A 56,394-nucleotide genomic window follows, 5' to 3' on the forward strand; every position below is an offset into this window, starting at 1 on the left:
AGCAACCAGACGTATCTGGTCAATCAATCTACTCAAAGGAACCCACAAAAGGGGTTCACTTCATAAAAGCTCTACTGGCTTTCATCGGCACACTGTTGAGTTCTCAAACAACACACGCACATCCAATCAGAGCCGCACCAAGCGACACCTCGTGGAGGCTGGTTACTTCAGGCTTTGTGTGTCGCACTCCGTTCCGGCTTTCCCGGCCCGTTCCGCGCTGACAGGAAGAAAGTTACACGGCCGCCAACGGGAGGTCAAATCGCACCCCCAGGCGCCCGAACCAGGGTGAAACCGCAGGTCATCAGCCCTGTTCAAGGTCTGAAACCACGGTAACCCAGGCCTAGCGCGGTGTGAATGTGACGGCCGTCACACGCAACTTTCTGCCGAACGGGTCTACAGCTGGACGTCGACGCCCGCCGTGTTCCGCTTCCCACGCCGGATGACCAGCCATTTCCCGTGCAGGAGGTCGGTCTCGGCCGGTACCCACGCCTCGTCGGCCACCTTCGCGTTGTTCACGTAGGCACCGCCCTCGTTGACCGTGCGGCGCGCGGCTCCCCTGCTCTCGGACAGGCCGGAGGCGATGAGGAGGTCCACGATGGTCGGCCCGTCCGCGAGCTTCGCGCTGCCGGTGGGGACCTCCGCCATGGCGGCGTCGAGCGTGGCCGCGTCCAGCGAGGCCAGGTCCCCGCGCCCGAACAGTGCCTGGCTGGCGGCGATGACCTGGGTGGTCTCGTGCTCGCCGTGCACGAGCTTGGTGAACTCCTCGGCCAGGCGCTTCTGGGCGGCGCGCAGGTGCGGGCGCTCGGCGGTGTCGGCGGCCAGGGCGTCGATCTCGGCCTGGTCCAGGAAGGTGAACAGCCGCAGGTAGCGGATGACGTCGGCGTCCCCGACGTTCACGAAGTACTGGTACCAGGCGTACGGCGAGGTCATCGCCGGGTCGAGCCACACGTTGCCGCCGCCGGTGGACTTGCCGAACTTGCGGCCCTCGGCGTCGGTGACCAGCGGTGCGGTGAGGGCGTGCGCGGACTTGCCGGTGGCCCGGCGGATCAGCTCGACGCCGCCGATGATGTTGCCCCACTGGTCGGACCCGCCGAGCTGCAGCGTGCAGCCGTGCTCGCGGAACAGGTGCAGGTAGTCGTTGGACTGCAGCAGCAGGTAGCTGAACTCCGTGTACGACATCCCGTCGCTGTCCAGGCGACGCTTCACCGTCTCGCGGGCGAGCATGACGTTGACGGAGAAGTGCTTGCCGACGTCGCGCAGGAACTCCAGCACCGTCACCGGGCCGGTCCAGTCCAGGTTGTTGACGATGACGGCGGCCGTGCCCGGCCCGTTGCGGTCGTCGAAGGCGACGAAACGCTCCAGCTGCCCCCGGATGCGCCCGGCCCACTCGGCGACGGTGTCCAGGGTGTTGAGGGTGCGCTCGCCGGTGTCGCGCGGGTCGCCGATCATGCCGGTGGCGCCGCCCGCGAGGACGATGGGCTTGTGCCCGGCCTGCTGGAAGCGGCGCAGCATCAGCAGTGGGACGAGGTTGCCCGCGTGCAGGCTCGGGGCGGTCGGGTCGAAGCCGCAGTAGAGGGTGAGCGGGCCGCCGCTGAGGTCGTGGCGCAGGGTGTCGAGGTCGGTGGACTGCGCGATCAGACCGCGCCAGGACAGCTCATCGAGGATGTGTTCGCTCACGTCCACATCTTCGCCCACACCCCGTGCCACCTGCGACCGGGTTAGCCGGGGCGGACCCGTCCCCCGCGCCGGTAGGTGCTCACCGACGGCGAGCCGGTCACCCAGAACCGCCAGGGGACGTCCACGGCGACGGCGACCCCGACGCGCGGGCCCACCGACACCCCGGTGACCGGGTCGCCGCGCAGCAGCCGCACCGGGGAGGCCGGGTCCGTCAGGTCGATGCCGTTGTGCGTGCGGTCGATGCCCAGCACGCCGCACAGCTTGGCGGGGCCGCGCGCGAGGTCGGCCGTCGAGCGCGCGGCCGGCCTGCGCAGCCGCGCTTGGTCCACTCCGGACACGACTTCCCCGGCGCGGAGCAGGACCGCGCCGGGGACGCCGTCGGTGAGGGAGACGACGTTCGCGCAGAAGTGCATGCCGTAGACGAAGTACACGTACAGGTGGCCCGCGGGCCCGAACATGGCGTCGTTGCGGGGGGTGCGGCCGCGGTAGCAGTGGGACGCGGGGTCGTCGCCGCCCCGGTAGGCCTCCACCTCCACGATCCGCACGGTGACCTCGCCGGCCACCAGGAAGGAGCCCAGCAGCACCCGGGCGGCGTCGACGGGATCGATCGCCAGGTCCGCCCGGGTGAACTGCTCCCCCGGGACCGCTACTTGCGCACGATCTCCTCGGCCCACGCCCGGTGCTCCTCGATCCGCCGCTCCACGCGCGACCGCTGCTCGGCGACCCGAGGCGGCGCGGTGCCACCGTAGCCGTCCCGGGAGGCGATCGACCCCTCGACCGTCAGCACCTCGCGGACCGCCGGGATCAGCGCGGGGTCGACGGCGGCGAACTCCTCGTCGGTCAGGTCCTCCAGGCCCACCCCGCGCGCCTCGGCGGCCCGCACGCAGCCGCCCGCGGCCTCGTGCGCGACGCGGAAGGGCACGCCCTGGCGGACGAGCCACTCGGCGATGTCGGTGGCCAGGGTGAAGCCCGCCGGGGCGAGCGCGGCCAGCCGGTCGGTGTGGAAGGTCAGCGTGCCCACCATGCCCGCGATGGCAGGCAGCAGCAGGCTCAGCTGCTCGACGGAGTCGAACAGCGGCTCCTTGTCCTCCTGCAGGTCGCGGTTGTAGGCCAGCGGCTGGGCCTTGAGCGTGGCGAGCAGGCCGGTGAGGTTGCCGATCAGCCTGCCGGACTTGCCCCTGGTCAGCTCGGCGACGTCGGGGTTCTTCTTCTGCGGCATGATCGAGCTGCCGGTGGCCCAGGCGTCGTCGAGGGTGGCGTAGCCGAACTCCGCGGTCGTCCAGATGATCACTTCCTCGGCGACCCTGGACAGGTTGACCGAGAGCATCGCCAGCGCGAAGGCGATCTCGGCGGCGAAGTCGCGCGAGGCGGTGCCGTCGATGGAGTTCTCCACCGGGCCGTCGAAGCCCAGCTCCTCGGCGACGGCGGCCGGGTCAAGGCCCAGCGACGAGCCCGCGAGCGCGCCGGAGCCGTACGGGGAGACCGCGGCGCGCTTGTCCCAGTCGCGCAGGCGCTCGACGTCGCGCAGCAGGGACTGGGTGTGGGCGAGCAGGTGGTGGGCGAGCAGCACGGGCTGGGCGTGCTGCAGGTGCGTGCGGCCGGGCATGACCGCGTCGGCGTGCCTGCGCGCCTGGTCGGTGAGCGCGGCGGCGACGTCGAGGACGCCACCGGCGACCTGGCGGGCGGCGTCGCGCAGCCACATGCGGAAGAGGGTGGCGACCTGGTCGTTGCGGGAGCGGCCCGCGCGCAGCTTGCCGCCCAGCTCGGTCCCGGCACGCTCGATGAGCCCGCGCTCCAGGGCGGTGTGCACGTCCTCGTCGGCCACGACCGGGGTGAACGCCCCGGAGACCACGTCGGCCTCCAGGACGTCCAGCGCGGCGAGCATGCCGGACAGCTCGGCGTCGGTCAGCAGGTCGGCGCGGTGCAGGACGCGGGCGTGCGCCCGCGACCCGGCGATGTCGTAGCGGGCCAGTCGCCAGTCGAAGTGCGTCGACAGGCTCAGCGCCGCCATCGCCTCGGCGGGTCCGCTCTGGAACCGCCCGCCCCAAAGGCCGTGCTCAGTCACAACTCTCCTAGATCAGATTCTCAGTGGTGGAACGCCTGGTCGCGCTTCGCGGCGATCTTGCTGGGCAGGCCCCAGAGCTGCACGAAGCCCTTGGCCAGGGACTGGTCGAAGGTGTCACCCTCGTCGTAGGTGGCCAGGTTGAAGTCATACAGGCTCTGCTCGGAGCGGCGCCCGGTGACCACGGCGCGGCCCGCGTGCAGGGTCAGCCGGACGTCGCCGGAGACGTGCTGCTGGGTGGAGGCGATGAAGGCGTCCAGGGAGTCCTTCAGCGGGGAGAACCACAGGCCGTCGTAGACCAGCTCGCCCCAGCGCTGCTCGACGGTGCGCTTGAAGCGGGCCAGGTCGCGTTCGACGGTGACGTTCTCCAGCTCCTGGTGCGCGGTGATCAGCGCGATCGCGCCGGGAGCCTCGTACACCTCGCGGCTCTTGATGCCGACCAGGCGGTCCTCGACGATGTCGAGCCGTCCGACACCCTGGGCGCCGGCGCGCCGGTTCAGCTCCTGGATGGCCTGGAGCACGGTCACGGTCTCGCCGTCGATGGCGACCGGGACGCCCCGGTCGAAGGTGATGACCAGCTCGTCGGGGTCGCGCGGCTCGGCCGGGTTCGCGGTGTAGGAGTAGACGTCCTCGATGGGCGCGTTCCAGATGTCCTCCAAGAACCCGGTCTCGACGGCGCGGCCCCAGACGTTCTGGTCGATGGAGTACGGCGACTTCTTCGACACGTCGATGGGCAGGTCGCGCTCCTCGGCCCAGGCGATGGCCTTCTCCCGGGTCCAGGCGAAGTCGCGGACCGGGGCGACGACCTTGAGGTCGGGGGCGAGCGCGCCGATGCCGACCTCGAAGCGGACCTGGTCGTTGCCCTTGCCGGTGCAGCCGTGCGAGACCGTGGTCGCGCCGTGGTACTTGGCGGCCTCGACCAGGTGCTTGACGATCACCGGGCGGGAGAGCGCCGAGACCAGCGGGTAGCGGTCCATGTAGAGGGCATTGGCCTGCAGCGCGGGCAGGCAGTACTGCTCGGCGAACTCGTCGCGGGCGTCGGCGACGACGGCCTCCACCGCGCCGCACTCCAGGGCTCGCTTGCGGATGACGTCCATGTCCTCGCCGCCCTGGCCGACGTCGACGGCCACCGCCACGACCTCGGCGCCGGTCTCCTCGGCGATCCAGCCGATGCCGACGGAGGTGTCCAGTCCGCCGGAGTAGGCGAGCACCACCCGCTCACTCATTGCTCTCTCCTTGATCTGTTCCGTTGGTCCGTGCGGCCAGGGCGGTGAAGCGGTCGGCGAGGTCACGACCGGTGACCGGTTCCCTGGCGATGACCGCGAGGGTGTCGTCACCGGCGATGGTGCCGACGACGTCGTCCAGCGCGGCGCGGTCGATCGCGCTGGCGAGGAACTGCGCGGCGCCGGGGGGCGTGCGCAGGACGGCGAGGTTGCCCGAGGCGTCGGCGGAGACGAGCAGCTCGCCGAGCAGCCGGGTGAGGCGGGACGTGCCGCCCTGCACCCCGCGCACGGGGCTGCCGTCCTCGGGGATGACGTAGACGGGCGCGCCGCCGTCGACGCCGCGCAGCTTGACCGCGCCGAGTTCGTCGAGGTCGCGCGACAGCGTCGCCTGGGTGACGTCGACGCCTTCGGCGGCCAGCAGCTTGGCCAGCTCGCTCTGGCTGCGGATCGCCTGGTTGCTGACGATGGCGGTGATGCGGGCCTGGCGCGCGGTCCTGGTGGGGGTCATGAGCGCTCGACCAGCCACGTGAGCAGGGCCTTCTGCGCGTGCAGGCGGTTCTCGGCCTCGTCCCACACGGCGCTGGACGGGCCGTCGAGCACCTCGTCGGTGATCTCCCAGCCGCGGTGGGCGGGCAGGCAGTGCAGCACGATCGCGGTGTCGGCGGCGCGGGCCATCAGCTCGGCGTTGACCTGGAGGCCGCGGAACGGGCTGACCCGGTCGCGGCCGTCGTTCTCCTGGCCCATCGACGTCCAGGTGTCGGTGACGACGACCTCGGTGCCGTCGACGGCGGCGTGCGGGTCGGCGTGCAGGGCGACGCTGCCGCCGGTCGCGGCGGCGCGCTTCTCGGCCGCGGCGACCACGTCGGGGTGCGGCTGGAAGCCCTCGGGGGCGACGACGCGCACGTGCATGCCCGCGGTGGTGCCGCCGAGCAGCAGCGAGTGGGCCATGTTGTTGGCGCCGTCGCCGAGGTAGGTGGCGGTGACGCCGCCGAGCCTGCCGTGGCGCTCCTCGACGGTCTGCAGGTCGGCGAGGACCTGGCAGGGGTGGAACTCGTCGGTGAGCGCGTTGACCACCGGGACCGAGGACGCCGACGCCATGGCCTCGATCCGCTTCTGCGCGAAGGTGCGCCAGACGACGGCGTCGACGTAGCGCGAGAGCACGCGGGAGGTGTCCTCGATGGTCTCCTCGCGGCCCAGCTGCATGGTGCGGCCGTCGACCACGATCGGCTGGCCGCCGAGCTGGGCGATGCCGACCTCGAAGGACAGCCGGGTGCGGGTGGAGTTCTTCTCGAAGATCGTCGCGACCGACTTGCCGTCGAGGGGCTTGCGGCCCAGCGGGTCGGCCTTGAGGGCCTTGGCGAGGTCGAGGACCTCGCGCTGCTCGGCGGGATCGAGGTCGTCGTCGCGCAGGAAGTGCCGGGGCATCACGCCTCCTCCAGGATCGACGGGAGCGCGGCGACCAGGTCGGCGGCCTGCTCGGCGGTGATGACCAGCGGCGGGGCGAGCCGGACGGTGTCGGGCTGGACGCCGTTGACCAGGAAGCCGCGGTCCTGGGCGGCCTTGGCGACGGCGGCCGAGACCGGGGCGGTCAGGGCGACGCCGAGCAGCAGGCCGGTGCCGCGGACCCCGGCGATGAGCGGGTGGCCGATGGCCTCGATGCCCGCGGCGAGGTCCTTGCCGACGGAGGCGGTGTGGTCGAGCAGTCCGTCGGCGGCGATGGTGCGCAGCACGGCGAGCCCGGCGGCGCAGGCGACCGGGTTGCCGCCGAAGGTGGTGCCGTGGTGGCCGGGGCCGAAAAGCCCGGCGGCCTCGCCGACGGCCACGCACGCGCCCAGCGGCAGGCCGCCACCGAGGCCCTTGGCCAGGGTGAACACGTCGGGGACGATGCCCGCCTGCAGGAAGGCGAACCAGGAGCCGAGCCTGCCGACGCCGGTCTGCACCTCGTCGAGCACGAGCAGCGCGCCCGCTTCCGCGGTGATCTCGCGGGCGGCGTGCAGGTAGCCGTCCGGTGCCGGGACGACGCCGCCCTCGCCGAGGACGGGCTCCAGGAACACCGCGGCGGTGTCGGCGTCCACGGCGGCGCGCAGGGCGTCCACGTCGCCGAAGGGGATGTGCTCGACGCCGGGCAGCAGCGGGGCGAACGGGTCGCGCTTGGGCGGCTGGCCGGTGAGGGTGAGCGCGCCCATGGTGCGGCCGTGGAAGGCGCCGGTGCAGGCGATGACCTTGCCGCGGCCGGTGAGGCGGGCAAGCTTGAGCGCGGTCTCGTTGGCCTCGGCGCCGGAGTTGCAGAAGGCCACCTTGGCCTGGCCGGTCAGGCCCGCGACGTCGAGCAGGGCGTCGGCGAGGTCGACGGTGACCGGGTTGACGTAGAGGTTGGAGGTGTGGCCGAGCCGGGCGACCTGCGCGGACACGGCCTCGACCACGGCGGGGTGGGCGTGGCCGAGGGCGTTGGTGGCGATGCCGGCGAGGAAGTCGGTGTAGCGGGTGCCGTCGGCGTCCCAGACGTGGGCGCCCTCGCCGCGGACCAGGGTGAGCGCCGGGGTGCCGTAGTTGTCCATGAGCGCGCCTTCCCAGCGCGCCCGGCCTTCGGCGTTGGAGCCGATCATGCTTCCCCCTCGTTCGGCAGGACCATGGTTCCGACGCCGGAACCGGTGAAGACCTCCAGCAGCACCGAGTGCGCCAGTCGGCCGTCGATGACGTGGGCGCGCGGGACGCCGCCCTGGACGGCGCGCAGGCACGCCTCCATCTTCGGGACCATGCCGCTCTCCAGGCCGGGCATGAGCTTCTCCAGCTCGGCGGCGCGGATCTCGTGCAGCAGCGAGGAGCGGTCGGGCCAGTCGGCGTAGAGGCCTTCGACGTCGGTCAGCACGACCAGCTTCTCGGCCTTGAGCGCGACGGCCAGCGCGGCGGCGGCGGTGTCGGCGTTGACGTTGTGCGGGACGCCGTTGGCGTCCGGGGCGACGGTGGAGACCACCGGGATGCGCCCGGCGCTGACGATGTCGAGCACCGCGGCCGGGCTGACCGCCACGACGTCGCCGACCTGGCCGAGGTCGACCTCGACGCCGTCGACCAGCGCGGTGCGCTTCTCGGCGGTGAACAGGTGCGCGTCCTCGCCGGAGATGCCGACGGCGTGCGGCCCGTGCTGGTTGATCAGACCGACGATCTCGCGCCCGACCTGCCCGGTGAGCACCATGCGGACGACGTCCATCGCCTCGGGCGTGGTGATGCGCAGCCCGGCGGCGCGCTCGGTCGGGATGCCCAGGCGTTCCAGCATGGCCGAGATCTGCGGGCCGCCGCCGTGCACGACGACCGGGCGCAGGCCCGCCAGGCGCAGGAACACCATGTCTTCGGCGAAGGCGCGCTTGAGGGTGTCGTCGACCATGGCGTTGCCGCCGTACTTGACCACGACGAGCGCCCCGTGGAAGCGCCGCAGCCAGGGCAGCGCCTCGATCAGGATTCCGGCTTTGTCGGCGGGGGTGGTCATGAGCTGTAGGCGCTGTTCTCTTCGACGTAGGCGTGGGAGAGGTCCGTGGTGAGGACGGTGCCCGTGCCGGTGCCCGCGTGCAGGTCGATCTCGACGGTGATGTCCGTGCCGGTCAGGTCGGCCAGGGAGCGGTCGTCGCCGCGACCACCCGCACGGCAGACGGTGACGCCGTTGATGGTGATGTCGAGGGACTGCGGGTCGAAGTCGGTGGGGGCGTTGCCGACGGCCATGGCGATGCGGCCCCAGTTGGGGTCGCTGCCGAAGAAGGCGGTCTTGCACAGCGGGTCGCGGGCGACCGCGCGGGCGGCGGCGACGGCCTCGGCGTCGGTGGCGGCCCCGGCGACGGTGATGGACACGTGCTTGGTGACGCCCTCGGCGTCGGCCTGGAGCTGGGCGACGAGGTCGGCGCAGACGGCCTGGAGGGCCTCGGCGAAGGCGGCCGGGTCGGGGGTGACGCCGGAGGCGCCGGAGGCCATGGCGATGACGGTGTCGTTGGTGGAGGTGCCGCCGTCGACGTCGAGGCGGTTGAAGGTGACGGCGACGGCGGCCTTGAGCGCGGCGTCGAGGGCGGGCGCGTCAACGGCGGCGTCGGTGGTGACGACCGACAGCATCGTGGCCATGTTGGGCGCGCACATGCCCGCGCCCTTGGCGAAGCCGCCGATCGTCCAGCCGTCGCGGGAGAGCGCGGTCTGCTTGGGGTGCGAGTCGGTGGTCATGACGGCGGTGGCGGCGGCCAGGCTCGCCTCGGCGCCGGGGGCCAGGCCCTTCGCGGCGATGTCCACACCGGACTTGACGGCGTCCATCGGCAGGCGCTCGCCGATGAGTCCGGTGGAGCAGACCGCCACATCGATCGCGCCGGCGCCGAGCACGTCGGCGACCTTCTCGGCGGTCGCGTGGGTGTCCTGGAAGCCCTCGGGCCCGGTGCAGGCGTTGGCCCCGCCGGAGTTGAGGACGACGGCGCGCAGGCTCGCGGTCGTCAGAACCTGCTGCGACCACAGGACGGGCGCGGCTTTGACCTTGTTGGTGGTGAACACGCCCGCGGCCGCCGTGCCCGGCCCGTCGTTGACGATCAGCGCGAGGTCGAGGTTGCCGGACGCCTTGATGCCCGCGGCCACCCCCGCGGCGCGGAAGCCCTGCGCTGCGGCGACACCGGTCGAGCGGTCGAGTGCGGTCACGGGGCGACTCCCACGGAGGAAAGGCCGGTGGTCTCCGGCAGGCCGAGTGCGATGTTCATGGACTGCACGGCGGCGCCCGCCGTGCCCTTGGTCAGGTTGTCGACCGCGCCGACGGCGACCAGGCGGCCCTGGTCGGCGTCGACGGTGACCTGAAGGTGCACGGCGTTGGAGCCGAGCACCGCGGACGTGGTCGGCCACTGGCCTTCGGGCAGCAGGTGCACGAACGGCTCGTGGTCGTAGGCCTTGGCGTAGGCGGCGCGGACGTCGTGGTCGCCGGTGAGCTTGGCGGTGCAGGTGGCGAGAATGCCGCGCGGCAGCGGGGCCAGCACCGGGGTGAAGGCCACACCGACGTCGCGACCAGCGGCTTTCCGCAGGTTCTGGGCGATCTCGGGGGTGTGCCGGTGCACGCCGCCGACACCGTAGACCGACAGCGAGCCCATGACCTCGGAGCCGAGCAGGTGCGGCTTGAGCGCCTTGCCCGCCCCGGAGGTCCCGGAGACGGCGACGATGACGACCTCGGGCTCGATCAGGCCCGCGGCCAGCGCGGGGGCGAGGGCGAGGGAGCTGACCGTCGGGTAGCAGCCGGGGACGGCGATGCGGCGGGCGTGGACCAGGTCGTCGCGTCCGTTGGGCAGCTCGGGGAGACCGTAGGGCCAGGTCCCGGCGTGGTCGCCGCCGTACCAGCGGGTCCAGTCGGCGGGGTCGTCCAGGCGGTGGTCGGCGCCGCAGTCGATGACCAGGGTGTCGGCCAGCTCGGCGGCGATGGCCGCGGAGTGGCCGTGCGGGAGCGCGAGGAAGACGACGTCGTGGCCGTGGAGGGTGTCGGGGGTGGTCTCTTCGAGGAGCCGGTCGGCCAGGGGGATGAGGTGGGGCTGGTGCTCGCCCAGCCTGCTGCCCGCGTTCCCCCCTGCCGTCAGCGCGCCGATGTCGACGTCGGGGTGACTGAGGAGGAGCCGCAGCACCTCACCCCCGGCATACCCACTGGCCCCTGCGACCGCTACTCGCACCATGCGAATGATTATGCAGGGTCATGCAAGGTCAATCAATCCGAGGGTTGTCGTCCGATGGTGGTGTTCACCACCGAGTCACGGACAGGCTCGGCGCCCCCGAGCGAGTACAGCGCCAGATCAATGTCGCGCGCCATCCAGCGATGCCCTTGTTCGAGTCCTCTCGCCCGCAGGTCCTCGACACAGGCCATGTAGCGGGCGTACATGCCATTGCCAGGCACGAAGTCGACGCCTGGCAGCGCCAGCAGGGCACGGTGCGCTCGACGGTCGTAGACAGCCATGCGATGAGGAGCACCCGCGACCAACAGGACAGAGGTCAAGGCGTTGCCGTTCCTGCAAGCGGGAAGCTCTCGGAGGTGCTCACGCCCACGACGCGCGGCGTCCACGACCGCCAGGCTCTCGTCGCGAACCTCGGCTACCGCTTTGGCGGTGATGGTTCGGACTTGCTGGTCGGGCATCGAACACAGCGCCGTCGCCCATTTCGTGTCGGCCCGCATGCGCTTCCACAGCACCAAAGCGCCGATGTCCGCTTTCCCCAGGGATCGGGACTGCTCCACCCTGGCCGCGACCTCGTGAAGCGCCTCGTCGTAAGGCTGCGACACGGATTGTCGGTACTGGACGAGCGCGGCCGCCACCCGCACTACTGCGTCGTCGTTCATGGCAGGTGCATCATGCCTGCGCCGCGGTGCGTTACCGCTTCCTGGCGATGGTGACGCCGTCGCGCAGCGGCAGCATCACCACGTCGACGCGGGAGTCGGCCACCACGAGGTCGTTGGTGTGCATGATCGCGGTGGTGGCCTCGTCGGACGGGTCCGGGTTCAGGACTCGGCCGCCGCGCAGGACGTTGTCCAGCAGGACCAGGCCGCCGGGGCGCAGGCGGGTGATGATCTCCTCGTAGTACGCCGGGTAGGACACCTTGTCGGCGTCGATGAAGGCGATGTCGATGGACTCCTCGGCCGGGAGGGCGCGCAGGGTGTCCAGAGCGGGGGCGATGCGGAGGTCGATCTTGTCCGCGACGCCCGCACGGGTCCAGTACCGCTGGGCGACCGAGGTCCACTCCTCGCTGACGTCGCAGGCCAGGAGGGTGCCGTCGGCGGGGAGGCCGCGGGCGATGCACAGCGACGAGTAGCCGGTGAAGACGCCGACCTCGACCGCGCGGCGAGCCCCGGTGATGCGGACGAGCATCGTCAGGAACTCGCCCTCGTCGTGGGAGATCTGCATGCCGCTGGCGTCGGGGAAGGTGCGGTGGGTCTCCTCGGCGAGTTCGCGCAGGAGCGCGTCCGGCTGGGTGGAGTGGGCCAGCAGGTAGTCCGACAGCGGCGGGCTCAGGATGTCCACGGAGATCCCCCTAGCGGTAGTGGTCGAAGGCGGCGGTGACGCGGTCGCGGTCGGCGGAGTCGGCGAGCAGGAGGTGCAGCAGCACCCTGGCCTTGGCGGGGTCGAGGAAGCCCGCGTCGACCAGGCCACGGTCGAGGAGGTCGCGTTCGGAGCCCGGGTAGCCGTAGGTCTGGCGCAGGACCGAGCCCGAGCCGGTGCGCGAGGCCAGGACCACCGGCATCCGGGCGGCGACCTCGGCGACCAGGGGCACCATCGCGGCAGGGACGTGGCCCGCGCCCAGGCCCGCCAGCACGACGCCGTCGAAGGCCGGGGCCGCGCAGCGCAGCAGCGAGCCGTCGTCGCCCAGGGCCACCGTGACCAGGCCGACGCGGATGCTCTCGACCTTCGGGCCCGCGGGCAGGGTCAGGGCGGTCCTCGGGGTCCCGCGCAGCCGCGGCTGCCCCTCCACCACCAGGCCCAGCGGCCCGAAGCCGGGCGAGGCGAACGCGCCCGTGCTGCTCGTGTGGCCCTTCCTGACGAACCGCGCCCCGTGCACCTCATCCGACATCACCACCAGCGCGCCCAGGCCGCGGGCGTCGGCCGACAGCGCGACCTTGACCGCGGCGAACAGGTTCGCCGGGCCGTCCGCGCCCGGGGACGCCGGGGGACGCATCGCGCCGGTGACGACCACCGGGGTGTCGCCGGGGACGGTCAGGTCGAGGAAGAGCGCCGTCTCCTCGATGGTGTCGGTGCCGTGGGTGACCACGACGCCGTCGGCGCCCGCGGCGATCTCGGCGTGCACCGCCTCGGTCAGCGCCACCAGGTCGGCGAAGCCGACCGACGGGGACGGCAGGGTGCGGACCGTGCGCGTCGTCACGGCGATGTCCAGCTCGGTCAGCGCCGGGATGGCCTTCACCAGGTCGTCGGCGCCGAGCGCGGGGACCACTCCCCCGCCCGGCGCGGGGACCATGGCGATGGTGCCGCCCATGGCCAGGATCGATACCCGCTTCATGCCGCGGCGTCCACGAGGTCCAGCAGGGGCTCCCACGGGTCGGAGATGTCGCCGTCGGCGATGGTCGCGCCGCAGTCGGCCAGGGTCCTCAGGTGCTCGGCCCAGCGCGGGTGCGCGCGCTGGGCGGGGTCGGCCTGCGGGCGGACGACGACCGGGACGCCGGGGGTTCCCAGCGCTTCCGCCAGGGCGGTGAGCGCCTGGTTGTCCGCGATGCCCAGCGCCAGCTTGGCCAGCGAGTTCGCCGTCGCCGGGACGAAGACGAACGCGTCGGGGAGCGGGTACGGCTTGGGCTCCGACGGGAGCCTGCCCTCCCAGCGCAGCGGCAGGTCGCTCAGCTCCGCGAGCCGCTCGACCTCCCCCGCCGAGGCCAGCCAGCGCGCCGCGCTCGGGGTGAGCGTGACCGCCAGCCGCCAGCCGCGCCCGGCGGCGGGCACGGCGACCTCGGGCCGGAGCCTGCGGTCGACGCCGAAGCCCGCCGCCGCGACCAGCCCGAGGACCCGCCTCACCTGCGCACCAGGGCGCAGAACATCGCGTCGGTGCCGTGCCGGTGCGGCCACAGCTGCACGCCGGGACCCGTGCCGAGGTCGGGCACGCCGGGGAAGAACTCGCGCGCGTCGATCTGGGTCGCCCCGGTCTTGCGGACGACATCGCCCACCACGCCCTCGGTCTCGGCCAGGTGCGGCGAGCACACGACGTAGGCCACCACGCCGCCCGGCCGGACCAGTTCCAGCGCCGAGGTCAGCAGCTCGCGCTGGAGCTTGGTCAGGTCGCCGACGTCGCTGGGCAGCCGCCGCCAGCGCGCCTCCGGCCGCCTGCGCAGCGCGCCGAGGCCGGTGCAGGGGGCGTCGACCAGCACGCGGTCGAACCCCGGTTCGAGGCCGGGGTCGCGGCCGTCGGCGACGTGCACGGTCACCGGCATGCCCGCGGTGACGCGCTCGATGAGCCGCGCCCGGTGCGGGGCCTGCTCGACGGCGTCGAGGGTGCCGCCGCTGATGCCGATCAGCGCGCCGAGCATCGCGGCCTTGCCGCCGGGGCCCGCGCACAGGTCCAGCCAGCGCGCGTCGGGGCCCTCCAGGGGGACGCGGGTCAGGGCCAGGGCGCACAGCTGGCTGCCCTCGTCCTGCACGCCCGCCAGGTTCTCCTTGATCGGCGGCAGGTCGCCGGGGTCGCCGGAGCCCGCCTCCATCCGCACGCCGTACGGGGAATAGGGGGCGGGATCGCCGCCGGTGAGGGCGGCCAGCTCCTCGGCGGTCAGCTCGCCGGGGCGGGCGACCAGGTGCACGGCGGGGCGCTCGTCGTCGGCGCGCAGGGCGGCGGTCAGCTCGTCGCCGGTGGTGCCGAGCGCGTCGGCGAAGGCGCGGGCGATCCAGCGCGGGTGCGCGGTGCGGGCGGCGATGCCGCCGACCGGGTCTTGCGGGGCGAGCTTGTCCAGCCAGGTCTTCTCGTCGTGCTCGGCGACCCGGCGCAGCACGGCGTTGACGAAGCCGGTCGCGCGCGAGCCGGAGTCGGCGCGCACCAGGTCGACGGTGGCGGCGACGGCGGCGTGCGCGGGGATGCGGGTGCGCAGCAGCTGGTAGGCGCCGAGCAGGAGCGCGTCGAGCACCGCCGGTTCCACTTTGGACAGCGGGCGGTCGGAGCAGGCCTCCAGCACCTCTTCGAGCATTCCCCACGCCCGGCAGGTGCCGTAGGCCAGCTCGGTGGCCAGCGCGGCGTCGCGGCCGGAAAGCCTGCGCTCGCGCAGCAGCTTGGGCAGCACGAGGTTGGCGTAGGCGTCGTCGGCGCGCACGGCGCGCACGACGTCGAGCGCGGCGCGGCGAGCCGGGTCCTCGACCGGCGGGCGGCCGGGGCCGTCGACGCGGCGCGGCGGGCGCGAGCCGGGAGGGCGGGACGGTCGTCGGTTCACGCGAGCACTTCTCCGTCTTCTGGCCGGACGCCGCGCGCCCAGTCCGTGGCGGTCATCCGCTTCTTCCCCTGCGCCTGCACCTCGCCGAGCGCGACGGCGTGCGTCGCCGTGCCGACGAGCAAACGCTTGCGCTCCACCGTGATCGCGCCGGGGGCCAAGACGACCTCGCGCACCTGGGTCACCGGGCCGAGCTTGAGCCGCTCGCCGCGGAAGACCGCCCACGCCCCCGGGTCCGGGGTGACCGAGCGGACGAGCCGGTCGACGGCGAGCGCGGGCAGCGCGAAGTCCACTTTGGCGTCGTCCACGAGCACCTTCGGCGCGTGGCTGACACCGTCGGCGGGCTGCTCGACGGCGACCAGCGTGTCGTGCTCAACGCCATCCAGAGTGGACAGCAGCAGACCGGCGCCGGCGTCGGAGAGGCGCCGCAGCAGCCCGCCCGCGGTGTCGTCGGGACGGATCGGCTCGGTCAGCACGCCGAACACCGGGCCCGCGTCGAGTTCCCTGACGATGCGGAAGGTCGCCGCGCCGGTGATGTCGTCGCCGTGGCGGATGGCGGCCTGCACCGGGGCCGCGCCGCGCCAGGCGGGCAGCAGGGAGAAGTGCAGGTTGATCCAGCCGTGCTGGGGGATGTCGAGCGCCGACTGGGGAAGCAGGTTGCCGTAGGCCACGACCGGGCAGCAGTCCGGCGCCAGCTCGGCCAGCCGGGCCTGGAAGGCCGGGTCGGAGGCCTTGGCCGGGGTCAGCACCTCGATGCCGTGCTCGTCGGCCAGCGCGCCGACCGGCGAGCGGACCAGGCCGCGGCCCCGGCCGGCGGGCGCGTCCGGCCGGGTGATGACGCCGACGACCTCGTGGCGGTCGGTCTCGATCAGCGCGCGCAGCGCGGGCAGGGCGGCCTCGGGGGTCCCCGCGAACACCAGCCGCATCAGGGCGCCCCGAAGAGGGGGTGCGGGCTCTGCTTGATCGTCGGCATGGCCCCGGTGAACCAGTCGGCCGTGCGGATCTCGGCCATCGCGCGCTTGCGGGTGGCCTCGTCGAGCCGGTCGAGGAAGAGCACGCCGTCGAGGTGGTCGGTCTCGTGCTGGATGGCCCTGGCCAGCAGGTCGCTGCCCTGGATCTCCACGGGCTCGCCGTGCATGTTCCAGCCGCGCGCGACCACGTCCTTGGCGCGCACGCAGTCCCAGTGCAGGCCCGGGATCGACAGGCAGCCCTCGGGGCCTTCCTGCTGGTCGTCGCCGACCGCCGTCCACACGGGGTTCACCAGGTGCCCCTCGACCCCGTCGCAGTTGTAGGTGAACACCCGCATGCCGACGCCGATCTGCGGGGCGGCGAGTCCGGCCCCTCCTTGGGCGTGCATGGTGTCCATCAGATCGCTGACCAGAGTGCGCAGTTCCTTGTCGAAGTTCACCACTTCGAGGGCTGGTGTGCGCAGCACGGGGTCACCGAAAAGCCTCACGGGCTGGACGGTCACTCGTTCTCCTACTCGCTCGGTTCGGCCGCCAGTCTAGGCCGGTGCGCGCCGGGGTTCAGAGCCGCGTCAGATGAGGTCGAGCGGGTCGACGCGGACCTTGATGGGGTCCTGCTCCTTGCGCATCGTGCGGCCGCGCTGGGCCTGGTTGAGGGCCTCGGCCAGGGTGCGGCCGCTGGACCTCGGGACCCGGATCAGGACGCGCTCGCGGGTCTCGGTGACCGGGACCGGGCCGAGCACCTCGCCGTCGGCGGGCATGGCCAGCTCCGCCAGCAGGGCGGCGACGGCGTCCGCGCCGCCCTCCACCGACGCCATGCGCACCGCGGGCGGGAAACCCAGCTCCAGGCGGCCCGACAGCTCCAGGTCGGCGTGCCAGACCGGGTCCCAGCGCACGAGCGCCTGCACCGACGGCAGCGCCGAGTCGGCCATCACGACCACGCGTCCGCCCGCGCCCGCGGGCACGACCAGCGCGGCGGCCGTCATCCACCGGCGCAGCGCCTCCTCGGTGGCCCGCAGGTCGGCCCTGGCCAGCAGCGACCAGCCGTCGAGCAGCAGCGCAGCCCCGTAGCCGTCCTCGGCGACCGGCTCGGCCCCCGGCGTGCACACGACCAGCGCGGGCCCGGCGGGCACGGTCGCCAGCACCTCACTGGCCCCCGACGTGCGCACCGGCACGTCGGCGAAGGCCCGGCCCAGCTCCTCCGCGGTCCGCTTCGCCCCGACGACCACCGCGCGCAGCCGCCGCGACCCGCAGGTCCCGCACCGGAAGTCCGCCGCCGCGCTCGCGCACCAGCGGCAGGCGGGCGGGCGGTCGCTGCCGCCGACGAGCCCCAGCGGACCGGCGCACTTGCGGCAGCGCGCGGGCGTGCGGCAGTCCTGGCAGGTCAGCGCCGGGACATAGCCGCGGCGCGGCACCTGCACCAGCACCGGGCGGCCCGCCTTGATCGCCGCCCTGGCCGCGTCGAAGGCGACTGACGGGATGCGCGCGGTGCGCGCCGCCGGGTCGCGGGCCAGCTGCGAGTCGTGCTCGCCGACCGCGACGACCCTCGGCGCGGCGACGCGCACCCGGTCGCGGGCGGCGACGATCGGCGGGGCCCAGCCGGACTCGGCGAGCAGGTGCGCCTCGGCGGTCCTGGCGAACCCGGCGACCAGCACCCCGGCCCCGCCGAGCCGAGCCCGCTCGATGAGGACCTCCCGCACGTGCGGGTAGGGCGAGCGCTGGTCGGCGTGCTGGTCGTCGCCGTCGTCCCACACCACCAGCACGCCCGGGTCGGCGACCGGGGCGTAGGCCGCCGCCCGGGTGCCGATGACGACGCGCACCCCACCCCGCCGCACGCGCAGCCACGCCCGGTACCGCTTGGCGGGGCCCAGATCGGCCGACAGCGCGACAACCGCGTCCTCTCCCGCCAGCGCTGCGCACGCCGCGTGCAGGCGGGCCACGTCGCGGTGGTCGGGGACGACCAGCACCGCTCCCCTGCCCGCCGATGCCGCCGTCACCGCGACTTCGGCCAGGCGCGCGGGCCAGTCCTCGCCGGGCATCGCCTGCCAGACCGCGTTCGCCTGCCGACCGGCGCGCACGGCATCCAGGAAGGCGCGCCCGCGCGGGTATTCGGCCCACCCGTCGGCCGGGGGCGCGTCGGGGGTCGGGGCGGGATCGGGCGGGGGTTCGGCCTCCACCCGCGCGTGCCGGGGCGGGATCGCCAGGCGCAGCACGTCGATCATGGCGCCCGCGTACCGGTCGGCCACGGCGCGGCAGAGCGCGGCGATCTCGGGGGCCAGCACCGGCTCCGGCGAGATGACCTTGTCCAGGAAGGACGGCCGCTTGTGCTCGGAGCGCTCGACGCGCTCGATGATGAAGGCGTCGACCAGCTGTCCGGCGAAGCGCACCCGCACCCGCGCGCCGGGCACGGCGTCGGCGTCCATGCGGGCCGGGACGAGGTAGTCGAAGAGCTGGTCGAGGTGGGCCAACGGGACGTCCACGTACACCTTCGCGACCGGCAGCTCGGCCGCGGGCTCCGGGCGGCCCTTCGGCGCGGGGGGCGCCGGCGGCGCGGGGACCTCGACGGTGAACAGCGCGTCGGGGTCGGTGTCGGGCATGGCGGTTGGTGTACCAGACGCGGCGGACACCCGGCTGGGTCAGGGTGTCCCGCCGTCGATGCGTCCGTCCGGCGGGTCGTCGAGGTCGCGCTCGTGGTAGGCGGCGTACATCGCGGCCACCTGGGCGCGGTCGTGGGGCGCGGCCTCCTCGCGGATGCGGCGGTTGAGGCCCACCGGGTAGCCGTGCTTGAGCAGCCTGCGCTCGCTGGCGTCCTCCATGAACGACAGCGAGAAGTAGAGCCCGGTGAAGTACCCCGCGGCGACCATCGACAGCCGCAGGCCGAGCGGGCCGGGCACCAGGAGCAGCAGCCACAGCGGCGAGAACAGCACCATCACCCTGGCGAAGTGCCGCAGCACCCAGGTCGGCGCGGTGAGGTCCCACAGGACCCAGGGGCGGTAGCGCTCGGGCAGCGTTCCGCCGACCGCGTACCAGAGCCAGCGCAAGGGGTCGGGTCGCACGGGACGGATGCTAAGCCGGTCCGCGTTCACGGTGTCGGGTAGCCCGCCGCGCACGGCGCGAAACACCCGAACGGGCCGTCCCCCGGAGTGGGGGACGGCCCGTTCGGGGTTGCCGGTCAGCCGCCCACGGCCTGCTTGAGGTCGTCGGCGCGGTCGGTGCGCTCCCACGGCAGGTCGACATCGGTGCGGCCGAAGTGGCCGTACGCCGCGGTGGGGGCGTAGATCGGGCGCAGCAGGTCGAGGTCGCGGATGATCGCGGCCGGGCGCAGGTCGAAGACCTCCTGGATGGCCTGCTGGATCTTGGTCGGGTCGACGTTCTCGGTGCCGAAGGTCTCCACGAACAGGCCGACCGGGGCCGCCTTGCCGATCGCGTAGGCGATCTGGACCTCGATGCGCGAGGCCAGGCCCGCGGCGACGGCGTTCTTGGCGACCCAGCGCATGGCGTAGGCGGCCGAGCGGTCGACCTTCGACGGGTCCTTGCCGGAGAACGCGCCGCCGCCGTGGCGGGCCATGCCGCCGTAGGTGTCGACGATGATCTTGCGGCCGGTCAGGCCCGCGTCGCCCATCGGGCCGCCGATGACGAAGCGGCCGGTCGGGTTGACCAGCAGCCGCACGCCCGTGGTGTCCAGCTCCAGGTTCGCCAGCTCGGGCAGCACGACCTGCTCGCGCACGTCGGCGCCGAGCAGCTTCTCCAGGTCGATGCCGTCGGCGTGCTGGGAGGACACCACGACGGTGTCCAGCCGCACGGCCTGGTCGCCCGCGTACTCGATGGTGACCTGGGTCTTGCCGTCCGGGCGCAGGTAGGGCAGGACGCCGTCCTTGCGGACCTTGGTCAGGCGGCGGGAGAGCCGGTGCGCGAGCGCGATCGGCAGCGGCATCAGCTCGGGGGTGTCGCTACAGGCGTAGCCGAACATCAGGCCCTGGTCACCCGCGCCCTGACGGGCGATCTCGTCCTCTGTGACACTGCCTGCGGCGGTCTCGACCCTCGCTTCGTAGGCGGTGTCGACACCCTGGGCGATGTCCGGCGACTGCGCGCCGATCGCCACGTTGACTCCGCAGGAGTTGCCGTCGAAGCCCTTGGCCGAGGAGTCGTAGCCGATCTCCAGGATCTTCTCCCGGACGATGCTCGGGATGTCGGCGTAGGCCTCGGTGGTGACCTCGCCCGCGACGTGGACCTGGCCGGTGGTCACCAGGGTCTCGACAGCCACCCGGGACCGGGGGTCCTGGGAGAGCAGGGCGTCGAGGATCGAGTCGCTGATGGCGTCGCAGATCTTGTCCGGATGCCCTTCGGTGACCGACTCCGAGGTGAACAGTCGGCGGCTGCCTGTCTCAGTCACGGGGTACCCCACTCATCCACGGTTTGCTGGCTGACGACCATTATCCGGCTCGGACTCACCTCCGTGCCGAACCGAGCATATTCGCGACGGTGTCCCAGACTTCGGTCGACATTTGCGATTTCGACTTGAGTGCGATCGGCACCTCGGTGCCGTCCGAGGACAGCAGCCAGCCGGAGTTGTCCTCGGTGCCGAAGGCCTTGCCCTCGCCGACGGCGTTGACGACCAGCAGGTCACAGCCCTTGCGGGCCAGCTTGGCGCGGGCGTGGTCGAGCACGTCGGAGCCGGAGTCGCCGGTCTCGGCGGCGAAGCCGACGATCAGCTGGTCCTTGCGGTCGGGGCGGGCTCTGCGGGCCTCGACCAGCTCGGCGAGCACGTCGGGATTGCGCACGAGCGCGACGGGTTCGGGGTCGCGCCCGGTCTTCTTGATCTTGTACTCGGCGCGCTCGGCGGGCCGGAAGTCGGCGACCGCGGCGGCCATCACGACCACGTCGGCGGCCTCGGCGGCGGTGTGCACGGCCTCGCGCAGCTGCTCGGCGGTGTCGACGCGCACCACGGCCACGCCCGCGGGCTCGGGCAGCGGGAGGGTGTGCGCGGAGACCAGCGTCACCTCGGCGCCGCGCGCGGCGGCGGTGCGGGCCAGCGCGTAGCCCTGCTTGCCCGAGGAGCGGTTGCCCAGGTAGCGGACGGGGTCCAGCGGCTCGCGGGTGCCGCCCGCGGACACCACGATCCGCAGGCCGACCAGGTCGCGCGGCAGGGCGTCCGGCCTGCTGAGCAGCAGCCGGGCCAGGTCGAGGATCTCGGCGGGGTCGGCCAGCCTGCCCTTGCCGGTGTCGGCGCCGGTCAGCCTGCCCGCGGCGGGATCACCGACGATGACGCCGCGCTCGCGCAGCGTGGCCACGTTCGCCCTGGTGGCGGGGTGCTCCCACATCTCGGTGTGCATGGCCGGGGCCATCAGCACCGGGCACCGCGCGGTCAGCAGGGTGCTGGTGAGCAGGTCGTCGGCCAGGCCGGTGGCGGCCTTGGCCAGCAGGTCGGCCGTGGCGGGCACCACCACGACCAGGTCAGCCTCCTGCCCGAGCCGCACGTGCGGCACCGACGGGACGTCGGTGAAGACGCCCGTGGCCACCGGGTGCCCGGACAGGGCCTCGAAGGTCGCCGCCCCCACGAACCGCAGGGCCGCCTCGGTCGGCACGACGCGCACGTCGTGCCCGGTCTCGGTGAGACCGCGCAGGACCTCGCACGCCTTGTAGGCGGCGATGCCGCCGCCGACGCCGAGGACGACTCGGGGACGGCGGGCTGTCACTCGCCCTCGGTGTGCTCAAGCAGGCCGGAGTGGATCTCGCGCAGGGCGATGGACAGCGGCTTCTCGCGCGGGCCCGGCTCGACCAGCGGGCCGACGTACTCCAGCAGGCCCTCGCCCAGCTGGGCGTAGTAGTCGTTGATCTGGCGCGCGCGCTTGGCGGCGTAGATCACGAGGGCGTACTTCGAGCTGACCTTGTCGAGCAGGTCATCGATGGGGGGGTTGGTGATGCCTTCCAGCGGCGTGCCGGTCTGCTCGCCGATGCCCAGCTCAGTGGGGGTGATCACTCGCAACGCTCCAGCTTGTCTGACGAAACCGTGAGAACCAAGGTTAGCAACTCCGCGGCGGCGGTCTTGACATCGGCGTTCACGACGACCTCGTCGAACTCCTCGGCCGCCGCCAGCTCCTTCTTCGCGACGTCCAGCCTACGCGCCACCACCTCGGCGGGCTCGGTCCCGCGGCCGGTGAGCCGCGCCACGAGCGTCTCCCAGCTCGGGGGCATGAGCATGACCAGTTGGGCCTCGGGCATCGCGGCACGCACCTGCCGCGCTCCCTGCAGCTCGATCTCCAGCACCGCGGGCCTGCCGTCGGCCAGCGCGGCCAGCACCGGACCGCGCGGGGTGCCGTAGCAGTTGCCCGCGTACTCGGCGTGCTCCAGCAGCTCGCCCGCCTCGGCCATGCGGTCGAACTCGACGCGCTCCACGAAGTGGTAGTGCGCGCCGTCGACCTCGCCGGGCCGCGCGGCCCTGGTGGTCACCGACACGCTGAAGTACAGGTCCGGGTGCAGGCGGCGCAGTTCGGCGACCACGCTGGACTTGCCCACGCCGGACGGGCCGGACACGACAGTGAGCCGGGGCCGGGCGATGTGCTCGCCCGACCCCGGCTCACGGCCGCTCATCGGCTCAGTCACTCGCCGGAGAACTCGGCCAGCAGCGCCTTGCGCTGGCGGTCACCGAGACCGCGCAGCCTGCGGCTGGGCGCGATCTCCAGGCGCTCGATGATCTGCTGGGCACGCACCTTGCCGACACCCGGTAGGGCTTCGAGCAGAGCGGTGACCTTCATCTTGCCCAGCACCTCGTCGTTGTCGGACTGGGCCAGGACGTCCTTGAGGGTGGTGCCGCCGCGCTTGAGGCGCTCTTTGAGTTCGGCGCGGGCGCGTCGGGCGGCAGCCGCCTTCTCCAGCGCTGCGGCCCGCTGCTCGTCGGTCAGCTGGGGAAGGGCCACGATTTCCTCCGTGGGGTGGGGTTTCCGGATCGGTGCCGCGACGTTACCGACTGCTGGCCTGCGACAACAACGCGGGGGCTCGGTTGCACGCGCCGTGACCACGATCCGGAAGTTGATCAACTTACGGTGACGGCGAACGGCGGTGACCTGGGGAAACGTTGCCCCAGCGGCAAACCCGGCCGCCTGTTACGCACCGCGTTCGCGTGCCCACTTGGCGCGCACGGTGAGGCGTGCGCCACTCGTCAGACCGACGGAGTTCCACCCGGACAGAGCAACCTCACCACCTGCGGCAACGCGGGGAAGCGGGAGCAATCGGACGCTATTGGCGGTGTGAACCCGCCACGAGGCCGGTCGCCAGGGCGATCCTGTTCCAGGCGTTGATGGTCGTCACGGCGACGACGAGCGCGGCCATGCCTGCCTCGTCGTAGTGCGCGGCGGCGGCTTTCCACACCTCGTCGGAGACGCCGTGGCCGTGGTCGGGGAGACGGGTGGCCGCCTCGGCGAGATCAAGCGCGGCACGCTCGGCGGGGGTGAAGAACGGAGCTTCCCGCCACACGGCGACGGCGTAGAGGCGCTCGTCGGTCTCACCCCCGGCCTTGGCGTCGTGGGAGTGCATGTCGACGCAGTACGCGCAGCCGTTGATCTGGCTCACCCGCAGCTTGACCAGCTCGTACGTCCGCTTCGGCAGCGAGCTGGCCGCCATGTACCTCTCCAGGCCCAGCATGGCCTGGTAGGCGGCGGGCGCGGTCTCGGCGAGGTGCATGCGCATCATATTCTCCATATCTCAGATGTTTGATGTCCAGAATTTGACCACGGGTCGATCAGCCCCTGGCCTCGGTCAGCCACCCGCCGACGCGCTCGGCCGTCCCGGGGTGGCGGTTCTCGACGGTCGCGGCGATGTCGGCGATCGTCTGGCCGGCCAGCTCGCGCCGCCAGGCAAGCTCGGCGCGCCGCATGGCCTGCGACACCGCACAGGTCGCGCGGTAGTCCACGCCCTCACGGCCCCAGGGCGACGCGCGCAGGATCGAGGCGCAGCGAAACGCCTCCTCGGCCCCTTCGATCGCCACGACGACGTCCAGCAGGCTGATCGCCCCCGGTGCCCTGGCCAGGCGGAAACCCCCGCGCGGACCGGAGGTCGAGGTGAGGATGCCCGCCCGGGCCAGAGCTTGCAGCTGCTTGTTCAGGTAGGCGGTGGGCAGGGCGAAGGCGGCGGCGAGCCGCTTGGCGGGCACCGCCTCCCCCGGGTCCGCGCAGGCGAGGTTGGCGCACGTGTGCAGCGCCCATTCGACACCTTCGCTCATCCGCATATCCTGGATGCTACACATCCAGGATATGCGGTGTCGAGGACTACCCGGCCAGCTCGTCGCGCAGCCGCAGAGCGGCCGAGCGGATGGCGGCGGCATCCGGGCCGTGCTTGATCACATCACGCGAGCTGGTCGGCAGGACCAGCCCAGCACCCCCGAACAGCCGGGCCAGGTCGGCCGGGCCCGCGCCCTGCGCGCCGACGCCGGGGGCCAGGATCGCGCCGTTGAGCGCCGCCAGGTCCAGTCCGGTCTCGGCCAGGGTCGCGCCGACCACCAGGCCCACCGGGCCCAGCGGGACGGCGCCCGCGTTGCGCTCGGCGGCGGCGTCGGCCACCGACTGGGCCACCGACCGGCCGCCCGCCTCGGCCCGCTGGACCCGCGCGCCCTCGGGGTTCGACGTCAGCGCCAGCACGAAGACACCGCGACCGGTCGCCTCGGCCATCGCCAGCGCGGGCTCCAGGGACCCGAAGCCGAGATACGGCGAGAGCGTCACCGCGTCGCCTGCCAGCGGGGAGCCCTCGGCGAGGAAGGCATCGGCGTAGGCGGCCATGGTGGAGCCGATGTCGCCGCGCTTGGCATCGACCAGGACCAGCGCCCCGGCCGCGCGCCCCTCGGCGATGACCCGCTCCAGCACGGCGACGCCGCGCGAGCCGTGCGCCTCGAAGAACGCCGACTGCGGCTTGAGCACCGCGACCTCGCCCGCCAGCGCCTCGACACAGGTCAGCGCGAAGCGCTCCAGGCCCGCGGCGTCGCGGGGCAGGCCCCAGGCGTCGAGCAGGCCGGGGTGCGGGTCGATGCCCACGCACAGCGCACCCCGGGCCTCGACCGAGGCGGCGAGCCGCGCGCCGAACCCGCTCACCGCGACTCCCGCAGCGCGGTCTGCATGTCCTGCAGCGGCTGCACGCCGATCTCGTCGCGGATCAGCGCCTCGATCCCGTGCACCGCGGCGGCGGCGCCCTGGATCGTGGTGACGCACGGGATGTCCTTGGCGACCGCGGCGGTGCGGATCTCGTAGCCGTCGACGCGGGGACCGTGGTTGCCGTAGGGGGTGTTGATGACCATGTCCACCGCGCCGGAGTGGATCAGCTCAACGACATTGTCCTTGCCCTCGAAGTGCTTGCGCACCACGGTGCAGGGAATCCCGTTGCGGCGCAGCACCTCCGCGGTGCCCGAGGTCGCCAGGACCTCGAAACCCAGGTCTGCCAGGCGCTTCACCGGGAAGACCATCGCCCGCTTGTCGCGGTTGGCGACGGAGACGAACACCTTGCCGGAGGTCGGCAGCGAGCCGTAGGAGGCGGTCTGGGACTTGGCGAACGCCTTGCCGAAGGACTCATCGATGCCCATGACCTCGCCGGTGGACTTCATCTCCGGTCCGAGCAGCGAGTCGACTCCGTGGCCCTCCGGGGTGCGGAAGCGGTGGAAGGGCAGCACGGCCTCCTTCACCGCGACCGGGGCGCCCTGGGCCAGTTCGGCGCCGTCGCCGGTGGCCGGGAGCAGGCCCTCGGCGCGCAGCTCGGCGATGGTCGCGCCGAGCATGATCCGGGCGGCGGCCTTGGCCAGCGGCACCGCGGTCGCCTTGGACACGAACGGCACGGTCCGGCTGGCGCGCGGGTTGGCCTCCAGGACGTAGAGGATGTCGTCCTTGAGCGCGTACTGCACGTTCAGCAGGCCGCGCACGCCGATGCCTTTGGCGATGGCCTCGGTGGACTCGCGCACCGCTTCCAGGTCGGTGCGGCCGAGGGTGATCGGCGGCAGCGCGCAGGAGGAGTCGCCGGAGTGGATGCCCGCTTCCTCGATGTGCTCCATGACGCCGCCGAGGTAGACCTCCTCGCCGTCGCAGAGCGCGTCGACGTCGATCTCGATGGCGTCGTCGAGGAACCGGTCGACCAGCACCGGGTGCTCCGGGGTGATCTCGGTGGCGCGCTCGATGTAGCCGGCCAGCGAGTCCTCGTCGTAGACGATCTCCATGCCGCGCCCGCCGAGCACGTAGGACGGGCGCACCAGCACCGGGTAGCCGATCTCGTCGGCGATGCGCTTGGCCGCGGCGAAGGAGGTCGCCGTGCCGAACTTCGGCGCGGGCAGCCCGGCGGTGGTCAGCACCTCGCCGAACGCGCCGCGGTCCTCGGCGAGGTGGATGGCCTGCGGCGAGGTGCCCACGACCGGCACGCCCACCTCCGCCAGCCGCTGCGCCAGGCCCAGCGGGGTCTGCCCGCCCAGCTGCACCACCACGCCCGCGACCGTGCCGGACACGCGCTCGGAGTGCACGACCTCCAGCACGTCCTCGAAGGTCAGCGGCTCGAAGTAGAGGCGGTCGGAGGTGTCGTAGTCGGTCGAGACGGTCTCCGGGTTGCAATTGACCATGATGGTCTCGTAGCCGGCCTCGCGCAGCGCCATGGCGGCGTGCACGCAGGAGTAGTCGAACTCGATGCCCTGGCCGATGCGGTTCGGCCCGGAGCCCAGGATCAGCACCTTGGGCCGCTCGCGCTGCGGCGCGACCTCGGACTCCGCGGCGGGGTCGAGCTCGTAGGCGGAGTAGTGGTACGGCGTGGTGGCGGCGAACTCGGCGGCGCAGGTGTCGACGGTCTTGAACACCGGCCGCACGCCGAGGCGGTGCCGCAGCGTCCTGACCCCGTCCTCACCAGCCAGCTCAGGGCGCAGCGCCGCGATCTGGCGGTCGGAGAGGCCGTGGTGCTTGGCCCGGCGCAGCAGCTCCTCGTCCAGCACCGGGGCGGTCTCGATCTCAGCGCGCAGCTCGACCAGCATCGCGATCTGGTCGAGGAACCACGGGTCGATGCCGGAAGCCTGGTGCACCTCCTGCACCGTCGCGCCGAGGCGCAGCGCGCGCTCGACGGTGTAGAGCCTGCCGTCGTGGCCGGTGCGCGCGGCGGCCAGCAGCGCGTCCAGGCTCATGGTGTCGGGGTCCGGGGTGGTCCAGAAACCGACGGCCTTGGTCTCCATCGAGCGCAGCGCCTTGCCCAGCGCCTCGGCGAAGTTGCGGCCGATGCTCATCGCCTCGCCGACGGACTTCATCGTCGTGGTCAGCCTCGGGTCGGCGCCGGGGAACTTCTCGAAGGCGAAGCGCGGCACCTTCACCACGACGTAGTCCAGCGTCGGCTCGAAGGACGCCGGGGTCTCGCCGGTGATGTCGTTGGTGATCTCGTCCAGGGTGTAGCCGATGGCCAGCCGCGCGGCGATCTTGGCGATCGGGAAGCCGGTGGCCTTGGAGGCCAGCGCGCTGGAACGCGAGACGCGCGGGTTCATCTCGATGACGACCATGCGCCCGGTCTGCGGGTGGATGGCGAACTGGATGTTGCAGCCGCCGGTGTCGACGCCGACCGCGCGCAGCACGGCGATGCCGGTGTCGCGCATGTCCTGGAACTCGCGGTCGGTGAGCGTCATCGCCGGGGCGACGGTCACCGAGTCCCCGGTGTGCACGCCCATCGGGTCGATGTTCTCGATGGAGCAGATGACGACCACGTTGTCCTTGCGGTCGCGCATCAACTCCAGCTCGTACTCCTTCCAGCCGAGGACGCTCTCCTCGATGAGCACCTCGGTCACCGGGCTCTCGGCGAGGCCGGAGGCGGCGATGCGCTCCAGCTCCTCGGTGCTGTGCGCCATGCCCGAGCCCAGGCCGCCCATGGTGAACGACGGCCGGATGACGACCGGCAGGCCCAGCTCGGCGACGGTCTCGTGGACCTCGTCCATGGAGTGGCAGACCCGGCTGCGCGGGGTCTCCCCGCCGATCTGGGCGACGATGTCCTTGAACTTCTGCCGGTCCTCGCCGCGCTGGATGGCGTCGATGTCGGCGCCGATCAGCTCGACGTTGTACTTCTCCAACACCCCGCGCTCGTGCAGCGCCACAGCGGTGTTCAGCGCGGTCTGCCCGCCCAGCGTCGCCAGGATGGAATCGATCGGCCTGCCCGCGTCACGCTCGGCGGCGATCACCTTCTCCACGAAGTCGGGAGTGATCGGCTCGACGTAGGTGGCGTCGGCGAACTCCGGATCGGTCATGATCGTCGCCGGGTTGGAGTTGACCAGACTGACCCGGATGCCCTCACCGCGCAGCACACGGCAGGCCTGGGTACCGGAGTAGTCGAACTCGCAGGCCTGCCCGATCACAATGGGACCGGAGCCGATCACCAGCACGTGGTGGATGTCGTCGCGCTTGGGCATCAGCGCCCGCCCTCCATCATGGTCGTGAAGCGGTCGAACAGGTCGGCGGCGTCGTGCGGGCCCGCCGCGGCCTCGGGGTGGTACTGCACGGAGAAGGCGGGCACCTCCAGGGCGCGCACGCCCTCGACGGCGCCGTCGTTCGGGCAGACGTGGCTGACCTTGGCCCGGCCGAACGGGGTGTCGAACTCCTGGCCGGCTTCGCCCTCGAGGGCGAAGCCGTGGTTCTGCGCGGTGATGGCGACCGTGCCGGTCTCCACGTCGATCACCGGGATGTTGATGCCGCGGTGGCCGTAGCGCATCTTGTAGGTCCCCATGCCCAGGGCGCGGCCCAGGATCTGGTTGCCGAAGCAGATGCCGAAGAACGGGATGCGGCGCTCCAGCACGGCCCTGGTCAGCCCGACCGGGTGATCGGCTGTCGCCGGGTCGCCGGGGCCGTTGGACAGGAAGACGCCGTCGGGCTCGACGGCGAGCAGGTCCTCCAGGGTGGAGGTGGCCGGGAGCACGTGCGTCTCGACGCCGCGGGCGGCCAGCATGCGCGGGGTGTTGGACTTGATGCCCAGGTCCAGCGCGGCGACCCGGAAGCGGGTCTCGCCGACCGCGGGGACCACGTAGGCCTCGGCGGTGGTGACCTCCTCGGCCAGCGCGGCGCCGAGCATCGTCGGGCTCTCCAGCACGCGCACGACCATCGACTCCTCGGCGCCCAGGTCGTCGCCGGAGAAGACGCCCGCGCGCATCGCGCCGCGCTCGCGGATGTGGCGGGTCAGCGCCCGGGTGTCGACGCCGCTGATGCCGACCACGCCCTGGTCGGCCAGCGCCGCGTCCAGCGGGCGGCGGGAGCGCCAGTTCGACGGCACGCGCGACGGGTCGCGCACGACGTAGCCGGAGACCCAGATGCGGCCGGACTCGTCGTCCTCGTCGTTCCAGCCGGTGTTGCCGATCTGCGGGGCGGTGGCCACCACGATCTGCCGGTGGTAGGACGGGTCCGTCAGCGTCTCCTGGTAGCCGGTCATGGCGGTGCAGAAGACCACCTCGCCGAAGGTCGCTCCCCGAGCGCCGAAGGCGGCGCCGCGGAACACGCGGCCGTCCTCCAGCACGAGCGCGGCGGGGGTGCGGTCAGTCCTCATGCGGTCCTCCGGTGAGCGAGCGCAGCGCGGGCACCCACGTCTGGTAGTCGTCCTTGTCGTCGGCGCGGAATCCGGTGTCGAACTCCTGCCCGTCCACGCGCCAGCGCACGACGAGCAGGCCGTCGCGGCCCATCACCTTCCCGGCGATGCCGGGGGCGGTGCGGGCGTCGAGCACGGACTCCTTGGGGATCCAGACCGGCTGCGCGCCGGTCCGGTCGAACAGCAGGCCCTCGGCCAGCAGGTGGGCGGTCGCGTCGGCGCGGAAGCCGACGTCGCCCGCGCCGACCCGGTCCTGCCAGCTGGCGTCGGTGACGGTGCTGGCGTAGACGCCGGTGCTGGGCGGGATCAGGTCATCGGCGGTGCCCGCGCGCACCTTGGCCAGCAGCGCCTCGGGGGCGGCGGGCAGCGCGGGCAGGTGCGCCTGGCGCTTGCGGCGGTTGCGGTAGCCCCACCACATCAGCGCGACCAGGCCGACGAGGATCAGCAGCACGAGGACGGTGAGCGCCGCGCGCATGTCAGCCCACCTTCCCGTCGCGGGCGGTGAAGCGCCCGCGCAGCAGCGTGGCCACGACCTGGCCCGGCAGCTCCATGCCCTCGAACGGGGTGTTGGCGGCGATGCTGGCGAAGTCCGCGCCGCGCACCGTCCAGGTGGCGTCCGGGTCGACCAGGGCGAGGGTGGCGGGCTCGCCGACGGCGATCGGGCGGCCGTGCTCGACCAGGCCGCCGATCTCGGCGGGCCGCTCGCTCATCACCCTGGCGACGCCGCGCCAGTCCAGCAGGCCCGGTTCGACCATCGTCCTGACCACGACCGATAGCGCGGTCTGCAGGCCGAGCATGCCGGGGCGGGCCGCGGACCACTCGCAGTCCTTGTCCTGCGCGGCGTGCGGGGCGTGGTCGGTGGCCACGCAGTCGACTACGCCGTCGGCCAGCGCCTGGCGCAGCGCGGCGGCGTCGGTCCGCTCGCGCAGCGGCGGGTTGACCTTGTTGACCGGGTCGTAGCCGCCCAGCCGGGAGTCGTCCAGCAGCAGGTGGTGCGGGGTGACCTCGGCGGTGACCTCGGTGCCGCGCTCCTTGGCCCAGCGCAGCACGTCGACGGTGCCCGCAGTGGAAACGTGGCAGACGTGCAGCCGGGCCCCGACGTGGCGGGCCAGCAGGCAGTCGCGGGCGACGATGGCCTCCTCGGCCACCGACGGCCAGCCCGCCAGGCCCAGCCGCGCCGCGGTCTCGCCCTCGTGGGCCTGCGCGCCGACGGTCAGCCGCGGCTCCTCGGCGTGCTGGGCGATGACCGCGTCGAGCGCCTTGGTGTACTCCAGGGCGCGGCGCATGATCAGCGGGTCGGCGACGCACATGCCGTCGTCGGAGAAGACGCGGACCCCGGCCTGCGAGGCGGCCATGGTGCCCAGCTCGGCCAGCTTCTCGCCGTTGAGCCCGACGGTGACCGCGCCGATGGGGTGCACGTCGACCAGGCCGACCTCGCGGCCTCGGCGCCAGACGTGCTCGACCACGACGGCGTTGTCGGCGACGGGGTCGGTGTTGGCCATGGCGAAGACGGCGGTGTACCCGCCCAGGGCCGCGGCCCGGGAGCCGGTCTCGACGGTCTCGGTGTCCTCACGGCCGGGCTCGCGCAGGTGGGTGTGCAGGTCGACGAAGCCGGGCAGGGCCACGGCCCCGCGCGCGTCGAAGGTCTCCTGCGCGCTCAACCCGGCGCCGATCTCGGCGATGACGCCGTGCTCGACCCGGATGTCGACGGGATCGCCTTCCCCGTAGGGGCGAACCCCCTTGATAACCAGGCTGGTCACGCCTGGTCCTCCTCTCCGGCCAGCAGGTGGTACAGGACGGCCATGCGGACGTGGACGCCGTTGGCGACCTGGTCGGTGATCGCCGCGCGCGGCGAGTCGGCGACCGCGTGCGCGATCTCCATGCCGCGCAGCATCGGCCCCGGGTGCAGGACGACGGCGTGCTCGGGCAGCAGCGCCATCCGCGCGGCGTTGAGGCCGTAGCGGATCGAGTACTCGCGCGCCGAGGGGAAGAACCCGCCGTGCATGCGCTCGGCCTGCACGCGCAGCAGCATGACCGCGTCCAGGGTGGGCAGCTCGGCGTCGAGTTCGTGGGAGACGGTGAGGCCGCTCACCGGCCAGCCCGCCAGGTTCGTGGGCAGCAGCGTCGGCGGCGCGACGACGACCACCTCCGCGCCGAGCGCGGTGAGCAGGTGCACGTTGGAGCGCGCGACGCGGCTGTGCAGCACGTCGCCGACGATCCCGATCCGCCTGCCCTCGATGCCGCCGAGGCGGTCGCGCAGGGTCGCCGCGTCCAGCAGCGCCTGGGTGGGGTGCTCGTGGGTGCCGTCGCCCGCGTTGACCACGCTGGTGCCCACTTGGGACAGCCAGCCCGCCAGCCGGTGCGCCGCCCCCGAGGCCGGGTGCCGCACGATGACGCAGTCCGCGCCCGCCGCGGCCAGGGTCAGCGCGGTGTCGCGCAGCGACTCCCCCTTGCCGACCGAGGACCCGCCCGCGGAGACGTTCACCACGTCGGCGCTCATCCACTTCCCGGCGATCTCGAAGGAGACGCGGGTGCGCGTGGAGTTCTCGTAGAACATGGTGATGACGGTGCGCCCGCGCAGCGTGGGCAGTTTCTTGACCTCGCGGCCCAGCAGCGTCCGCTTCAGGCCGTCGGCGGTGTCGAGGATGGCCAGCGCGGTGTCGGCGTCGAGGGTGTCCGAGCCCAGCAGGTGCCTCACTGGTCGGTCCCCCGGTTGAGCAGCACGGCGTCGCGGCCGTCGGTCTCGGTGAAGAGGACCGCGACCTCCTCGGTGCGCGCGGTGGGCACGTTCTTGCCGACGTAGTCGGCGCGGATCGGCAGCTCGCGGTGGCCGCGGTCGACCAGCACGGCCAGCTGCACCGCGCGGGGGCGGCCGACGTCGCGCAGCGCGTCGAGGGCGGCGCGGATGGTGCGGCCGGAGAACAGCACGTCGTCGACCAGCACGACCAGCGCGTCCTCCACGCCCGAGCGCGGCAGCTCGGTGGCGCCGAGCGGTCGGGTCGGGCGGCGGCGCAGGTCGTCGCGGTAGAGGGTGACGTCGAGGGTGCCGGTCGGCACGCGGACGTCGGTGAACTCGGCGATCTTGGCGGCCAGCCGCTGGGTGAGCGGCACTCCCCTGGTGGGGATGCCCAGCAGCACGACCGGGCGGGACCCGCTCGCGTCGAGCGAGGTCTTCTCGATGACCTGATGGGCCATCCGGGCGATGGTGCGCGCGACGTCACCCGGACCGAGCAGCTCCCGCGGCTCGGTCGGCTCGGTCGCGCCACGGTCTCGCGGCGCCACGCTGGACTCCTTCCCCGCCTCGCTGGACGGGTCCTTAAAGGATGTCGGCAAAGGCTCCTGAGCAGGAGCCCCCGCGAACCTACCAGGCGCTGGACCGTCCCCGACCGGGTGGTGCCGACCGTTCGGCGCAGATCCGAAAAAGACCCAGCTTGACCTGGTGACAACTCTGGGTAACCATTACTCTGCGTGTTGATTTGAAGCTACCCGCGGCAGTCCATAGCGCCGACGGGGCGAACGAATGGAGAACCGCCGCATGGGCGACTACGCCAAGGCGCTAGGAGCCAAGCTCCGCGCGATCCGCCAGCAGCAGGGCTTGTCCCTGCACGGCGTCGAGCAGAAGTCGGGTGGCCGGTGGAAGGCCGTCGTCGTCGGCTCCTACGAGCGCGGGGACCGCGCCGTCACCGTGCAGAAGCTGGCCGAGCTGGCGGACTTCTACGGCGTGCCGGTGGTGGAGCTCCTGCCGGAGGGCCGCGTGCCGTCCGGGGCGGAACCGGCCACCAAGATCGTGATCAACCTCGAACGGCTGCAACAGCTGCCTGCCGAGAAGGTGGGCCCGCTGGCCCGCTACGCCGCGACCATCCAGAGCCAGCGCGGCGACTACAACGGCAAGGTGCTGTCCATCAGGACCGAGGACCTGCGCTCGCTGGCGATCATCTACGACATGACCCCGGGCGAGCTGACCGAGCAGCTGATCGACTGGGGAGTGCTGCCGCCCGAGGCGCGGCCGTCCAAGGAGGACTAGGGCGGTGGCGCACCCGAGCGTGGTCGTCGGGTGCGCCGCCGCTGGTCCTAGAGGGTCGCCCTGAGCCGGTCGGCGATGCCGCCGATGCGGCCGAGGACCCCGTTGACGAACCTGGGGGAATCATCGGTGGACAGCGACTTGGCCAGCTGCACGGCCTCATCGATCGCCACCGGGTCGGGCACGTCCTGGGCCCACAGCAGCTCGTAGAGGCCCAGCCGCAGGATCGCCAGGTCGACGGCGGGCATGCGGGCCAGGGTCCAGCCCTGGGCGTGCTCGGTCAGCAGCTCGTCGATGCGGCCCCGATGGGCGACGACGCCTTCCACCAGGGTCACCGTGTAGTCGTTGACCGGGGGCACGTCGGGCGAGCCGACCCGGTCGGCGAGCAGCGTGACCGGGTCGACGCCGCGGACGGCGGCCTCGAACAGCAGGTCGACCGCCCGCTTGCGGGCCTTGCTCCGGGCACCCATCTCAGCTGCTGACCCGGCCGAGGTAGCGCCCGTCGCGGGTGTCGACCTTGACCTTCTCGCCGGTGGTGACGAACAGCGGGACCTGGATCTCGGCGCCGGTCTCCAGCTTGGCGGGCTTGGTGCCGCCGGTGGAGCGGTCGCCCTGCAGGCCGGGGTCGGTGTGCTCGATGACCAGCTCGACCGAGGTGGGCAGCTCGATGAACAGCACATTGCCCTCGTGCGAGTTCACCGTCGCGGTGCTGTTCTCCAGCATGAACTTCGCGGCGTCGCCGACGGCCTTGGGGTCGATGGAGATCTGCTCGTAGGACTCGGTGTCCATGAACACGAACTCGGAGCCGTCGTTGTACAGGTAGGTCATGTCGCGGCGGTCGACGGTCGCGGTCTCGACCTTGACGCCTGCGTTGAAGGTCTTGTCGACCACCTTGCCGGTGAGCACGTGCTTGAGCTTGGTGCGCACGAACGCCGGGCCCTTGCCGGGCTTGACGTGCTGGAACTCCACGACGGACCAGAGCTGGCCCTCCAGGTTGAGCACCAGGCCGTTCTTCAGGTCGTTGGTCGAGGCCACGAGGTTGTTCTCCTGTGTTTCCGCGCGCCCGGCTGGCGTCTGACGACGGTCAGACGACCATGAGCTGCTTGGTGGTCAGCGTGAGGAGCTCGGGACCTGCGTCCCGCACGACGAGCGTGTCCTCGATGCGGACCCCGCCCCTGCCGGGCAGGTACACGCCCGGCTCGACGGTGACCGCCATGCCAGCGGCGAGTGTACCGCCGCCGGTCTTGGCCAGGCTGGGGGCCTCGTGGATCTGCAGCCCGACGCCGTGCCCGAGCCCGTGCGGGAACTGCTCGCCGCGCCCGGCCCGCTCGATCACCCCGCGCGCCGCCGCGTCGACGTCGGCGACCCGCGCGCCGGGCGCGAGCGCCCCGCGCCCCGCGGACTGGGCGAGCGCGACGAGGTCGTAGAGCTCGCGCTGCCAGTCGGCGGGCGCACCGAGCACGAGGGTGCGGGTCATGTCGGAGTGGTAGCCGTCGATGACCGCGCCGAAGTCGAGCTTCACCAGGTCACCGGCCCGCAGCACGGCGTCGGTCGGCCGGTGGTGCGGGATCGCCGAGTTCGCTCCCGCCGCCACGATGGAGGTGAAGCTGGGCGCGTCCGCGCCGTGGTCGAGCATCCTCGACTCCAGCTCCCGCCCCACCTCACGCTCGGTGCGCCCCACCCGCAGCCCACCGTGCTCGACCAGGTCGGCCAACGCCCGATCCGCCGCCGCACACGCCATCCGCAGCGCCTCGACCTCGGCCTCGTCCTTGACCAGCCGCAACCGCTCGACCAGCCCCGGCGCCCGCACCAGCTCCCCCGGCGATGCCGCGATGAGCACGTCGAGCCCGTCCACGCTCACGTGCTGGCTCTCGAACCCCACCCGCCCCCGCGCCTCGGCGGCCACGGCGGGCCCACTGGCCCGCTCGATGACGTGCCGCAGGTCGGGCACCTGCCGCCGCGCCTGCGTGGTGTAGCGCCCGTCGGTGCAGAACACGTCCACCCCGCCGGCGTCCTGGTCGGCCACGACGAGCATCGCCGCGTTGGATCCGGTGAACCCGCTCAGGTAGCGGACGTTGAGCAGGTCGAGGACGAGAAGCCCGTCGAGCCCCTGCTCACGGATCTGCGCGCGCAGGGCGTCCCGGCGGGAAGCGTGGGATTCGGCCATGCTCCCGAGCCTAGGACCGGGTCAAGCTACTCTCGCGTAATGCAGAGGTGGCTGATCCGTGGAGCGGTACTCGCGGTCGTCCACGCGACCGCCAACGTCGTGGTCTCCCTGCTGCGCGTGAAGGACCCCACCGGCCAGACCACAGTCTCCGCCCTGACCCTCGGCCTCTTGGCGGGAATCGCCGCCGTCTGGGCCGCCACCGACACCTGGCGCTCCGTCCCCGACCGAGGCCGGACCTGGGTCATCGCCTCCCTGATCGCGGGCTGGGGCTCAGCCGTCCTGGGCGTCATCGGCCGCGCCGCCTTCGTCGACGCCACCAGCACCAGCGCCCTGGGCTCAGCCCTCACCGGCGGCGCCGCCTTCACCGCCCTCCTGGTCCTCATCCCCGCCGCCCTGGGCCTCCTGACCGGCCCCTACCTGACCCGCTCCCCCACCCGCTGACCCCTCACCGCCTGACCCGCTCCCTGCCCGCCGACCTGTCCACAGGCTCGAAACACCCCTGGCAGCGGTCATGATCATCTCGATAACCTGGCGGCGGGGGGCCGGATACCCGGGCTGGTGAACCAGCCCGGGGCAGGCGCGACCTTCGCGGCGTGCGAAGCGATGGCCTCAGCTCAGTGCGGGCCCTCGTTCGTAGCGGTCCCAGCGGTCGGCGGGGATGTCCTCAGCCGCGGAGCTGTTGGCGTCCAAGGCCGCCGGGTCCGCCGTCCACAGCCTCCCGTCGTCCAGGACGAAGCCCACCTGCCCGCCGCTGCGCACGGCGTTGGCCCCCGCGGGCAGGCGGGCGCTGACCGCGACCTCGGCCAGGGCCGGAGCCCGGCGACCAGGCAGCAGCGCCGCGAAGCGCTCGGCCACCGACCGCCGCTCGACGCGCAGGACGTGCCCACCCCGGATGACGTCGATGGTCCGCTCCGGGGACAGCACGGCGTAGCCGTCCAGCGCGGCGAGGACCCGGGTGGGGTCGGCGCAGGCGCCGGTGCCGGTGAGGTCCAGGCCGAAGTGGGCGAGGCCGGTGGGGGCCGAGCCGACGGTGGTGGCCCGGATGAGGTCGATGGGCACGCGCTCGCACGGGTCGGCCGTCGAGCGCGGGGCGTGGCCGAGGCGGTCGCGGACCAGGCCGGGCCCCTCCGCCCACGGGCCGGGGACGAGCACACGGTGGTGTGGCTGGGTGCCGAACGCGCGGTCCCAGAAGGTCAGCGACGTCCCGCCCTCGGTCTGGTGGGCGATGACGAAGGCGCCGAGAGAGGCCACCCACATGATGTCGGCACTGAATGCGTCGACCACCGACCGCTCCCGCGGGCCGACGGGTCCGAACCCCGCGTGGCCGAGCAGCTCGACGCCGGACTGGAACGCCGGGTCCGGCGAGCGCAGGACGAACTGGCCCGCGCCGTTGGGTCCGGCGCCCTTGGCCGTGGTGTCGGTGACCATGAGGTGGAAGCGGCCATCGAGGTAGAACGCCGCGGGCTGGCCGACGCCGTAGGTGTTGTCCCGCAGGACGTCGCCCGCCGCGCCGAGGATCGGCGCGCCGCCGTTGGCGCGCCGCCACCGCTTCCCGTCCTCGCTCACCGCCAGACCGACGGCGTTGCCGTGCGCGTGGTCGCCCGCCGCGCCCGTGTAGTAGAGGTAGTAGGTGTCGCCGACCCTGATCACCGACGGGTCGCAGGTGTGCATGCCGTCGAAGCCGTCGCGGCTGCCGGAGAACACCGCCTGCCCGCCCGTGCCGTCCGGGCCGCGGAACGGTGTGCGCAGGTCCGGGGTCTCGGCGAGGAGGATGTCGTCACCCGGTGGCTGGGCCACGCCGAGCTGGCTGCACCACCACATGCGGTACTTGCCGTCTTCCTTGACCAGGGTCGGCGCGTAGTTGTACGGCGCGTCCCGGCCACCGGCGGCCACGACCCGCGCACTGCCGCGCCCGCTGTCGCTGCCGAGCGCGGTCGGCGCGACAGCCTTGGGCTGTGCCGCGGGCTGTGTCGTGGTCGGGGCGCTGGTCGGCGGCGGCACGCCTTCGGCCTGCGTGCTGCACGCGGACAGCCCTACGGCACCCACGAGCGACAACGCCAGGGCCGCGGCTGATCGCGGCCGCTGACCCCGGCTGGACATGAGCGGCGGGGACCTTCCGTACCGGCACAGCGACCCGGCCAGTCTAGGGAAGCGGCCGCTCGTGTCATCCCTTTGCTTTGTTGATCACACCCGGGAGGCGAGCCAGCGCAGCGCGAGGGCGTACCCCTCGACGCCGAGCCCGACGATCACGCCCGCGGCGATGTCGGACAGCACGCTGTGCCTGCGGAACTCCTCGCGCTTGTGCACGTTGGAGATGTGCACCTCGACCAGCGGCGCCGACAGCTGCGCGGCGGCGTCGCGCACCGCGATCGAGTAGTGCGTCCAGGCCCCCGCGTTGAGGACGACCGCAGCCCCGCGGTCGGCGGCCTCGTGCAGCCAGCCGATCATCTCGCCCTCGTGGTCGGTCTGGCGCACCTCGACGTCGGCGCCCAGCTCGCGCCCGGTCTTCTCGCACAGCTCGACCAGGTCGGCGTGCGTGGTGCTGCCGTAGACCTCGGGCTCGCGGGTGCCCAGCCTGCCGAGGTTCGGGCCGTTGAGGACCAGGATCACAGCAGCACCCCTCCCCCGGCCGACGGCTCGGCGGCGACGGCGGAGTAGGCGGCGGCCAGCAGCGCCGGGTCCGGGCCCTCCAGCCTGGTCGGCTTGGCCAGGCCGTCGAGGACGACGAAGCGCAGGACGCCGGACTTGGTCTTCTTGTCGCCGAGCATGCCCTCGACCAGCTCGGGCAGCGCGTCGGCCGCGTAGCTGACCGGCAGGCCCAGCGCGGTGAGGACGGAGCGGTGCCGGTCGGCGGTGGCGTCGTCGAGCTTGCCCGCCAGCCTGCCCAGCTCGGCGGCGAACACCATGCCGACGCTGATCGCCGCGCCGTGCCGCCACCGGTAGCGCTCGCGGCGCTCGATGGCGTGGCCCAGGGTGTGGCCGTAGTTGAGGATCTCGCGCAGGCTGGACTCGCGCAGGTCGCTGGCCACGACGTCGGCCTTGACCTGGATCTTGCGCCGCACCAGCTCGCCGATCACCGAGCCGTCGGGGTCGACGGCGGCGGCCGGGTCGGCCTCGATCAGGTCGAGGATGACCGGGTCGGCGATGAAGCCGCCTTTGACCACCTCGGCCATTCCCGCCACCAGCTCGTTGCGCGGCAGCGTGCTGAGCGTGGCCAGGTCGACCAGCACCGCGGATGGCTCGTGGAACGCTCCGACCAGGTTCTTCCCGGCGTCGGTGTTGATACCGGTCTTGCCGCCTACGGCCGCGTCGACCATGCCGAGCAGCGTGGTGGGCACGTTGACCAGCCGGACGCCGCGCATCCACGTCGCCGCGACGAACCCGGCGAGGTCGGTGACCGCCCCGCCCCCGAGCCCGATGACGGTGCCCTGCCGGTCCAAGCCGATCCGGCCGAGCACCTCCCAGCAGAACCCGGCCACCGACAGCGCCTTGCCGTCCTCGGCGTCGGGGATCTCGATGCGGTGCGCGTCGACCCCGGCCGCCAGCAGTTCCTCGCGGACCTGCTCGGCGGTCGCGGTCAGCGTCGGCTGGTGCACGATCGCCACCCTGGACGACGTGCGCACGGCCTCGACCAGCTCATCGAGCAGCCCCTTGCCGATGACCACGTCGTACGGGTTGGCCGTCGCCACCCTGATCCGGACGGGCTGCTCGGTTCCCACGGTGCTCAAGTCCTCTCCATCGCGGTGCTCTCCTGGCGCCTGCGCAGCTCTGCGACCACCCGCGCGACTACGTCGTCGGCACCGTGCGAGTCGGTGTCCACCTCCACGGTGGCCACCTCCCGGTACAGCGGCAACCGCGCGTCCAGCAGCGCCTTGAACGTCGCCCGCGGGTTCACGCCCGCCAGCAGTGGGCGCGCCGAGGACAGCCCGGTCCGCCGCACCCCCTCGGCCAGCCCGACCTTGAGGAACACGACGGTGTGCCGCGCCAGCAGCTCTCGGGTGCGCTCGGACAACACCGCGCCACCCCCCAGCGACAGCACCCCGGAGTGCTCGTCAAGCGCGACGGCGACGGCCCGCTCCTCGGCCGCGCGAAACGCGGGCTCACCGTCCTCGGTGAAGATGTCGGACACCGGCTTGCCCACGGCGGCGACCACGTCGGCGTCGGTGTCGCGGAACCCAACCCCGAGCGCGGCGGCCAGCGCCTCGCCCACGGTCGTCTTCCCGGCACCGGGCGGCCCGACGACCACCGCGATCGGGCTCACCAGCGCTCCCGCAGCGCGGTGAGGTAGCCGTCGAGATTGCGCTTGGTCTCCGGCAGCGAATCCCCGCCGAACTTCTCCAGCGCGGCCTCAGCGACCACCAGCGCCACGACCGACTCCAGCACGACCCCGGCCCGGGGCACCGCGCACACGTCCGAGCGCTGGTGGATGGCCACCGCCGGTTCGCCGGTCACCACGTCAACGGTCGCCAACGCGCGCGGCACCGTGGAGATGGGCTTCATCGCCACGCGCACCCGCAGGGGCTCACCGTTGGTGATGCCGCCCTCAAGCCCGCCCGCCCGGTTGGATCGCCTGGTCACGCCCGCGACAGTGCCTTCGGCCCTGTCGATCTCGTCGTGCGCCTGGCTGCCCCACCGGGTCGCGGTGGTGAACCCGTCGCCGACCTCGACGCCCTTCATGGCCTGCACGCCCATGAGCGCACCCGCCAGCCGGGAGTCAAGCCTGCGGTCCCAGTGCACGTGCGATCCCAGCCCCGGCGGCAGTCCATAGACGATGACCTCGATGACCCCGCCGACGGTGTCGCCCGCCTTCTTGACGGCCTCCACCTCGGCGACCATCGCCTCGGTCCCCGCCGGGTCGAACGCCCGCACCGGGCTGGCGTCGATCGCGGCCATGTCCTCCGGCCCCGGCAGCGGCCCCTCGGGCGCGACCGCCCCGCCGATGGAGACGACGTGGCTGACGATCTCGGCGCCGAACAGCTGCCGCAGGAAGTTCCGCGCCACCGTGCCCGCGGCGGTCCGTGCCGCCGTCTCCCGCGCGCTGGCCCGCTCAAGCACGGGCCGTGCCTCGTCAAACCCGTACTTCTGCATGCCAGGCAAGTCGGCGTGCCCCGGCCTCGGCCGGGTCAGCGGCTCGTTTCGCGCCTGCTCGGCGAGCACCTCCTGGTCCACCGGGTCAGCCGCCATGACGGTCTCCCACTTGGGCCACTCGGCGTTCTCGATCCGCACCGCGACCGGCCCGCCCTGGGTGAGGCCATGCCGCACCCCGCCGAGGATCTCGACGTGGTCGGTCTCGAACCCCATCCGCGGACTGCGTCCGAACCCGAGCCGCCGACGGGCCATCTGCTCGCCCAGGTCGGCGGTGGTGACCTGGACACCGGCCACCATTCCCTCAAGCACGGCCACCAACGCGGGCCCGTGCGATTCTCCAGCGGTCATCCAACGCAGCACACCGGGAATCCTGTCATGCCCACCGCCCCGGCTGACGCCCGGACCGCCTGCCCAGCACCCGACACCCACGCGAAACGCCCAGCTCAGCGCACTCGTGTCCGCTCAGCGAACATCCACCCTCCTTTCGATTCCACTCGATCTGTCCGCCTGTCGGGACGCCCCACCCCTTCAGACTCCTCCCGGACACGACCCCGACGCACTTCCCGAACCGGGGCACACGGGCCTCCGACTCCCGCGACTGGATGAGTGGTGCACAGCTCGGATTGGTGGTCGTAGACGGTCGGGGTGGCCGGTGGCGAGGTTGCGCCAGACGGCGGCGATGGGGTCGAGTTGACATCCGCAGGCGCGGCAAGTCCTTCGATCACACGGCGGTCACCGCCAAGACGCAGGCCGCCCCGAGCATGCCGGGGCCGTGCGGAGCGCCGCGGCGCCAGCGTGGCACTGAGGCGATCAGCACCAGCGTGATCACCGAGGCCAAGACGAGCGCGAGCAGCAACGCCTCCACCCCCAGCACACCCAGCACCGCGCCGACCGGTAGCGCGAGCTTGACGTCGCCGCCGCCGAGGGCGCCAGGACGAAGCGCCGCGACCAGGATGTGCACCGCCAAGAACACGCCCGCCCCCACCAGCGCCCGCAGCACCAAGGCCCAGCCTCCCCCGCCCAAAGCCGCCACAGCGAGCGCGGCACTCAGCAGCGGGAGTACGCCCACCGTCAACGCGTCCGGGAGCCTCTGGTGCCGCACGTCCACCACGACCAATGGCACCGACACCCACAGCAGCACGCAGGCGGTGGGCACCCACCAGCCGGGAAGATCCCCGCCTGCCCACAGCCAGGCCACTAGTCCCCAGAGGGCAGCCACAGCGACCTCGAAGGGCCCGGCTCGCACCGGCATTCCCCGTGGCAGCCTGACCAACGCCGACCGGGCAAGGGCACCTGCGGCCACGCCACCAGCTGTCAGGGCCGCGATGGCGACGGCTCCATTCGTGACGATCGCCGCGGCCGCCGCAGAAGCAATGCCAGTGACAGCAAGGAGTTCGGTGCGCATGTCCACCTCGGAGTGATCGGGATTGGGTCCGATGTCCAAGCTACGCGAACAGGCGTTCGATGCCAGGTGGTTCACCCGGTCGAGTGGATCAGAGCGAAAGCGGGACCGCGCCGCCGGTCGCGGCGTACAGGGCGTCGCGCATCTCAGCCCGGGGCGCGTCCTTCCCCGTGAACAGCGCGACCTGCCCGAAAGCCTGGTGCAGCAACATGTCCAGGCCAGTCGCCAGCCGCCCACCTCGCGCCAGCACAGCCTCGGCGACCGGGGTCGGCCAGGGGTGGTAGATCACGTCGAGCACGTGCCGCGCCCGTGCGAGCGAGCCCGCCAGCCCCGCCGTCGCCGCGGCTGGAGCCGTGTTCACCAGGACCGGCGCGGCGGAAGCCAGCGCGTCGAAGTCCACTTCAGACCACGGAAGCACCCGCAGCGGCAGCTCCAGCCGCCTCGCGCACTCGACGGCCTCGCCCGCCCGCGACGGCGATCGCACCACCACCACAGCGCTGGAGATCCCCAGCTCCACCAAGCCGGCCATCGCCGCGCACGCCGTGCCCCCCGCCCCCAGGACGACGGCTTCACCGCCCACCGAAGCGCAGCCGACGGCACGCAGCGCGCCAGTCACCCCGTCGATGTCCGTGCAGTCGGCATGCCACCCGTCCACGGTCCTGACCAGCGTGTTCGCCGCGCCGACCGCCTGGGCTCGCGCGGTCGCCGACGTCGCGAACGCGAGCGCGGCCCGCTTGCCGGGCATCGTCACCGACAGACCGACCCACTCGGGCCCCAAAGAGCCGACGAGCCCCGGCAAGCGCTCCTCGTCGCACTCGACCCGCTCGTACGTCCACTCCAGACCAAGCGCGGCATAGGCCGCGGAGTGCAGTACGGGCGAAAGCGAGTGCGCGACAGGCGAACCGAGTACCGCCGCACGCATCAGAAGGCGCCGTTCCGCCGAGCCAGTTCGCGGTTGGCCAGGTGCTTCTCGTAGGTGTCGGCGAAGCAGGAGGTGCCATCCTTCTCGCACAGCACGAAGAACAGCCAGTTGCCCGCCTCCGGCTCGATGATGGCGACGATGGCGTCCCTGCTCGGCGCGGAGATGGGAGTCGGGGTCAGGCCCGTGTTCTTGTAGGTGTTGTACGCCCCCGCGCGGCCGCGGTCGGCGTCGCTGGTGGCGATGTTAGGCCGGTCGAGCACGTAGTTGACCGTGGAGTCGAACGCCAGCTCCATGCCGATCTTGAGCCGGTTGTAGATCACCCGCGAGACCTTGCCGAAGTCCTTCAGGATGCCTTCGCGCTGCACCAGCGAGGCCATCGTGAGCACCTGGTAGGGCGTGAAGCCGGTGCCGTCGGCGATGGTCGGCAGGCCGAAGCTCTGCAGGAGCGCGGAGGAGTCCGTCAGGACCTTCTTCCACAGCTCCTCGGCCGTCGCGCCGGGGCGGACGTCGTACACCGAGGGCGCGATCAGGCCCTCCAGCCTGCGAGTCGGCTCGGCCTTGCCCGCGTCGGCGACAGCCCACTCGGGCACGCCCAGCGCGGCCAGGTCGCCGCTGGACGCGACCTTGCGCAGGTCCTCGACCTTGACGCAGGTGCTCTTGCCGTCCAGCTCCGCGCACGACGCCTTCGACAGCAGCGACACGATGCCGGGCGTGACCGAGCCGTCCTTCTTCTTGATGTCGTCCAGCTGCGTGCCCGGCTTGATCTGCAGGTTCCCGACCCGCGACTTCGGGTCCACGATCCGGGTGACGGCGTCCGCGCCGGAGATCTTCGTCCGCATGACGTAGAACCCGGGCTGCACCGCGCGCACGCGCGCGTCCGACTCCGAGGCCTCCACGAACGCCCGTGAGCTGGCCACCACGCCCTGCTCAGCGAGCGTGCCCGCGATGGCACCCGTCGAGTCGCCGCCCTTGACCTCGATGACGACGTCCTTCTCGCCCGTCCCGGCGAAGTCGTCGTAGCCGCCGAGGCCGGACAGCTGCCGCCAGCCGTACCAGACGCCCACGCCGATCAGCAGCACCACGATCAGGCCGAACACCGTCAGTTTGATCCGGCGTCCCCTGGAGCGGTTGTCGCGCTCGGTGTGCTCGTCGAACAGGCCGAGTTCGTCCTCGTTCATGACCCCTCCGCGGTCCGGGCGATCGCCGCCGCCCTTGCGTCGAGCCAGCCCTGCAGAATCTCGACCGCCGCGGCCTGGTCGACGACCGAGCGCTGCTTCTTGCCGCGGACGCCGCGGTCGCTGAGCATGCGCGTGGCCGACACCGTGGTCAAGCGTTCGTCAACCAGCCTGACCGGGACCGGAGCGACCCGCTGGGCCAGAACGGCCGCATAGGCCGAGGCACCCTCGGCCGCGAGTCCGTGCTTCCCGGCGAGGGTGCGGGGTAAACCGACCACCACTTCCACCACCTCGTGCTCGGCGACGAGCGCGGCGAGCTGGTCAATGTCCGTGCGGTTCCGCTCGTCGCGGGACAGGGTAACCAGCGGCGTGGCGAGCACTGGAGCCGGATCGCTCAACGCGACCCCGACCCGCACGGAGCCGACGTCCACGGCGAGCCTGCGCCCGCGCCCCGGATCGTCGGCCCCGGGCCGGTCAGGACGGGTCACGGGGTCAACGCACCGCGCAGCGCGGTGATGGCGGCGTCGATGCCGCCGGGCTCGGTGCCGCCGCCCTGGGCCATGTCCGGCTTGCCGCCGCCTCGGCCGCCGATGGCCGGGGAGAAGGCCGGGACGAGCTTGCCTGCGGCGAGGCCCGCGTCACGTCCGGCGGAAGTCGTGGCGACGACGAAGGCGACCTTGGGCCCGTCGGCCGAGAACAGCGCCACCACGCCCGGCCGGGCGCCGAGCCTGTTGCGGACCTCGACGGCGAGAGTGCGCAGGTCGTTGCCGCCGACGCCGTCAGGGGCGCGCAGAGCGACCAGCGCGGTGCCGTTGACGTCCTCGGCCTTGTCCGCCAGCTCACCGGCAGAGGACAGCAGCTGACCGGCGCGCAGCTTCTCCAGTTCCTTCTCGGCTTGGCGCAGACGCTCGACCAGCGCCTCGACGCGCGCGGGCACCTCCTCGTCGGGCACGCGGAGCATGCCGGCGAGGTTCTGAACAAGCGCGCGCTCCTTGGCCAGGTAGCGCATGGCGTCCATACCGACGTAGGCCTCAAGGCGACGGCTACCGGAGCCGACCGACGACTCGCCGATCACGGTGATCGGACCGATCTGCGCCGAGCGCTCGACGTGGGTCCCACCGCACAGCTCGCGCGACCAGGGCCCACCGATCTCCACGACGCGCACGGTCTCGTCGTAGGTCTCGCCGAACAGGGCGACCGCACCCATGTCCTGGGCGCCGCCCATGTCGGTGTAGACGACGCGAACCGGCAGGTCATTGCGTACGGCGAGGTTCGAGACCTCTTCGATCTCGCTGCGCGACTCCGGGGACAGCGCTCCCGCCCAGGCGAAGTCGAGACGCAGATAGCCGGGCTTGTTGTACGAGCCGCTCTGCAGCGCGCTGGGGCCAAGCACCTCGCGCAGAGCCGCGTGCACGACGTGCGTGCCCGAGTGGCCCTGACGAGCGCCGACACGCCACTCCGGGTCCACCTGCGTCTGCACGGCGATGCCTTCGGTGACCTCGCCCTTGCGCACGCGCGCCTGGTGCACCCACAGCTTGCGGGCGACCTTCTGCACGTCGAGGACTTCCAGCTCGACGCCGTCGCCGACGATGAGACCGGCGTCGGACACCTGCCCGCCGGACTCGGCGTAGAGCGAAGTCCGGTCGACCACGATCTCGACGATGTCGCCCTCGCTCGCCGACGGCACCCGAACGCCTTCGCGGACGATGCCGCGCACGACCGCCTCGGTGTCCAGCTCCTGGTAGCCGGTGAACTCGGTGGCGCCGAGCGCGAGCAGGTCGCGGTAGACGGTCTGGTCGCCGTGACCGGTCTTCTTGACCGCGGCCTTCGCGCGGGCGCGCTGCTCGGCCATCAGGTCGCGGAAGCCCTGCTCATCGACCGTCAGGCCCTTCTCCGAGGCCATCTCCAGGGTCAGGTCGATCGGGAAGCCGTAGGTGTCGTGCAGCTGGAAGGCCTTGTCACCGGGCAGCTGGGAGCCGCCGTCGTCCTTGATCTTCGTCGCGGCGACGTCGAAGATCTTCAGGCCGCTGGCCAGCGTGCCGAGGAAGGTCTCCTCCTCGTTGCGCACGACCGCCTCAATGCGCGGGAAGTCCTTGACCAGGTCCGGGTAGAGCGGGCCCATGGTGTCGCGGACGACGGCGGCGAACTCCGGCAGCACCGGGTCGGTCACGCCGAGCAGGCGCACCGAGCGCACGATGCGGCGCAGCAGGCGGCGCAGCACGTAGCCGCGGGCCTCGTTGCCGGGGGTGACGCCGTCGCCGATCAGCATGATGCCGCTGCGGGCGTGGTCGGCGATGACGCGGAAGCGCACGTCGTCAACCGGGTTGCCCGAGCCGTACCGGCGGCCGGACATCTCCTCGGCCTTGCTGATCACCGGGCGGACGAGGTCGGTCTCGTAGACGTTGTCGACGCCCTGGAGCAGGTAGGCGACGCGCTCGATGCCCATGCCGGTGTCGATGTTCTTCTGCGGCAGGGTGCCGATCGGGGCGTGGCCGTTCTTGGGGCTCTGCTCGCCGCGGACGTCCTGCATGAAGACCAGGTTCCAGATCTCCAGGTACCTGTCCTCGTCGACGACCGGGCCGCCGTCCTTGCCGTGCTCGGGGCCGCGGTCGTAGTAGATCTCCGAGCAGGGGCCGCCGGGGCCGGGCACGCCCATGTCCCAGTAGTTGTCCTTGCCGTCGCGGCGCTGGATGCGCTCGACGGGCAGGCCGGCGATCTTCTGCCAGAGCTCGAAGGCCTCGTCGTCGTCGTCGTAGACCGTCGCCCAGATGCGGTCCGGGTCGAAGCCGTAGCCGCCGTCGGCCTGGCTGCCGGTGACCAGCGTCCAGGCGTGCTCGATGGCGCCGGCCTTGAAGTAGTCGCCGAAGGAGAAGTTGCCCGCCATCTGGAAGAACGTGTTGTGGCGGGTGGTCTTGCCGACCTCATCGATGTCGCCGGTGCGCACGCACTTCTGCACGCTCGTGGCGGTGCTGTACGGCGGCGGGGCCTCACCCAGGAAGTAGGGCTTGAACTGCACCATCCCGGCGTTGACGAAGAGCAGGTTGGGGTCGTCGAGGATCAGGGACGCGCTGGGCACCTCCGTGTGCCCGGCGTCCTTGAAGTGCGTGGTGAAGCGACGGGAGATCTCATGGGTCTGCACGGTCGTGTCCTCGGTGGGTCTGAGCGGCGAGCAGGACGGCGAAGGCGGAGGGTCGGGTCAGGCTCGACCGTCCGCCCGACGCGCTCGCGCGTCGGTGCGGCGGGCGGGCACGCCGCTGCGGCGCTCCACCATCGTGGCCAGCTCGTCCTCGCGCTCGGACATCCCGGCGCGGACGTCGGCGCCGAACGCGCCGATGGCCCCGGCCAGCTCGCGGACCGCGTCGCCGACGTTCTCGGCCACGCCCGCCGGGGTGGCCGCGTGCGCGGTGCGGCGGGCTTTGCGGGACAGGGCGACGCCCGCGGCGACGCCGAGGCCCATCCAGAACAGGCGGCTCACGGTCGACCCCCGCGGCGCTTGCGGCGCACGTGCTTGCCCTCGACCTCGCCCTTGCCGCGGCGGCGGGCCTTGATGGCCTTGCCGACGCCGTAGGACAGGGCGGCGACCTTCACCAGCGGACCACCGAGGGTCGCGGTGAACACCGAGGTCAGCGCGGAGACGTTCCCCGTGACGGCCTGCGCGTTGGCGGTGATGCCGTCGACCCGCTCCAGCTGGGCGTTGACGTGGGAGATCGTGGTGTTGGCCCCGGTGAAGATCGGATCACTCTTCTCGTGGGCCTTGCGGATGGCGACCGTGGTCTCGTCCAGGGTCCTGCCGAGCTTGAACAGCACGATGCACAGCACGATCGCCACGAGCAGGACAGCGCTGGCGCCGACCACCAAGGCAATGTCCCCTGCGCTCACACGCCCTCCTCATCCGGGAAACGATGCGCGCCAGGCTACCGCGCGCCCCGGCCACCGCTGCTGCCGGACCAGTTTCCGCTCATCTACCCATTTCGGCCAACCGTATTCCCGGCAATGTGGATAACCCACCCCTGTGGACAACTTTCGCCGCCCCACCCCCGAATTCGGGCTTACTGGTCTCGTACGACCCGCCGCAACTTCGGGAGGCGATCCGCCAATGCGCGTTCGGAACCACGATTCGTGGGGTTGTAGTAGTCCCGGCCGACCAACTCGTCCGGGGGGTACTGCTGCGCGAGCACACCCTCGGGCACGTCGTGCGGGTAGCGGTAGCCGGTGGCGTTGCCGAGCTGCTTGGCGCCCGCGTAGTGACCATCCCGGAGGTGGGGCGGGACGGTCCCCGCCGCGCCGCCGCGCACGTCGGAGAGCGCGGCGTCGATGCCCGCGATGACGGCGTTGGACTTGGGCGCGGTGGCCAGGTGCACGGTGGCCTGGGCCAGCGCGAGCCTGCCCTCGGGCATGCCGATCATCTGCACCGCCTGCGCGGCGGCCACGGCCGTCTGCAGCGCGGTCGGGTCGGCCATGCCGATGTCCTCGCTGGCGTGCACGATCAGGCGACGGGCGATGAACCGCGGATCTTCGCCCGCCTCGACCATGCGGGCCAGGTAGTGCAGGGCGGCGTCCACGTCGGAGCCGCGGATCGACTTGATGAACGCGCTGATGACGTCGTAGTGCTGGTCGCCTTGGCGGTCGTAGCGGACGGCGGCCTTGTCCACTGTGGCCTCGACGGTGGCGAGGTCGATGGCCTTGCCCTGGGCCTGCGCCGAATCCGCCGCGGCCTCCAGGGCGGTCAGCGCCCGGCGCGCGTCACCGCCCGCGAGCCGGACGATGTGGTCCTCGGCGTCGGCGTCGAGGGTGACGGCGTCGGCCAGGCCGCGCTCGTCGGCGACGGCGCGGCGCACGAGGGCGCGCACCGCGTCGTCGTCCAGGGTCTTGAGTTGGAGCACGAGCGAACGGGAGAGGAGTGGCGAGACGACGGAGAAGAACGGGTTCTCGGTGGTGGCCGCGACGAGCAGCACGGTCCGGTCCTCGACCGCGCCGAGCAGGGCGTCCTGCTGGGTGCGGGAGAAGCGGTGGACCTCGTCGATGAACAGGACGGTCGACTCCCCGGAGCGGCCGAGCCTGCGGCGGGCGTCATCGATGACGGCGCGGACCTCCTTGACGCCCGCGGTCAGCGCGGAGAGCGCGACGAAACGCCGACCGATGGCTGAGGAGACCAGCGTGGCCAGCGTCGTCTTCCCGGTCCCGGGCGGCCCGTAGAGCAGCAGCGACGCGGGCGCGGCGCCTTCGACCAGCCTGCGCAGGGGGGCGCCGGGTCCCAGCAGGTGGTCCTGCCCGACGACCTCGCCGAGCACGGCGGGCCGCATCCGCACGGCGAGCGGGGCCTGCCGGTCGGGCCGCCCTTCGCGGGTGGGCGGATCACCGAACAGATCGAGGTCGAACTCCTGTTCCACAACCCGCGACGCTACCCGCCCGCGCCGACACACCCCCGGAGGTGCCCGCCAACCACATCCTTGCCCGCCCCGCCCAGCTCTGCGCCCATCACCAACCAATGTCGCGCGCGGTCGACACCGGCCGCCGGAAAGGAGACGCCATGTAGCCAGCACACCGCCGTGCACAGTCACGGCTCCTCCTACACACAGCAGACCGCCGGTCTGCCCACTGCTCAGGGCGACTCTGTTGCCGCGGCCACGGCGCTCCAGCATCCCCCGGCGTAGGCCGGGAGGGTGGGGGCCTGGCTGCGGGGTCGCAGGGCGCCTGCCCGCGGGTGGGTGTGGTGTCGGACGCATCGGCGGGAATGGCGGCGGGCGTGCTTCCGGTGCGGGTGCGGGCGTGGGACGATGGTTCCCCGTGGCGCTGATTCCGGTGATCCTGCTGTCTGGCCCGTCTGGGGCGGGGAAGTCGACGCTCGCGGCTCGGCTGGGGCTGCCCGTGTTGCGGCTGGACGACTTCTATCGCGATGGCGACGATCCGTTGCTGCCCCGGGACGCCGCTGGGCGGGCGGACTGGGACGCGCCGGGGTCGTGGTTGGCCGATGAGGCCGTCGAGGCGATCGTCGCGCTGGCCACGACCGGGGAAGTCGACGCGCCTCGGTACGAGCTCGCGCAGGACGGGCGGGTCGGCACGACCAAGGTCGTCGCGAGCGGGGCTCCCGCGTTCGTGGCTGAGGGGCTGTTCGCCGACCGGATCGTTGAGGCGTGCCGGGGTGCGGGGGTTCTCGCGGACGCTGTCGTGGTGGCTCCGAACTCGGCGACGACGTTCGTCCGACGTCTCGCGCGGGACGTGGCCGAGTCGCGGAAGGGGCTGGGGCTGCTGCTTCGGCGTGGGCTGCGGCTGTGGCGTGAGCACGGGCAGGTCGTTCGGCGGTGCGAGACGGCGGGGATGACCAGGTGCACCCCGCCGGAGGCGGCTGAGCGGCTGAGTCGGTGGAGCGGGGCGAACAGTCGCGGGCAGGACGAGCCGCTGGCTGCGTGACTGCGGTAACGCGACCAGCAGAACCGACCATCGGACTTCTACCTGCGACAACGCGCCCAGCAGGACCAGCCACCGGACGACTGGCGTGCGGCGGAAGGCGGGCGGGCTCGCGGGGTGGCTGGTGGGGCGGCCCGGCGTGCGTGCCAGCGGGCGGCTCGGCGTGCGAGGGGGCGGTTTCGGCGCGCCTTGAGGCTGAAGGCGTCAAGGGCGGTGATCCGTGTGGTGAGGGTTGGGGCGGAGCAGCAGGGGAAGCAGGTCGCGGCCTCGGCGGCAGAGCCAGGGGAAGCCTTTGGCGATCAGCCAGGCCAGGTGGTGGGCGGTGGTGGTCCGGCGGCCGCCTTCGCAGGTCAGGCTGACCGGGGTGGGGATGGCGCATCCGAGTGCGGCCAGGCGGTCGGCGAAGCCGGTGGCCAGGAGGCGGTGGCCGTACTCGGAGGGGTGCAGGCGGTCGACGCTCCAAACGGCTTGTTCGTAGGCGCCGGGGAGGGCGTGGAGGTCGAGCAGGGTGGCGTGGGTTTCGGTGGTGACGGTGTCGATCACCTCGTTGAGTCGGTCGATGCGGGACTTCAGGGCGGTCTTGAGCCTGGCGGGCATGCGGAAGACGCGGCCGTGGTCGTGGTAGCGGGCCAGGACGACCCGTGCGCCGTGGTGGTGCAGCTTCACCACGACGTGGCGCAGGTCGGCGCGCAGGCGGGCGGGGTCGAAGTCGGAGCGGAGGGTGTCGTTCATGCCTGCGATGACGATCGCGGCGTCGGGGCGGTAGGCCAGGGCGGCGGGAAGCTGGCGGTGGCGCACGCAGGCCACGCGGGCGCCTTGGGCGGCGAGGTTCAGCTCGGTGGCGCCCAGGGACGCCGCCAGCAGGGGGCCGACGCCGCGCCAGCCGCCGCCCGGCAGCGGGTCGCCCACGCCGACGCAGGTGGAGTCGCCGAGGACGGCCAGGCGGTCCGCGGTCCAGGTCAGCGTGTCAATTCCCAGCGCGCTCACGCGACCACGATCGGGGGTTCGACCACACCGCCGGTGAGAACTGGGTGACCCGGGGTGGACGGCCCGGCGAAGTCTCCGTGTGCGGGTCGGCCGTCGTAGGGTGCGGGGCATGGCTTTGGTTGATCGCGTGCTGCTGGGTCCCGGTCCGTCCAACCCGTACCCCGAGGCGACGGCCGCGCTCGGGGCGCCGCTGCTCGGGCACCTCGACCCGGTGTTCCTCGGCGTCCTGGACGAGACCTGCGCCCGCCTGCGCACCGTCTGGGGCACCGAGAACGCCAGGACCCTGCCGCTGTCGGGGACCGGCTCCATCGGGATGGAGGCGGGGTTCGCGAACTTCGTCCGGCCGGGGGACGTCGTCGTGGTGGCGGTGAACGGGCTGTTCGGCGAGCGGATGTGCGACGTCGCGGGCCGGTACGGGGCCGAGGTCGTGCGGGTGGACCACGAGTGGGGGCAGCCGGTGGACGTGCGGCGGGTGGTCGAGGCGCACCCGCGGCCGTCGATCGTGGCGGTCGTGCACGCCGAGACGTCGACCGGGGTGCGCAGCGACATCGCGGCCCTGGCCGAGGCGGTGCACGAGGACGCGCTGGTGCTGGCCGACTGCGTCACCTCGCTGGCGGGCATCCCCGTCGACGTCGACGGGTGGGGTGTGGACATCGCCTATTCGGGGACGCAGAAGTGCCTGGGGGTCTCCCCCGGACTCGCTCCGTTCACCGTCTCGCCGAAGGCCTGGGAGCGGCGGGTCGAGCGCCCGCCGACGTGGTACCTCGACCTCAACCTGATCGGGGCGTACGTCGACGGCGGGCAGGGCGGGCGGACGTACCACCACACGGCACCGGTGGCGCTGATCGCGTCCTTGCACGCGGCGCTCGGGCGGATTCTGGAAGAGGGGCTCGACGCGGTGCACGCGCGGCACCAGGCGGCCGGTGAGCACCTGCAGGGCGGGCTCCAGGAGATGGGGCTGGAACTGTTCGCCGCGGAGGGGCACCGGTTGCCGGAGCTGACCACCGTCCGTGTGCCCGACGGGGTGGACTCGGCGAAGGTGCGGCGGGTTCTGCTGACCGAGCACAACATCGAGATCGGCGCGGGCGCCGGGGCCTACGCGTCGTCGGTGTGGCGGATCGGGCTCATGGGGCACAACGCCCGGATCGAGCGGGCCGACCTGGTGCTGGCGACGCTGGCCCGGCTGATCAAGGGGTAGTGCGGCGGGCGGGAAGCCTGGAGACGGTGTGCCCGGGGTGGAAGAGGGACCCTACGGGCTGAGGGTGGGCCGGTCGGTCGCGCAGCCTGGAACAGGTGGCCGTGACCGGCTGGACCGCGCCCGGGTGGAGGCGGTCGAGCGAGCCGGCGCGGGGGGAGGTCCGGCCGGCGGGGCTGAGCAGGCGGAGCGCGGCTGGTGAGGCGCGGGAGGTTGAGCGGGCGCGGCTAGTGGGTGGGAGCAGGTGACGGCAGCCACGTGGTGGAGGCCGAGGGGCGCAAGCGGGCGGGGCGGACGCGTGATGAGGGTGTGGGAATCGGGGGTAGAAGCTGGCCAAGACGCGAGCAGGCGGGGAAGCCGGCGGGTGGTGCCAGATGGACCGCGAGCACGCGGGAGCGGACGAGCGGTGAGCGACGAGAAGCGACTGGTGGAAACACGACCACGTAGAGCGCGGTCGGGTGGGCGCCGGTCGGGCAGGCATGGTCGAACGGGCGCAGTCGGACAGCCGCGATCGAGCAGGCGCGATCAGACAAGCGCGATCAGGCAGGCACGTCAGACAGGCACGTCAGACAGGCACGGTTGGGTGGGGTGAGCTGGTGCGGTGCCGCCGGGTGGACTGCCCCAGGCCGGGCGGTCCAGAGAGGCGTACCAGGTGAGAGGGGGTGAGCCAGCGCGGCCCCGCCGGTGGAGAACCCCAGGCAGGGCGGCCCGGAGAGGCGTGTCCGAGTGGGAGCCGTGGGTGGGGTTAGAAGCGGGTGGTGTTGAAGGCTGGGTACAGCGGGAGGGGTTTGTCGCCGTAGCGGTCGCGGAGGGTTCGGGCGATGGTGATGGCGTGTTCGGCTATGTGGTCGGCGCCGCCGCGGTGGGCGGCGGTGGCCAGGCCGGTCCAGCGGGCGGCCAGGAGGGGGCCCTGGTCGGGGACTGGGCCGGAGTGGCGGGAGGTGACGCGGGCGCCGGCGGGGTCGGTGAGGTGGCGCCAGGTGGCCAGCCAGACCCAGAAGAGGTGGGCGTCCAGGAGGCGGGGCAGGAGGACGGCGTCTTCGGCCAGGTCGGGCCACATGGCTCGGACTTCGGCGCGCCAGGCGGCGATCATGGCTTCGACCATGCCGGGGGGTAGGGCGAAGGCGCACCAGCAGGATGGGAACGGGACGGCGATGGCGGCGGCGTCGAACATCATGTTGCGGACGCAGCCGCCCTCGAAGTCGAGGAAGCGGACGCCGCGGCTGGTGATCAGGTTGTTGTCCGGGCAGGTGTCGGACGGGCTGAAGGCGCGGTGGCGGGCATGGTCGAGCAGGCCCAGGGTGTTCGCGGCGTGGCCGATGACCTCGTCCGGGGTCGCGACGCCGAACTCCGAGAGGAGCAGGCGGGGGAGGTCGGCGATGGCGATGGGGCCGTCCTCGGCCAGGGGGTCCTTGTTGGTGGGTGGGTTGAGCCTGCGCAGGAGGGCGTCGAAGTCGGCTTCTCGGCCCGCGGTGGTGGCGTGCAGGCGGCCGAGGGACCTGGCCCAGGACAGCAGGGCCGCCTCGGCGGCGCGGGAGTCGGTGCCGTGCAGCTTGTCGGCGAGGGTGGGGGCGCGGCCGAGGTCTTCCATGACCAGCAGGCCCGCGTCGCCGTCGTGGGCGAAGAGCTCGGGGCACATGCGGTCCTCGGCGGCCAGCGCGTTGAACATCTGGTAGCTGACGGCCTCGCGGACCCACGAGTCGCGCGGGGCCGCCCCGGTGGGCACGTAGCGCTTCACCGCGAGGGTCTTGGGCAGGGAGAACGGGCTCGCCGCCACCCGCACGCGCAGGACGACCGAGCGGTCGCTGCCGCCGAGGTCCTCCGGTTCGCCGAGCTGGATGCGCGCTCCGAACCGCTTGCTGAGCACTGACTCCGCGGCGACGACGGTGGCCAGCACCTCGGCCTCCGTCGGGCGGTCCTCCGGCGGGTCGGTGGCGTTCTCCACTGTCTGCTCCTCCGGCGCCGCGGTCGCGCCGCGGCGAAGTCCCATGCCCACCCCGCCGCCGACGGGCGGCTCAAGCCCCGACACGCACCGAACTCCTTCCCTGGCCGCGACGCTACTGACGGGCATCGATCAAGAGGGAGGTCCGCTCGGCGAAATAACGAGGTCGGACCAGTCCCGGGACGACCGGCTCACCCAGGGGCGAGCGGCCGACCCACACGGCCTGCCCTGCGGTGGCGCAGCACCAGCACCGCGGCAGCAGCCGCCACGATACCCACCAGATTGACCGCGAGCTGCGCCAGCGACATGCCCATCCTGTCCCACTGGCCGAGAATCGCCGCGACCCCGGCATACCCGGCGGCGGGGACGGTGGTCACCGAGATGAACACCCCGACCAGGGCGGCGGACTTCGCCGAGGTCATCGACAGCATGCCCGCCGCGCCCGCCAGCACCGCCACGATCAGCGACCACGGTCCGACCTCGTAGACGAAGTCGAACTGGGCGTCGCTGCTCGTCAGCGCGGAGGCGTCGAACAGCCCGGCCGCGGTGCCCAGCCACGCCCCGCCCGCGGTGATGGCGATGGCCAGCGGGAACCCGACCGCCAGGGCCACCGCGGCCCGCTTGACCAGGTCGTACCGCTTGCAGACGAGGCCGACGGCGATGCCCGCGAGCGGGCCGAACTCGGGCCCGACCACCATCGCGCCGACCATCGTGATCGTGGAGGCGGTGATGACGCCGACGGCCGCGAGCAGGCACGCGATCGACAGGAACGCCAGGAACGTGGCGTTGAACCGCGATTCCTCGCCGGTCTTGGCGACCAGGTCCTGCCACACCACGGCGTCGGCCGCCTCGCCGGGCGCTTCGGCCTCGGCGGTGTCGGCGGCGTCGGAGAGCACGGTGTCGAGCTGTTCGAGGGTGATGCCGCCGGTGTGGTCGACCCCCAGCGCGGAGAGGGCGGCGAGGATCTCGTCGGCGGCCTCCCTGGCGATGGTGGCCTCGACGACGTCGCCCTCGGGGTGGACGGCCGCGCCCGGCAGGTGCACCAGGTTCGCCGCGCCCGCGTGCTCGCGCAGGACGGCGAGCACGTCGGGCGCGGCGGCCCCGGGGCAGACCGCGCGCAGGTGGAGCACCTAGCCCGCCGCGGGGGGCTTCGGCTTGGCGTCGACGCCCGCTTCCTTGCGCTGCTCGGGGGTGATCGGCGCGGGAGCGGCGGTCAGCGGGTCATAGCCGCCGCCGGTCTTCGGGAAGGCGATGACGTCGCGGATGGACTGCTCGCCCGCCAGCAGCATGACGATGCGGTCCCAGCCGAAGGCGATGCCGCCGTGCGGGGGCGGGCCGTAGGAGAAGGCGTCGAGCAGGAAGCCGAACTTCTCCGTGGCCTCCTCGGCGCCGATGCCCATCAGCGCGAACACGCGCTCCTGGAGGTCCTTGCGGTGGATACGGATGGACCCGCCGCCGATCTCGTTGCCGTTGCAGACCAGGTCGTAGGCGTAGGCCAGGGCGGCGCCCGGGTCGTCCTCCAGCCGGTCGATCCACTCCGGGGTGGGCGAGGTGAAGGCGTGGTGCAGGGCGGTCCAGCGGCCCGAGCCGACGGCGACGTCGCCCGCGCTGGCGGCGGCCGCCGCCTCCTCGAAGAGCGGGAAGTCCACGACCCACACCAGCGACCAGGCGGACTCATCGATCAGGCCGCAGCGGTGGCCGATCTCCA

57 protein-coding genes (1 of these 57 only partly in view) are annotated in these 56,394 nt (G+C 72.6%); 4 read left to right on the forward strand and 53 right to left on the reverse strand.

The window, feature by feature from the left end:
• Positions 1-393: 393 nt before the first annotated feature.
• The 33 genes from tyrS to pyrR form a co-directional block, all read right to left on the reverse strand.
• Complete coding sequence (tyrS, locus tag ACFPM7_RS15955; RefSeq protein WP_378248408.1) at positions 394-1,677, reverse strand: tyrosine--tRNA ligase; 1,284 nt, start codon at positions 1,675-1,677, stop codon at positions 394-396.
• A 41-nt stretch (positions 1,678-1,718) separates the two neighbouring features.
• Entirely contained in the window at positions 1,719-2,351 is a 633-nt protein-coding gene (locus ACFPM7_RS15960) for a DNA-3-methyladenine glycosylase (protein WP_378248409.1), read from the reverse strand.
• The gene (gene argH / locus ACFPM7_RS15965; RefSeq protein WP_378248410.1) at positions 2,324-3,742 is read right to left on the reverse strand and encodes an argininosuccinate lyase; all 1,419 of its coding nucleotides are present in this window, start codon (positions 3,740-3,742) and stop codon (positions 2,324-2,326) included. The genes ACFPM7_RS15960 and argH overlap by 28 nt, the downstream gene beginning before the upstream one ends.
• Before the next feature lie 20 nt (positions 3,743-3,762).
• The gene (locus tag ACFPM7_RS15970; RefSeq protein WP_378248411.1) at positions 3,763-4,965 is read right to left on the reverse strand and encodes an argininosuccinate synthase; all 1,203 of its coding nucleotides are present in this window, start codon (positions 4,963-4,965) and stop codon (positions 3,763-3,765) included.
• Positions 4,958-5,470: an arginine repressor gene (locus ACFPM7_RS15975; protein ID WP_378248412.1), complete on the reverse strand. Its 513-nt coding sequence runs from the start codon at positions 5,468-5,470 to the stop codon at positions 4,958-4,960. Before ACFPM7_RS15975 ends, ACFPM7_RS15970 begins: the two co-directional genes overlap by 8 nt.
• Positions 5,467-6,387: an ornithine carbamoyltransferase gene (gene argF / locus ACFPM7_RS15980; RefSeq protein ID WP_378248413.1), complete on the reverse strand. Its 921-nt coding sequence runs from the start codon at positions 6,385-6,387 to the stop codon at positions 5,467-5,469. The genes ACFPM7_RS15975 and argF overlap by 4 nt, the downstream gene beginning before the upstream one ends.
• Positions 6,387-7,568, reverse strand: a complete 1,182-nt coding sequence (locus ACFPM7_RS15985; RefSeq protein ID WP_378248414.1) for an acetylornithine transaminase — start codon at positions 7,566-7,568, stop codon at positions 6,387-6,389. Before ACFPM7_RS15985 ends, argF begins: the two co-directional genes overlap by 1 nt.
• A complete protein-coding gene (gene argB, locus ACFPM7_RS15990; RefSeq protein WP_378248415.1) occupies positions 7,565-8,446 on the reverse strand; it encodes an acetylglutamate kinase in 882 nt (293 codons plus the stop codon). The genes ACFPM7_RS15985 and argB overlap by 4 nt, the downstream gene beginning before the upstream one ends.
• Positions 8,443-9,621, reverse strand: coding sequence for a bifunctional glutamate N-acetyltransferase/amino-acid acetyltransferase ArgJ (gene argJ, locus ACFPM7_RS15995; RefSeq protein ID WP_378248416.1), 1,179 nt, complete (start codon positions 9,619-9,621; stop codon positions 8,443-8,445). The genes argB and argJ overlap by 4 nt, the downstream gene beginning before the upstream one ends.
• Positions 9,618-10,631: an N-acetyl-gamma-glutamyl-phosphate reductase gene (gene argC, locus ACFPM7_RS16000; RefSeq protein WP_378248417.1), complete on the reverse strand. Its 1,014-nt coding sequence runs from the start codon at positions 10,629-10,631 to the stop codon at positions 9,618-9,620. The genes argJ and argC overlap by 4 nt, the downstream gene beginning before the upstream one ends.
• A 32-nt stretch (positions 10,632-10,663) precedes the next feature.
• Complete coding sequence (locus ACFPM7_RS16005; RefSeq protein ID WP_378248418.1) at positions 10,664-11,287, reverse strand: hypothetical protein; 624 nt, start codon at positions 11,285-11,287, stop codon at positions 10,664-10,666.
• A gap of 31 nt (positions 11,288-11,318) precedes the next feature.
• Positions 11,319-11,966, reverse strand: coding sequence for an O-methyltransferase (locus ACFPM7_RS16010; protein ID WP_378248419.1), 648 nt, complete (start codon positions 11,964-11,966; stop codon positions 11,319-11,321).
• Between the two features lie 10 nt (positions 11,967-11,976).
• Positions 11,977-12,957 (reverse strand): asparaginase, encoded by a 981-nt coding sequence (locus ACFPM7_RS16015; RefSeq protein WP_378248420.1) that lies wholly within the window; start codon positions 12,955-12,957, stop codon positions 11,977-11,979.
• On the reverse strand, positions 12,954-13,463 hold the full coding sequence (locus ACFPM7_RS16020; RefSeq protein ID WP_378248421.1) for a flavoprotein: 510 nt from the start codon (positions 13,461-13,463) through the stop codon (positions 12,954-12,956). Before ACFPM7_RS16020 ends, ACFPM7_RS16015 begins: the two co-directional genes overlap by 4 nt.
• Positions 13,460-14,860: an RsmB/NOP family class I SAM-dependent RNA methyltransferase gene (locus ACFPM7_RS16025; RefSeq protein ID WP_378248422.1), complete on the reverse strand. Its 1,401-nt coding sequence runs from the start codon at positions 14,858-14,860 to the stop codon at positions 13,460-13,462. Before ACFPM7_RS16025 ends, ACFPM7_RS16020 begins: the two co-directional genes overlap by 4 nt.
• Positions 14,857-15,783, reverse strand: coding sequence for a methionyl-tRNA formyltransferase (gene fmt / locus ACFPM7_RS16030; RefSeq protein ID WP_378248423.1), 927 nt, complete (start codon positions 15,781-15,783; stop codon positions 14,857-14,859). The genes ACFPM7_RS16025 and fmt overlap by 4 nt, the downstream gene beginning before the upstream one ends.
• Positions 15,783-16,328 (reverse strand): peptide deformylase, encoded by a 546-nt coding sequence (gene def / locus ACFPM7_RS16035; RefSeq protein WP_378248424.1) that lies wholly within the window; start codon positions 16,326-16,328, stop codon positions 15,783-15,785. Before def ends, fmt begins: the two co-directional genes overlap by 1 nt.
• A gap of 66 nt (positions 16,329-16,394) precedes the next feature.
• Positions 16,395-18,419: a primosomal protein N' gene (locus tag ACFPM7_RS16040; RefSeq protein ID WP_378248425.1), complete on the reverse strand. Its 2,025-nt coding sequence runs from the start codon at positions 18,417-18,419 to the stop codon at positions 16,395-16,397.
• 39 nt (positions 18,420-18,458) lie between these two features.
• Entirely contained in the window at positions 18,459-18,878 is a 420-nt protein-coding gene (locus tag ACFPM7_RS16045) for a DUF5313 family protein (protein ID WP_378248426.1), read from the reverse strand.
• Positions 18,879-18,994: 116 nt separating this feature from the next.
• The gene (gene metK, locus ACFPM7_RS16050) at positions 18,995-20,191 is read right to left on the reverse strand and encodes a methionine adenosyltransferase (RefSeq protein ID WP_378248669.1); all 1,197 of its coding nucleotides are present in this window, start codon (positions 20,189-20,191) and stop codon (positions 18,995-18,997) included.
• Between the two features lie 79 nt (positions 20,192-20,270).
• Entirely contained in the window at positions 20,271-21,518 is a 1,248-nt protein-coding gene (coaBC, locus tag ACFPM7_RS16055; RefSeq protein WP_378248427.1) for a bifunctional phosphopantothenoylcysteine decarboxylase/phosphopantothenate--cysteine ligase CoaBC, read from the reverse strand.
• Positions 21,515-21,802, reverse strand: a complete 288-nt coding sequence (rpoZ, locus tag ACFPM7_RS16060) for a DNA-directed RNA polymerase subunit omega (protein WP_189214411.1) — start codon at positions 21,800-21,802, stop codon at positions 21,515-21,517. The genes coaBC and rpoZ overlap by 4 nt, the downstream gene beginning before the upstream one ends.
• Positions 21,799-22,413 (reverse strand): guanylate kinase, encoded by a 615-nt coding sequence (gene gmk, locus ACFPM7_RS16065; RefSeq protein WP_378248428.1) that lies wholly within the window; start codon positions 22,411-22,413, stop codon positions 21,799-21,801. Before gmk ends, rpoZ begins: the two co-directional genes overlap by 4 nt.
• 8 nt (positions 22,414-22,421) lie before the next feature.
• Positions 22,422-22,739 carry an integration host factor, actinobacterial type gene (mihF, locus tag ACFPM7_RS16070; protein ID WP_189214409.1) on the reverse strand — a complete coding sequence of 106 codons (318 nt, stop codon included), beginning with the start codon at positions 22,737-22,739 and terminating at the stop codon, positions 22,422-22,424.
• Positions 22,740-23,058: 319 nt separating this feature from the next.
• On the reverse strand, positions 23,059-23,508 hold the full coding sequence (locus tag ACFPM7_RS16075) for a carboxymuconolactone decarboxylase family protein (RefSeq protein WP_378248429.1): 450 nt from the start codon (positions 23,506-23,508) through the stop codon (positions 23,059-23,061).
• A gap of 52 nt (positions 23,509-23,560) precedes the next feature.
• Positions 23,561-24,040, reverse strand: a complete 480-nt coding sequence (locus ACFPM7_RS16080) for an RrF2 family transcriptional regulator (protein WP_378248430.1) — start codon at positions 24,038-24,040, stop codon at positions 23,561-23,563.
• 46 nt (positions 24,041-24,086) lie between these two features.
• The gene (gene pyrF / locus ACFPM7_RS16085; RefSeq protein WP_378248431.1) at positions 24,087-24,902 is read right to left on the reverse strand and encodes an orotidine-5'-phosphate decarboxylase; all 816 of its coding nucleotides are present in this window, start codon (positions 24,900-24,902) and stop codon (positions 24,087-24,089) included.
• Positions 24,899-28,216 (reverse strand): carbamoyl-phosphate synthase large subunit, encoded by a 3,318-nt coding sequence (carB, locus tag ACFPM7_RS16090; protein ID WP_378248432.1) that lies wholly within the window; start codon positions 28,214-28,216, stop codon positions 24,899-24,901. The genes pyrF and carB overlap by 4 nt, the downstream gene beginning before the upstream one ends.
• On the reverse strand, positions 28,216-29,340 hold the full coding sequence (gene carA / locus ACFPM7_RS16095) for a glutamine-hydrolyzing carbamoyl-phosphate synthase small subunit (RefSeq protein WP_378248433.1): 1,125 nt from the start codon (positions 29,338-29,340) through the stop codon (positions 28,216-28,218). Before carA ends, carB begins: the two co-directional genes overlap by 1 nt.
• Positions 29,330-29,854, reverse strand: coding sequence for a PH-like domain-containing protein (locus ACFPM7_RS16100; protein ID WP_378248434.1), 525 nt, complete (start codon positions 29,852-29,854; stop codon positions 29,330-29,332). Before ACFPM7_RS16100 ends, carA begins: the two co-directional genes overlap by 11 nt.
• A gap of 1 nt (position 29,855) precedes the next feature.
• Positions 29,856-31,139, reverse strand: a complete 1,284-nt coding sequence (locus ACFPM7_RS16105) for a dihydroorotase (RefSeq protein ID WP_378248435.1) — start codon at positions 31,137-31,139, stop codon at positions 29,856-29,858.
• Entirely contained in the window at positions 31,136-32,077 is a 942-nt protein-coding gene (locus ACFPM7_RS16110) for an aspartate carbamoyltransferase catalytic subunit (RefSeq protein ID WP_378248436.1), read from the reverse strand. The genes ACFPM7_RS16105 and ACFPM7_RS16110 overlap by 4 nt, the downstream gene beginning before the upstream one ends.
• The gene (gene pyrR / locus ACFPM7_RS16115; RefSeq protein ID WP_378248437.1) at positions 32,074-32,661 is read right to left on the reverse strand and encodes a bifunctional pyr operon transcriptional regulator/uracil phosphoribosyltransferase PyrR; all 588 of its coding nucleotides are present in this window, start codon (positions 32,659-32,661) and stop codon (positions 32,074-32,076) included. Before pyrR ends, ACFPM7_RS16110 begins: the two co-directional genes overlap by 4 nt.
• A gap of 253 nt (positions 32,662-32,914) precedes the next feature.
• Here pyrR and bldD point away from each other — a divergent pair, with 253 nt between their 5' ends.
• Positions 32,915-33,403, forward strand: a complete 489-nt coding sequence (bldD, locus tag ACFPM7_RS16120; protein WP_018686187.1) for a transcriptional regulator BldD — start codon at positions 32,915-32,917, stop codon at positions 33,401-33,403.
• Positions 33,404-33,450: 47 nt separating this feature from the next.
• Here the strand turns inward: bldD and nusB are convergent, their stop codons facing one another.
• Genes nusB through ACFPM7_RS16135 form a run of 3 tightly spaced genes read right to left on the reverse strand, consistent with a single transcriptional unit; the run spans position 33,451 to position 35,567 of the window.
• Complete coding sequence (gene nusB / locus ACFPM7_RS16125; RefSeq protein WP_378248438.1) at positions 33,451-33,870, reverse strand: transcription antitermination factor NusB; 420 nt, start codon at positions 33,868-33,870, stop codon at positions 33,451-33,453.
• A gap of 1 nt (position 33,871) precedes the next feature.
• On the reverse strand, positions 33,872-34,435 hold the full coding sequence (gene efp / locus ACFPM7_RS16130; protein WP_378248439.1) for an elongation factor P: 564 nt from the start codon (positions 34,433-34,435) through the stop codon (positions 33,872-33,874).
• A gap of 49 nt (positions 34,436-34,484) precedes the next feature.
• Complete coding sequence (locus ACFPM7_RS16135) at positions 34,485-35,567, reverse strand: M24 family metallopeptidase (RefSeq protein WP_378248440.1); 1,083 nt, start codon at positions 35,565-35,567, stop codon at positions 34,485-34,487.
• A gap of 39 nt (positions 35,568-35,606) precedes the next feature.
• Here ACFPM7_RS16135 and ACFPM7_RS16140 point away from each other — a divergent pair, with 39 nt between their 5' ends.
• The gene (locus tag ACFPM7_RS16140) at positions 35,607-36,008 is read left to right on the forward strand and encodes a B-4DMT family transporter (protein WP_378248441.1); all 402 of its coding nucleotides are present in this window, start codon (positions 35,607-35,609) and stop codon (positions 36,006-36,008) included.
• Positions 36,009-36,176: 168 nt separating this feature from the next.
• Here ACFPM7_RS16140 and ACFPM7_RS16145 read toward each other — a convergent pair whose 3' ends face one another.
• The 13 genes from ACFPM7_RS16145 to ACFPM7_RS16205 all read right to left on the reverse strand — a co-directional run bounded on the left by ACFPM7_RS16145 (position 36,177) and on the right by ACFPM7_RS16205 (position 49,520).
• Positions 36,177-37,613 (reverse strand): beta-xylosidase, encoded by a 1,437-nt coding sequence (locus tag ACFPM7_RS16145; RefSeq protein ID WP_378248442.1) that lies wholly within the window; start codon positions 37,611-37,613, stop codon positions 36,177-36,179.
• 138 nt (positions 37,614-37,751) lie between these two features.
• On the reverse strand, positions 37,752-38,177 hold the full coding sequence (gene aroQ, locus ACFPM7_RS16150) for a type II 3-dehydroquinate dehydratase (RefSeq protein WP_378248443.1): 426 nt from the start codon (positions 38,175-38,177) through the stop codon (positions 37,752-37,754).
• Positions 38,174-39,286, reverse strand: a complete 1,113-nt coding sequence (gene aroB / locus ACFPM7_RS16155) for a 3-dehydroquinate synthase (protein WP_378248670.1) — start codon at positions 39,284-39,286, stop codon at positions 38,174-38,176. The genes aroQ and aroB overlap by 4 nt, the downstream gene beginning before the upstream one ends.
• Positions 39,287-39,291: 5 nt before the next feature.
• A complete protein-coding gene (locus tag ACFPM7_RS16160; protein ID WP_378248444.1) occupies positions 39,292-39,828 on the reverse strand; it encodes a shikimate kinase in 537 nt (178 codons plus the stop codon).
• Positions 39,825-41,015, reverse strand: coding sequence for a chorismate synthase (gene aroC / locus ACFPM7_RS16165; protein ID WP_378248445.1), 1,191 nt, complete (start codon positions 41,013-41,015; stop codon positions 39,825-39,827). The genes ACFPM7_RS16160 and aroC overlap by 4 nt, the downstream gene beginning before the upstream one ends.
• A 361-nt stretch (positions 41,016-41,376) precedes the next feature.
• On the reverse strand, positions 41,377-41,901 hold the full coding sequence (locus ACFPM7_RS16170; protein ID WP_378248446.1) for a prepilin peptidase: 525 nt from the start codon (positions 41,899-41,901) through the stop codon (positions 41,377-41,379).
• A gap of 247 nt (positions 41,902-42,148) precedes the next feature.
• Positions 42,149-42,979 carry a shikimate dehydrogenase gene (locus tag ACFPM7_RS16175; RefSeq protein WP_378248447.1) on the reverse strand — a complete coding sequence of 277 codons (831 nt, stop codon included), beginning with the start codon at positions 42,977-42,979 and terminating at the stop codon, positions 42,149-42,151.
• On the reverse strand, positions 42,979-44,157 hold the full coding sequence (mltG, locus tag ACFPM7_RS16180; RefSeq protein WP_378248448.1) for an endolytic transglycosylase MltG: 1,179 nt from the start codon (positions 44,155-44,157) through the stop codon (positions 42,979-42,981). The genes ACFPM7_RS16175 and mltG overlap by 1 nt, the downstream gene beginning before the upstream one ends.
• Complete coding sequence (ruvX, locus tag ACFPM7_RS16185) at positions 44,154-44,642, reverse strand: Holliday junction resolvase RuvX (RefSeq protein WP_378248449.1); 489 nt, start codon at positions 44,640-44,642, stop codon at positions 44,154-44,156. Before ruvX ends, mltG begins: the two co-directional genes overlap by 4 nt.
• The gene (gene alaS / locus ACFPM7_RS16190) at positions 44,639-47,293 is read right to left on the reverse strand and encodes an alanine--tRNA ligase (RefSeq protein WP_378248450.1); all 2,655 of its coding nucleotides are present in this window, start codon (positions 47,291-47,293) and stop codon (positions 44,639-44,641) included. The genes ruvX and alaS overlap by 4 nt, the downstream gene beginning before the upstream one ends.
• A gap of 57 nt (positions 47,294-47,350) precedes the next feature.
• Positions 47,351-47,629, reverse strand: a complete 279-nt coding sequence (locus ACFPM7_RS16195) for a hypothetical protein (protein WP_378248451.1) — start codon at positions 47,627-47,629, stop codon at positions 47,351-47,353.
• Positions 47,626-48,033, reverse strand: a complete 408-nt coding sequence (locus ACFPM7_RS16200; protein WP_378248452.1) for a DUF948 domain-containing protein — start codon at positions 48,031-48,033, stop codon at positions 47,626-47,628. Before ACFPM7_RS16200 ends, ACFPM7_RS16195 begins: the two co-directional genes overlap by 4 nt.
• Before the next feature lie 170 nt (positions 48,034-48,203).
• Positions 48,204-49,520, reverse strand: coding sequence for a replication-associated recombination protein A (locus ACFPM7_RS16205; protein WP_378248671.1), 1,317 nt, complete (start codon positions 49,518-49,520; stop codon positions 48,204-48,206).
• 421 nt (positions 49,521-49,941) lie between these two features.
• Here ACFPM7_RS16205 and ACFPM7_RS16210 point away from each other — a divergent pair, with 421 nt between their 5' ends.
• Entirely contained in the window at positions 49,942-50,565 is a 624-nt protein-coding gene (locus tag ACFPM7_RS16210; RefSeq protein WP_378248453.1) for a uridine kinase family protein, read from the forward strand.
• A gap of 201 nt (positions 50,566-50,766) precedes the next feature.
• On the opposite strand, the gene ACFPM7_RS16215 is transcribed toward ACFPM7_RS16210, so the two are convergent.
• Complete coding sequence (locus tag ACFPM7_RS16215) at positions 50,767-51,549, reverse strand: SGNH/GDSL hydrolase family protein (RefSeq protein ID WP_378248454.1); 783 nt, start codon at positions 51,547-51,549, stop codon at positions 50,767-50,769.
• A 109-nt stretch (positions 51,550-51,658) separates the two neighbouring features.
• Between ACFPM7_RS16215 and ACFPM7_RS16220 the strand changes: the two genes are divergently transcribed.
• Entirely contained in the window at positions 51,659-52,747 is a 1,089-nt protein-coding gene (locus ACFPM7_RS16220) for a pyridoxal-phosphate-dependent aminotransferase family protein (protein ID WP_378248455.1), read from the forward strand.
• Between the two features lie 742 nt (positions 52,748-53,489).
• On the opposite strand, the gene ACFPM7_RS16225 is transcribed toward ACFPM7_RS16220, so the two are convergent.
• The 3 genes from ACFPM7_RS16225 to aspS form a co-directional block, all read right to left on the reverse strand.
• Positions 53,490-54,773 carry an aminoglycoside phosphotransferase/kinase family protein gene (locus ACFPM7_RS16225; RefSeq protein WP_378248456.1) on the reverse strand — a complete coding sequence of 428 codons (1,284 nt, stop codon included), beginning with the start codon at positions 54,771-54,773 and terminating at the stop codon, positions 53,490-53,492.
• Between the two features lie 104 nt (positions 54,774-54,877).
• The gene (locus ACFPM7_RS16230) at positions 54,878-55,816 is read right to left on the reverse strand and encodes a DUF389 domain-containing protein (RefSeq protein WP_378248457.1); all 939 of its coding nucleotides are present in this window, start codon (positions 55,814-55,816) and stop codon (positions 54,878-54,880) included.
• On the reverse strand, positions 55,817-56,394 hold the end of the coding sequence (gene aspS, locus ACFPM7_RS16235) for an aspartate--tRNA ligase (protein ID WP_378248672.1). It continues 1,207 nt past the right edge of the window; 578 of the gene's 1,785 nt are visible here — the last part of the coding sequence; its start codon lies beyond the right edge, outside the window — the gene reads right to left on this strand; its stop codon occupies positions 55,817-55,819.

The organism is Actinokineospora guangxiensis, assembly GCF_042657845.1.
Lineage (GTDB): Bacteria > Actinomycetota > Actinomycetes > Mycobacteriales > Pseudonocardiaceae > Actinokineospora > Actinokineospora guangxiensis.

Excerpts from the sequence above, each read along its gene's own strand:
- argC (WP_378248417.1), bottom strand. The coding sequence starts at position 10,631 with ATGGTGCGAGTAGCGGTCGCAGGGGCCAGTGGGTATGCCGGGGGTGAG.
- mltG (WP_378248448.1), bottom strand. The coding sequence starts at position 44,157 with ATGAACGAGGACGAACTCGGCCTGTTCGACGAGCACACCGAGCGCGAC.
- ACFPM7_RS15985 (WP_378248414.1), bottom strand. The coding sequence starts at position 7,568 with ATGATCGGCTCCAACGCCGAAGGCCGGGCGCGCTGGGAAGGCGCGCTC.
- ACFPM7_RS16080 (WP_378248430.1), bottom strand. The coding sequence starts at position 24,040 with ATGAGCGAAGGTGTCGAATGGGCGCTGCACACGTGCGCCAACCTCGCC.
- carB (WP_378248432.1), bottom strand. The coding sequence starts at position 28,216 with ATGCCCAAGCGCGACGACATCCACCACGTGCTGGTGATCGGCTCCGGT.
- bldD (WP_018686187.1), top strand. The coding sequence starts at position 32,915 with ATGGGCGACTACGCCAAGGCGCTAGGAGCCAAGCTCCGCGCGATCCGC.
- gmk (WP_378248428.1), bottom strand. The coding sequence starts at position 22,413 with ATGAGCGGCCGTGAGCCGGGGTCGGGCGAGCACATCGCCCGGCCCCGG.
- ACFPM7_RS16075 (WP_378248429.1), bottom strand. The coding sequence starts at position 23,508 with ATGCGCATGCACCTCGCCGAGACCGCGCCCGCCGCCTACCAGGCCATG.
- ACFPM7_RS16175 (WP_378248447.1), bottom strand. The coding sequence starts at position 42,979 with ATGCGTGCGGCGGTACTCGGTTCGCCTGTCGCGCACTCGCTTTCGCCC.
- carA (WP_378248433.1), bottom strand. The coding sequence starts at position 29,340 with ATGAGGACTGACCGCACCCCCGCCGCGCTCGTGCTGGAGGACGGCCGC.
- nusB (WP_378248438.1), bottom strand. The coding sequence starts at position 33,870 with ATGGGTGCCCGGAGCAAGGCCCGCAAGCGGGCGGTCGACCTGCTGTTC.
- ACFPM7_RS16040 (WP_378248425.1), bottom strand. The coding sequence starts at position 18,419 with ATGCCCGACACCGACCCCGACGCGCTGTTCACCGTCGAGGTCCCCGCG.
- ACFPM7_RS15970 (WP_378248411.1), bottom strand. The coding sequence starts at position 4,965 with ATGAGTGAGCGGGTGGTGCTCGCCTACTCCGGCGGACTGGACACCTCC.
- fmt (WP_378248423.1), bottom strand. The coding sequence starts at position 15,783 with ATGCGGCTGGTGTTCGCGGGGACCCCCGAGGCCGCCCTGCCCGCGCTG.
- ACFPM7_RS16005 (WP_378248418.1), bottom strand. The coding sequence starts at position 11,287 with ATGAACGACGACGCAGTAGTGCGGGTGGCGGCCGCGCTCGTCCAGTAC.
- ACFPM7_RS16140 (WP_378248441.1), top strand. The coding sequence starts at position 35,607 with ATGCAGAGGTGGCTGATCCGTGGAGCGGTACTCGCGGTCGTCCACGCG.
- argF (WP_378248413.1), bottom strand. The coding sequence starts at position 6,387 with ATGCCCCGGCACTTCCTGCGCGACGACGACCTCGATCCCGCCGAGCAG.
- ACFPM7_RS15975 (WP_378248412.1), bottom strand. The coding sequence starts at position 5,470 with ATGACCCCCACCAGGACCGCGCGCCAGGCCCGCATCACCGCCATCGTC.
- ACFPM7_RS16220 (WP_378248455.1), top strand. The coding sequence starts at position 51,659 with ATGGCTTTGGTTGATCGCGTGCTGCTGGGTCCCGGTCCGTCCAACCCG.
- ACFPM7_RS16135 (WP_378248440.1), bottom strand. The coding sequence starts at position 35,567 with ATGGCCGAATCCCACGCTTCCCGCCGGGACGCCCTGCGCGCGCAGATC.
- argB (WP_378248415.1), bottom strand. The coding sequence starts at position 8,446 with ATGACCACCCCCGCCGACAAAGCCGGAATCCTGATCGAGGCGCTGCCC.
- ACFPM7_RS16100 (WP_378248434.1), bottom strand. The coding sequence starts at position 29,854 with ATGCGCGCGGCGCTCACCGTCCTCGTGCTGCTGATCCTCGTCGGCCTG.
- ACFPM7_RS16015 (WP_378248420.1), bottom strand. The coding sequence starts at position 12,957 with ATGAAGCGGGTATCGATCCTGGCCATGGGCGGCACCATCGCCATGGTC.